At 67.1% G+C, this 54,903-nt stretch carries 58 protein-coding genes and 1 pseudogene (1 of these 59 only partly in view); 33 read left to right on the top strand and 26 right to left on the bottom strand.

Annotated elements, in window-relative coordinates; all coding sequences use genetic code 11:
- Together ACFVIV_RS23945 and ACFVIV_RS23940 are read right to left on the bottom strand one after the other, a co-directional pair.
- Positions 1-162, bottom strand: partial view of an RBBP9/YdeN family alpha/beta hydrolase gene (locus tag ACFVIV_RS23945; protein WP_379199814.1) — the beginning only. Its footprint begins 390 nt before the window's first position; 162 of the gene's 552 nt are visible here — the first part of the coding sequence; it begins with the start codon at positions 160-162; its stop codon lies beyond the left edge, outside the window.
- Between the two features lie 106 nt (positions 163-268).
- A complete protein-coding gene (locus tag ACFVIV_RS23940; RefSeq protein ID WP_379199812.1) occupies positions 269-1,279 on the bottom strand; it encodes an SMP-30/gluconolactonase/LRE family protein in 1,011 nt (336 codons plus the stop codon).
- Between the two features lie 128 nt (positions 1,280-1,407).
- Between ACFVIV_RS23940 and ACFVIV_RS23935 the strand changes: the two genes are divergently transcribed.
- Positions 1,408-1,866: a MarR family winged helix-turn-helix transcriptional regulator gene (locus ACFVIV_RS23935; RefSeq protein ID WP_379200016.1), complete on the top strand. Its 459-nt coding sequence runs from the start codon at positions 1,408-1,410 to the stop codon at positions 1,864-1,866.
- Positions 1,867-2,235: 369 nt separating this feature from the next.
- On the opposite strand, the gene ACFVIV_RS23930 is transcribed toward ACFVIV_RS23935, so the two are convergent.
- A complete protein-coding gene (locus tag ACFVIV_RS23930) occupies positions 2,236-3,567 on the bottom strand; it encodes a PQQ-binding-like beta-propeller repeat protein (RefSeq protein WP_379199810.1) in 1,332 nt (443 codons plus the stop codon).
- A gap of 142 nt (positions 3,568-3,709) precedes the next feature.
- Here ACFVIV_RS23930 and ACFVIV_RS23925 point away from each other — a divergent pair, with 142 nt between their 5' ends.
- The 3 genes from ACFVIV_RS23925 to ACFVIV_RS23915 all read left to right on the top strand — a co-directional run bounded on the left by ACFVIV_RS23925 (position 3,710) and on the right by ACFVIV_RS23915 (position 5,571).
- A complete protein-coding gene (locus ACFVIV_RS23925) occupies positions 3,710-4,456 on the top strand; it encodes an acyltransferase (protein ID WP_379199808.1) in 747 nt (248 codons plus the stop codon).
- A gap of 32 nt (positions 4,457-4,488) precedes the next feature.
- A complete protein-coding gene (locus ACFVIV_RS23920; protein WP_379199806.1) occupies positions 4,489-5,031 on the top strand; it encodes a DUF1697 domain-containing protein in 543 nt (180 codons plus the stop codon).
- Between the two features lie 129 nt (positions 5,032-5,160).
- Positions 5,161-5,571, top strand: coding sequence for a hypothetical protein (locus ACFVIV_RS23915; RefSeq protein ID WP_379199804.1), 411 nt, complete (start codon positions 5,161-5,163; stop codon positions 5,569-5,571).
- A gap of 66 nt (positions 5,572-5,637) precedes the next feature.
- On the opposite strand, the gene ACFVIV_RS23910 is transcribed toward ACFVIV_RS23915, so the two are convergent.
- The 4 genes from ACFVIV_RS23910 to ACFVIV_RS23895 form a co-directional block, all read right to left on the bottom strand.
- Positions 5,638-6,534 (bottom strand): hypothetical protein, encoded by an 897-nt coding sequence (locus tag ACFVIV_RS23910; protein WP_379199802.1) that lies wholly within the window; start codon positions 6,532-6,534, stop codon positions 5,638-5,640.
- A gap of 103 nt (positions 6,535-6,637) precedes the next feature.
- Positions 6,638-7,900, bottom strand: coding sequence for a glycosyltransferase family 4 protein (locus ACFVIV_RS23905; protein WP_379199800.1), 1,263 nt, complete (start codon positions 7,898-7,900; stop codon positions 6,638-6,640).
- Positions 7,900-9,453 (bottom strand): 1,4-alpha-glucan branching protein domain-containing protein, encoded by a 1,554-nt coding sequence (locus ACFVIV_RS23900; protein ID WP_379199798.1) that lies wholly within the window; start codon positions 9,451-9,453, stop codon positions 7,900-7,902. The genes ACFVIV_RS23905 and ACFVIV_RS23900 overlap by 1 nt, the downstream gene beginning before the upstream one ends.
- Positions 9,450-10,232, bottom strand: a complete 783-nt coding sequence (locus tag ACFVIV_RS23895) for a class I SAM-dependent methyltransferase (RefSeq protein ID WP_379199796.1) — start codon at positions 10,230-10,232, stop codon at positions 9,450-9,452. Before ACFVIV_RS23895 ends, ACFVIV_RS23900 begins: the two co-directional genes overlap by 4 nt.
- A gap of 191 nt (positions 10,233-10,423) precedes the next feature.
- Between ACFVIV_RS23895 and ACFVIV_RS23890 the strand changes: the two genes are divergently transcribed.
- Both ACFVIV_RS23890 and ACFVIV_RS23885 read left to right on the top strand, forming a co-directional pair.
- Positions 10,424-11,209 carry an electron transfer flavoprotein subunit beta/FixA family protein gene (locus tag ACFVIV_RS23890; protein ID WP_379199794.1) on the top strand — a complete coding sequence of 262 codons (786 nt, stop codon included), beginning with the start codon at positions 10,424-10,426 and terminating at the stop codon, positions 11,207-11,209.
- A gap of 36 nt (positions 11,210-11,245) precedes the next feature.
- Positions 11,246-12,205, top strand: coding sequence for an electron transfer flavoprotein subunit alpha/FixB family protein (locus ACFVIV_RS23885; protein WP_379199792.1), 960 nt, complete (start codon positions 11,246-11,248; stop codon positions 12,203-12,205).
- Between the two features lie 78 nt (positions 12,206-12,283).
- On the opposite strand, the gene ACFVIV_RS23880 is transcribed toward ACFVIV_RS23885, so the two are convergent.
- Together ACFVIV_RS23880 and ACFVIV_RS23875 are read right to left on the bottom strand one after the other, a co-directional pair.
- Positions 12,284-12,523, bottom strand: a complete 240-nt coding sequence (locus ACFVIV_RS23880) for a hypothetical protein (RefSeq protein WP_379199790.1) — start codon at positions 12,521-12,523, stop codon at positions 12,284-12,286.
- Positions 12,524-12,704: 181 nt separating this feature from the next.
- Positions 12,705-13,091 carry a nuclear transport factor 2 family protein gene (locus ACFVIV_RS23875; RefSeq protein WP_379199788.1) on the bottom strand — a complete coding sequence of 129 codons (387 nt, stop codon included), beginning with the start codon at positions 13,089-13,091 and terminating at the stop codon, positions 12,705-12,707.
- An 86-nt stretch (positions 13,092-13,177) separates the two neighbouring features.
- Here ACFVIV_RS23875 and ACFVIV_RS23870 point away from each other — a divergent pair, with 86 nt between their 5' ends.
- The 4 genes from ACFVIV_RS23870 to ACFVIV_RS23855 all read left to right on the top strand — a co-directional run bounded on the left by ACFVIV_RS23870 (position 13,178) and on the right by ACFVIV_RS23855 (position 16,055).
- Entirely contained in the window at positions 13,178-13,762 is a 585-nt protein-coding gene (locus tag ACFVIV_RS23870; RefSeq protein ID WP_379199786.1) for a TetR/AcrR family transcriptional regulator, read from the top strand.
- Positions 13,763-13,878: 116 nt separating this feature from the next.
- Positions 13,879-14,550: a molybdopterin-dependent oxidoreductase gene (locus ACFVIV_RS23865; protein ID WP_379199784.1), complete on the top strand. Its 672-nt coding sequence runs from the start codon at positions 13,879-13,881 to the stop codon at positions 14,548-14,550.
- A 148-nt stretch (positions 14,551-14,698) separates the two neighbouring features.
- Entirely contained in the window at positions 14,699-15,103 is a 405-nt protein-coding gene (locus tag ACFVIV_RS23860) for a hypothetical protein (RefSeq protein WP_379199782.1), read from the top strand.
- 13 nt (positions 15,104-15,116) lie between these two features.
- Entirely contained in the window at positions 15,117-16,055 is a 939-nt protein-coding gene (locus ACFVIV_RS23855; protein ID WP_379199780.1) for an aminoglycoside phosphotransferase family protein, read from the top strand.
- Positions 16,056-16,082: 27 nt separating this feature from the next.
- Here ACFVIV_RS23855 and ACFVIV_RS23850 read toward each other — a convergent pair whose 3' ends face one another.
- Complete coding sequence (locus ACFVIV_RS23850) at positions 16,083-16,517, bottom strand: DUF1707 domain-containing protein (RefSeq protein WP_379199778.1); 435 nt, start codon at positions 16,515-16,517, stop codon at positions 16,083-16,085.
- 82 nt (positions 16,518-16,599) lie between these two features.
- On the bottom strand, positions 16,600-17,460 hold the full coding sequence (locus tag ACFVIV_RS23845) for a LysR family transcriptional regulator (RefSeq protein WP_379200015.1): 861 nt from the start codon (positions 17,458-17,460) through the stop codon (positions 16,600-16,602).
- A 112-nt stretch (positions 17,461-17,572) separates the two neighbouring features.
- On the opposite strand from ACFVIV_RS23845, the gene ACFVIV_RS23840 reads away from it, so the two are divergent.
- The 8 genes from ACFVIV_RS23840 (at position 17,573) to ACFVIV_RS23805 (ending at position 25,351) form a co-directional block, all read left to right on the top strand.
- Positions 17,573-18,865 carry an NAD(P)/FAD-dependent oxidoreductase gene (locus tag ACFVIV_RS23840; RefSeq protein ID WP_379199776.1) on the top strand — a complete coding sequence of 431 codons (1,293 nt, stop codon included), beginning with the start codon at positions 17,573-17,575 and terminating at the stop codon, positions 18,863-18,865.
- 89 nt (positions 18,866-18,954) lie between these two features.
- Positions 18,955-19,560, top strand: a complete 606-nt coding sequence (locus ACFVIV_RS23835) for a PadR family transcriptional regulator (RefSeq protein WP_379199774.1) — start codon at positions 18,955-18,957, stop codon at positions 19,558-19,560.
- Positions 19,561-19,618: 58 nt separating this feature from the next.
- Positions 19,619-20,638 carry an ATP-binding cassette domain-containing protein gene (locus ACFVIV_RS23830; RefSeq protein ID WP_379199772.1) on the top strand — a complete coding sequence of 340 codons (1,020 nt, stop codon included), beginning with the start codon at positions 19,619-19,621 and terminating at the stop codon, positions 20,636-20,638.
- Positions 20,635-21,396, top strand: a complete 762-nt coding sequence (locus ACFVIV_RS23825; protein WP_379199769.1) for an ABC transporter permease — start codon at positions 20,635-20,637, stop codon at positions 21,394-21,396. The genes ACFVIV_RS23830 and ACFVIV_RS23825 overlap by 4 nt, the downstream gene beginning before the upstream one ends.
- A gap of 78 nt (positions 21,397-21,474) precedes the next feature.
- Positions 21,475-22,161 carry an SDR family NAD(P)-dependent oxidoreductase gene (locus ACFVIV_RS23820; RefSeq protein ID WP_379199767.1) on the top strand — a complete coding sequence of 229 codons (687 nt, stop codon included), beginning with the start codon at positions 21,475-21,477 and terminating at the stop codon, positions 22,159-22,161.
- A complete protein-coding gene (locus ACFVIV_RS23815; RefSeq protein WP_379199765.1) occupies positions 22,158-23,192 on the top strand; it encodes an S-adenosylmethionine:tRNA ribosyltransferase-isomerase in 1,035 nt (344 codons plus the stop codon). The genes ACFVIV_RS23820 and ACFVIV_RS23815 overlap by 4 nt, the downstream gene beginning before the upstream one ends.
- A 314-nt stretch (positions 23,193-23,506) precedes the next feature.
- A complete protein-coding gene (locus ACFVIV_RS23810) occupies positions 23,507-24,355 on the top strand; it encodes a GNAT family N-acetyltransferase (protein ID WP_379199764.1) in 849 nt (282 codons plus the stop codon).
- 9 nt (positions 24,356-24,364) lie between these two features.
- Positions 24,365-25,351 carry a lysophospholipid acyltransferase family protein gene (locus tag ACFVIV_RS23805; protein ID WP_379200014.1) on the top strand — a complete coding sequence of 329 codons (987 nt, stop codon included), beginning with the start codon at positions 24,365-24,367 and terminating at the stop codon, positions 25,349-25,351.
- A gap of 219 nt (positions 25,352-25,570) precedes the next feature.
- On the opposite strand, the gene ACFVIV_RS23800 is transcribed toward ACFVIV_RS23805, so the two are convergent.
- Together ACFVIV_RS23800 and ACFVIV_RS23795 are read right to left on the bottom strand one after the other, a co-directional pair.
- On the bottom strand, positions 25,571-26,383 hold the full coding sequence (locus ACFVIV_RS23800) for a class I SAM-dependent methyltransferase (protein WP_379199762.1): 813 nt from the start codon (positions 26,381-26,383) through the stop codon (positions 25,571-25,573).
- 14 nt (positions 26,384-26,397) lie between these two features.
- Positions 26,398-27,123 carry a helix-turn-helix domain-containing protein gene (locus ACFVIV_RS23795; RefSeq protein ID WP_379199761.1) on the bottom strand — a complete coding sequence of 242 codons (726 nt, stop codon included), beginning with the start codon at positions 27,121-27,123 and terminating at the stop codon, positions 26,398-26,400.
- A gap of 186 nt (positions 27,124-27,309) precedes the next feature.
- On the opposite strand from ACFVIV_RS23795, the gene ACFVIV_RS23790 reads away from it, so the two are divergent.
- The gene (locus ACFVIV_RS23790) at positions 27,310-28,503 is read left to right on the top strand and encodes a cytochrome P450 (RefSeq protein ID WP_379199759.1); all 1,194 of its coding nucleotides are present in this window, start codon (positions 27,310-27,312) and stop codon (positions 28,501-28,503) included.
- A gap of 3 nt (positions 28,504-28,506) precedes the next feature.
- Entirely contained in the window at positions 28,507-28,728 is a 222-nt protein-coding gene (locus ACFVIV_RS23785) for a ferredoxin (RefSeq protein WP_379199757.1), read from the top strand.
- Here the strand turns inward: ACFVIV_RS23785 and ACFVIV_RS23780 are convergent.
- From ACFVIV_RS23780 to ACFVIV_RS23770, 3 genes and pseudogenes are all read right to left on the bottom strand, one after another.
- Positions 28,723-29,187, bottom strand: a pseudogene (locus tag ACFVIV_RS23780) (DUF2064 domain-containing protein); the annotation flags it as partial. The gene ACFVIV_RS23785 and the pseudogene ACFVIV_RS23780 sit on opposite strands and share 6 nt — an antisense overlap.
- Positions 29,175-29,321 carry a hypothetical protein gene (locus ACFVIV_RS23775; RefSeq protein ID WP_379199755.1) on the bottom strand — a complete coding sequence of 49 codons (147 nt, stop codon included), beginning with the start codon at positions 29,319-29,321 and terminating at the stop codon, positions 29,175-29,177. The gene ACFVIV_RS23775 and the pseudogene ACFVIV_RS23780, both read right to left, overlap by 13 nt.
- Positions 29,322-29,825: 504 nt before the next feature.
- Positions 29,826-30,671 carry a class I SAM-dependent methyltransferase gene (locus ACFVIV_RS23770; protein ID WP_379199753.1) on the bottom strand — a complete coding sequence of 282 codons (846 nt, stop codon included), beginning with the start codon at positions 30,669-30,671 and terminating at the stop codon, positions 29,826-29,828.
- Between the two features lie 231 nt (positions 30,672-30,902).
- Here ACFVIV_RS23770 and ACFVIV_RS23765 point away from each other — a divergent pair, with 231 nt between their 5' ends.
- The gene (locus tag ACFVIV_RS23765) at positions 30,903-31,397 is read left to right on the top strand and encodes a hypothetical protein (protein WP_379199751.1); all 495 of its coding nucleotides are present in this window, start codon (positions 30,903-30,905) and stop codon (positions 31,395-31,397) included.
- A gap of 171 nt (positions 31,398-31,568) precedes the next feature.
- Here the strand turns inward: ACFVIV_RS23765 and ACFVIV_RS23760 are convergent, their stop codons facing one another.
- From ACFVIV_RS23760 to ACFVIV_RS23740, 5 genes are all read right to left on the bottom strand, one after another.
- A complete protein-coding gene (locus ACFVIV_RS23760) occupies positions 31,569-31,958 on the bottom strand; it encodes a nitroreductase family protein (RefSeq protein WP_379200013.1) in 390 nt (129 codons plus the stop codon).
- Positions 31,959-32,192: 234 nt separating this feature from the next.
- Complete coding sequence (locus tag ACFVIV_RS23755) at positions 32,193-33,041, bottom strand: hypothetical protein (protein ID WP_379199749.1); 849 nt, start codon at positions 33,039-33,041, stop codon at positions 32,193-32,195.
- A gap of 108 nt (positions 33,042-33,149) precedes the next feature.
- The gene (locus ACFVIV_RS23750) at positions 33,150-33,737 is read right to left on the bottom strand and encodes a hypothetical protein (RefSeq protein WP_379199747.1); all 588 of its coding nucleotides are present in this window, start codon (positions 33,735-33,737) and stop codon (positions 33,150-33,152) included.
- 338 nt (positions 33,738-34,075) lie between these two features.
- On the bottom strand, positions 34,076-34,468 hold the full coding sequence (locus ACFVIV_RS23745) for a hypothetical protein (protein ID WP_379199746.1): 393 nt from the start codon (positions 34,466-34,468) through the stop codon (positions 34,076-34,078).
- A 369-nt stretch (positions 34,469-34,837) separates the two neighbouring features.
- Positions 34,838-35,611 (bottom strand): ATP-grasp domain-containing protein, encoded by a 774-nt coding sequence (locus ACFVIV_RS23740; protein ID WP_379199742.1) that lies wholly within the window; start codon positions 35,609-35,611, stop codon positions 34,838-34,840.
- An 892-nt stretch (positions 35,612-36,503) separates the two neighbouring features.
- On the opposite strand from ACFVIV_RS23740, the gene ACFVIV_RS23735 reads away from it, so the two are divergent.
- From ACFVIV_RS23735 to ACFVIV_RS23725, 3 genes are all read left to right on the top strand, one after another.
- Positions 36,504-36,899 carry a hypothetical protein gene (locus ACFVIV_RS23735; RefSeq protein ID WP_379199740.1) on the top strand — a complete coding sequence of 132 codons (396 nt, stop codon included), beginning with the start codon at positions 36,504-36,506 and terminating at the stop codon, positions 36,897-36,899.
- A gap of 52 nt (positions 36,900-36,951) precedes the next feature.
- Positions 36,952-37,614: a hypothetical protein gene (locus ACFVIV_RS23730; protein ID WP_379199738.1), complete on the top strand. Its 663-nt coding sequence runs from the start codon at positions 36,952-36,954 to the stop codon at positions 37,612-37,614.
- A 201-nt stretch (positions 37,615-37,815) separates the two neighbouring features.
- A complete protein-coding gene (locus ACFVIV_RS23725; protein ID WP_379199737.1) occupies positions 37,816-38,196 on the top strand; it encodes a hypothetical protein in 381 nt (126 codons plus the stop codon).
- 789 nt (positions 38,197-38,985) lie between these two features.
- On the opposite strand, the gene ACFVIV_RS23720 is transcribed toward ACFVIV_RS23725, so the two are convergent.
- Together ACFVIV_RS23720 and ACFVIV_RS23715 are read right to left on the bottom strand one after the other, a co-directional pair.
- Positions 38,986-40,446 carry a hypothetical protein gene (locus ACFVIV_RS23720; RefSeq protein ID WP_379199735.1) on the bottom strand — a complete coding sequence of 487 codons (1,461 nt, stop codon included), beginning with the start codon at positions 40,444-40,446 and terminating at the stop codon, positions 38,986-38,988.
- Positions 40,439-41,431: a hypothetical protein gene (locus ACFVIV_RS23715; protein WP_379199734.1), complete on the bottom strand. Its 993-nt coding sequence runs from the start codon at positions 41,429-41,431 to the stop codon at positions 40,439-40,441. Before ACFVIV_RS23715 ends, ACFVIV_RS23720 begins: the two co-directional genes overlap by 8 nt.
- Before the next feature lie 289 nt (positions 41,432-41,720).
- Between ACFVIV_RS23715 and ACFVIV_RS23710 the strand changes: the two genes are divergently transcribed.
- The 5 genes from ACFVIV_RS23710 (at position 41,721) to ACFVIV_RS23690 (ending at position 47,151) form a co-directional block, all read left to right on the top strand.
- Positions 41,721-42,218 (top strand): hypothetical protein, encoded by a 498-nt coding sequence (locus ACFVIV_RS23710; protein WP_379199732.1) that lies wholly within the window; start codon positions 41,721-41,723, stop codon positions 42,216-42,218.
- Positions 42,219-42,661: 443 nt separating this feature from the next.
- Entirely contained in the window at positions 42,662-43,882 is a 1,221-nt protein-coding gene (locus ACFVIV_RS23705) for a cysteine desulfurase family protein (RefSeq protein ID WP_379199731.1), read from the top strand.
- Positions 43,883-45,004, top strand: a complete 1,122-nt coding sequence (gene mnmA / locus ACFVIV_RS23700; protein WP_379199729.1) for a tRNA 2-thiouridine(34) synthase MnmA — start codon at positions 43,883-43,885, stop codon at positions 45,002-45,004. It begins immediately after the preceding gene.
- A 159-nt stretch (positions 45,005-45,163) separates the two neighbouring features.
- The gene (locus ACFVIV_RS23695; protein ID WP_379199727.1) at positions 45,164-46,210 is read left to right on the top strand and encodes a methionine synthase; all 1,047 of its coding nucleotides are present in this window, start codon (positions 45,164-45,166) and stop codon (positions 46,208-46,210) included.
- A 101-nt stretch (positions 46,211-46,311) separates the two neighbouring features.
- On the top strand, positions 46,312-47,151 hold the full coding sequence (locus ACFVIV_RS23690; RefSeq protein WP_379199725.1) for an SAM-dependent methyltransferase: 840 nt from the start codon (positions 46,312-46,314) through the stop codon (positions 47,149-47,151).
- Between the two features lie 562 nt (positions 47,152-47,713).
- Here ACFVIV_RS23690 and ACFVIV_RS23685 read toward each other — a convergent pair.
- On the bottom strand, positions 47,714-49,120 hold the full coding sequence (locus ACFVIV_RS23685; protein WP_379199723.1) for a PLP-dependent aminotransferase family protein: 1,407 nt from the start codon (positions 49,118-49,120) through the stop codon (positions 47,714-47,716).
- A gap of 63 nt (positions 49,121-49,183) precedes the next feature.
- On the opposite strand from ACFVIV_RS23685, the gene ACFVIV_RS23680 reads away from it, so the two are divergent.
- On the top strand, positions 49,184-49,504 hold the full coding sequence (locus tag ACFVIV_RS23680; RefSeq protein WP_379199722.1) for a cupin domain-containing protein: 321 nt from the start codon (positions 49,184-49,186) through the stop codon (positions 49,502-49,504).
- Between the two features lie 112 nt (positions 49,505-49,616).
- Here ACFVIV_RS23680 and ACFVIV_RS23675 read toward each other — a convergent pair whose 3' ends face one another.
- Positions 49,617-50,411 carry an ArsR/SmtB family transcription factor gene (locus tag ACFVIV_RS23675; protein WP_379200012.1) on the bottom strand — a complete coding sequence of 265 codons (795 nt, stop codon included), beginning with the start codon at positions 50,409-50,411 and terminating at the stop codon, positions 49,617-49,619.
- A gap of 162 nt (positions 50,412-50,573) precedes the next feature.
- Here ACFVIV_RS23675 and ACFVIV_RS23670 point away from each other — a divergent pair, with 162 nt between their 5' ends.
- Positions 50,574-51,800, top strand: a complete 1,227-nt coding sequence (locus tag ACFVIV_RS23670) for an ATP/GTP-binding protein (protein WP_379199720.1) — start codon at positions 50,574-50,576, stop codon at positions 51,798-51,800.
- A gap of 16 nt (positions 51,801-51,816) precedes the next feature.
- The gene (locus tag ACFVIV_RS23665) at positions 51,817-52,188 is read left to right on the top strand and encodes a hypothetical protein (RefSeq protein ID WP_379199718.1); all 372 of its coding nucleotides are present in this window, start codon (positions 51,817-51,819) and stop codon (positions 52,186-52,188) included.
- A 5-nt stretch (positions 52,189-52,193) separates the two neighbouring features.
- On the opposite strand, the gene ACFVIV_RS23660 is transcribed toward ACFVIV_RS23665, so the two are convergent.
- Positions 52,194-52,613 carry a PPOX class F420-dependent oxidoreductase gene (locus ACFVIV_RS23660; protein WP_379199716.1) on the bottom strand — a complete coding sequence of 140 codons (420 nt, stop codon included), beginning with the start codon at positions 52,611-52,613 and terminating at the stop codon, positions 52,194-52,196.
- 141 nt (positions 52,614-52,754) lie between these two features.
- On the opposite strand from ACFVIV_RS23660, the gene ligA reads away from it, so the two are divergent.
- Positions 52,755-54,848, top strand: a complete 2,094-nt coding sequence (gene ligA, locus ACFVIV_RS23655) for an NAD-dependent DNA ligase LigA (RefSeq protein ID WP_379200011.1) — start codon at positions 52,755-52,757, stop codon at positions 54,846-54,848.
- Positions 54,849-54,903 lie beyond the last annotated feature (55 nt).

The raw sequence follows: 54,903 nt of genomic DNA, 5'->3' as shown, positions 1-54,903 counted from the left end.
CTCCGCGGTGACCGCCCGCAGCCACGGTTCGGGTTGCGGCGCTTCGGGATCCGGCATCTGCGGCACCCGCACGTCGTGGTCGCCCAGGGCGGCGGCCAGATGCCCGTACCACGCCTGGTCCGGGCTACTGGCGAATTCGTGCGAGACGACGATGGTGCTCAAACTGCTACTCCAAACGATTCGAGGTATTGCCCCTGATCGAACCCGCCGTCCGCGCAGTCGATTCCCGCTGTCCGCTCACAGCGAATCCTTGCCGGATTCGCGCCGGTCAGATCCCCTCGACCGTGACCACTCGGAACGGGTTGCTCGGCGTGCCGTCGCCCATGGGGCCGCCGCGGTCGAATTGCGAGACGACCACGAGGGTGCGATCGCCGCTGTGCGCCATGGTGGTCGGGATGCGCAGCGCCTCATCGGTGACGCGCTGCCGGAGTTCGGCGGTGGCGCCGTCGCCGCTGAGCTGCCAGCGGCTGATGGCGTTGTCCTTGTTGTGCACGGCCCAGAGGGTGTCGCCGCGCAGTTCGAGGCCGTCGCCGTTGATTACGTTGCCGCCCTTCAGATCCACCTTGGTGATCGCCGGTTGCGGCTGCACGGTGATCCGGTAGAGGTTGCCGGAGGCCATGTCGACGGTGAGCAGGTAGCGACCGGACTCGTCGGCGACGATGCCGTTGAGGATGTAGCTGCCCGGTGCGCTGGGGCCGATCGCCGCGCTCAGATCCGCGTAGACGGGCAGGTTCCCGCGCCCGCCGTTCGCCATGGCATCCGCGAGCTGTTCCGGGCCGACGCGATAGATCACCGGGCGCACGCTGTCGGTGATGTAGGCGCTGCCGTCCGGGGTCATGGCCAGATCGTTGATGAACGGTTTGTCGGCGGCCGCCGCGTCGAACCGGGCCAGCAGCGCACGAGTCCCGGTGTCGTACACCGCGACTCCGGCGGTGTGATCGGTGACCCAGAGCCGCCCGGCACTGTCGACGCGCAGGCCGTTGGCCGTCAGCCGCCCGTCCGCACCGGAGGGGAGGAAGATCTCGGCCCTGCTGGCGCCCGCCGTGGCGCGGTAGATCGCGCCGGTGGTCCAGGAGCCGACGTAGACGTCCCCGGTGCGTGAATCCACCGCGATCCCTTCGGGATACGCGCGTTCCTCGGGCAGTTCGAAGGCGGTGCCGACGCGCGCGGCCGGGGCCGGATCATTCGGGGCCGCGGGCTCCGCGCTAGTGGAGCAGGCCGCCAGCGCCAGCATCAGGGCCGCGGGCGCGGCAATGCGGAGTCGGGTCGAACGGGACATGAGTGCGCCTTCCGGTGCGGATCAGTAGAGGTATCACCTAAGTGCGGCATCGAACATAGATTAGAGTTCTAATGATAGTCAATGTTCGAACAATCGGAAGAGTCGAATACCATGCACAAGTGACGTCGATGCCAACCGCCGAACGCCTCGGGGCGTACCTCAAGCGCGCCGAACAGGCCCTGCAAGCGGCCAAACTCGCCGCCGTCAAACCTGCGGGCGTGACGGTTCCGCAGTACGCGGCCCTCCTGGTGCTGAGCGAGAACCCGGGCATCTCCGCCGCCGAACTGGCCCGTCAGTGCTGCGTCACCCCGCCCACCATGAACACGGTCCTGGCCAACCTGCGCGACCGCGGCCTCATCGAACGCACCCCCCACGCCTGGCACCGCAACGTCCTCGAGACGCGCCTCACCGAGGAAGGCGCGGCAGTCCTCCGCGACGCCGACAAGCGCGCCATTCCCGTAGAACGCGCCCTGGCCGCCGAATTCACCGACAAGGAACGAAAAGCCCTGAAGGACATGCTCGAACGAGCGATCGCCCTGCTGGACTCCGTCCGCCCCGAACAACCGCCCCAGCCTCCGAAGGTCTAGAGCGCGCGAGCACCTGCGCTGGGCCCCGGCGGTTCCAAGGCGACAGCCTCGCGAGTCCGGCGGCCCGAAAGCTGCGCCCCGGGATGGGGTTTCAGGGGCGTAAGCCCTGTGGAGTCCTGACCGCCCGGAAGGCCGCTGCCGGGTTGGGGTTTCGGGGGCGTAAGCCCTGTGGAGTCCTGACCGCCCGGAAGGCCGCTGCCGGGTTGGGGTTTCGGGGGCGTAAGCCCTGTGGAGTCCTGACCGCCCGGAAGGCCGCTGCCGGGTTGGGGTTTCGGGGGCGTAAGCCCTGTGGAGTCCTGACCGCTCGAAAGGCCGCTGCCGGGTTGGGGTTTCAGGGGCGTAAGCCCCTGAGAGTCCCGAGAGTTGGGCTTACTTCTCCGGCTTGTAGACGAAGATCTCGCCGATGCGGGTGGTCACCACGACCTCGCCCTCCGCGCCGATGGAGGTGCCCACGGTCGTGCCTTCCGCCCCGGGCATGTCATCGGAGTCGACGGTCGCACCCGTCTTGGTGTCGAAGGTGACCAGGGTGAGGTGCTCGCCGATCGGGGCGACCGTGTACCCGGTACCCCCGGCGGTCTGCACCGGCTTGCCGCGCAGCGCCAGATCCTTGCGCTCCCAGGCGATCTGGGCGCTGTCACCATTGTCCCGGATGGCCAGCAGATGCCCCTCGTCCCCGGCGGGCACGAGCAGCCCGTCCTGAGCGGAGATCGCGCCCCGCGCCGGGAATCCCAGATCGTGCACCCACTTGGTGCGCCCATCGGAGGTGTCGACGGCCATGAGCCGATTGGCATTGTCGCCCACGTACACCGTGGACCCGTCCGGTGCGAGCGTCGGGCTGGTGGCGCTGCCGCCGGTCAGCATTTCCGCGCTCCACTCGGTGCGGATCTGTTTGCCGTCGTAGCTGAGCGCCATCAGATCGGCCGTGCCGACTCCCGGCCGCCACACCGTGGCGTAGAACCGCCCGGTCTTCTGGTCCACCGCGGACACATTCGCGACCGGGCACTGCGGCCCCCCGGTCGCGCAATCCTCGATGCCCTGCCCGTCCGGCGGTCGATTCAGCCCGGGGTTGTCCAGGAAGTCCGGTTCGCCGAGCAGCTGGAAGGTGGGCACCTCCCGGTCCCCGGTCTGCCGGCTGAGCACGTCGACCTGCCCGGACTGGGTCACCGACAGCACATTCCCGTCCCCGGTGAACTGCACCGAGATCGGCACGCCCGCCACGGGTGTGCGCCAGCGCGGCTGCCCGAGCAGATTGAACGAGTACACCCCGCCGTCGTCGCCGACATACACATTGGTGCCGCCGTCCACGGCCGCGCCCGCGTCGACGGCGCTGGGCCCCATGGCATTGCAGAACCGCTTGCGCCCGGTCTGCATGAGGAAGGAGAAGATCTGGCACGAGGGCGTGCGCGTGGTGACGAACATCTGCCCCTCGGGCCCGACCGTCACCGGCGCGCCGACGGGCCCGCCCACGGGGCGCTGCCAGCTCAGCGACAGATTCCGCGATCCGGTCACCGGCGTGGAGCCGCTGTTGCGCGCATCGTGGAAGGCGAGCGGCCAGCCCGCGCCATTGCCGACCTTGATGTCGTCGACCGTGGTGCTGCCGCACGCGGTGAGCGTCAGCAATCCGGCGGCCGCAGCTGCCAGTGTGCGACCGATCCGCGGTCCGTGCTGGTCACGTCCGGTGTGCCGCCTGCCGCTTCGCACCTGCTGGTGTCCCTTCTGCCAGTACGATTCTCTGGTTAGCTCTCGGGGGGCTGATGCAGCCGGAGCACAGCCTACTTTCGAGTCCCGGGAAGGGGACCGATACCCTCGTCTAAACGGTCCTGGGAACAGTAGGAGCAAGTTCGTGACGAGCATGTGGGGCGCGCCGTTGCGCTCGCGTTGGGCCGGATCGCGGCGCCGGGATCCGGAGCAGGCGCGCTTTCTGACCGTGGCATCGCTCAAATGGGTGCTCGCCAACCGCGCCTACACGCCCTGGTACCTGGTGCGCTACTACCGGCTGTGGAAGTTCAAGATGGCCAACCCGCACATCGTGCTGCGCGGCATGGTCTTCCTGGGCCGCAATGTCGAAATCCACGCCACCCCCGAACTGGCGCGCATGGAGATCGGCAAATGGGTGCACATCGGCGACGGCAATGCCCTGCGCTGCCACGAGGGTTCGCTGCGCATCGGCGACAAGGTGGTGTTCGGCAAGGACAATGTCGTCAACACCTACATCGATATCGAGATCGGCGAGTCGACCCTGGTGGCCGACTGGTGCTATATCTGCGATTTCGACCATGTCACCGATGACATCACCCTGCCGATCAAGGATCAGGGCATTGTGAAGAGCCCCGTTCGCATCGGCCCCGACACCTGGATCGCCGCCAAGGTCACCGTGCTGCGCAGCACGCGGGTCGGCCGCGGCTGCGTTCTCGGCGCCCACGCCGTCGTCAAGGGCGACTACCCCGACTTCAGCATTGCCGTCGGCGCCCCCGCCCGAGTGGTCAAGAACCGCAAGGACGCCTGGGACGCCGCCGCCGACAAGCGCGCCGAATACCTTGCCGCCCTGGCCGATATCGAACGCAAGAAGAACGGCGTAGCCGCCTCCTGAGCCTTGTCGCCCGCGCTCGCTAAGGTCGCCCCATGACCGGATATGCCGCCTTCCTGCGCGGGATCATGCCCACCAACCCGAACATGCGCAACGAAAAGCTGCGCGGCGTCTTCGAGGGCCTCGGTTTCGACAAGGTCAGCACCCTGCTCACCAGCGGCAACGTCATCTTCCACACCGGCGAATCCGATATGCCCGCCCTGGAATCCCGCATCCGGCAGGCGTTGAATTCCGAACTGGGCATCCCCGGCGGCACATTGGTCCGCAGCCGAGCCCAACTCCGATCCCTCATCGACGCCGACTGGTTTTCCGGCCTCACCCACTGCCGCGAAACCTATCTCACCGTCACCTTCCTCAAAGACGCCACCGCCGGCCTCCCCGACCCGGCCACCGCGAGCACCGACCTGGCCCGCGTCCTCGGCTACGACGAAACAGCCGCCGCCGTCCTCTCGGTCATCGACAACAGCGACCCGAAAACCCCGTCCTTCATGGCCTGGCTGGAAAAGACGCACGGTAAGGACATCACCACCCGCACCTACCTCACCGTCCAGAAGGCGCTGAAGAAGATCGACTCCTGAGCTGGTCGCCCCGAACCCGGGCTGCCCTGTCGAGTACCGATGGAGGACGATGGACATGCGGCGCGTTGAGCGCCGCGATCTCTGATTGTGTCCGGTGATCCGTTTCCTTACCCAGGAGGACGAAGATCCATGCTGACCATTCGGAACCATCACCGCTCCACCTCCCAGGCAGCCGCCCTCGTTGCGCTGGCCGCAGCCGCCATCGCCACCGCCGCCCCCGCCCTTGCCGCCAACAGCATCGACGTCACGGGTGTCGGCCCCGCGAACGTAGGCGTCGACTACAGCTGCGACGCCTCGGCCGGAGTAGCCGCCATCAAGGTCATGATCGGCGCCCCCGACGCCGAGAGCCCCTCCGCCACCGGCGCGGACAATGCCGTCGTCTGCGACGGCACCCTCCAGTCGGCCGTGATTACGGTCGCCGGCGTCACCGGCGATCCGGCACCGCTGTCGAAAGGCCAAACAGTGCAGGTCCGAGTCGCCCTGGTCGACCACGCCGACACCGTCGTCTCCGGCCAGAACAAGGTGGTCTCACTCGGATAGAGGTCAGCACGTGAGTGGCCCCGGCGGTCCCAGGGCCAATCGTGTGGGCTCCGCGGGAAAGGGGTTTCAGCTCTCGACCACGAAGAGATCGTCAGTGGTGGCGGCCGAATCGGCCTTGTCCAGCCAGCTCAGCAAGAGCTCCGCATCAGTGCAGGACGTGATCCGGTCACGCACGTCGGTCGCTACAGCAATCCCGCGACGATCGAGCATACGCAGTACAGCCTCTGCGAGTCCCTCGACTCGACCTTCGGCACGGCCCTCGGAGCGGGCTTCGGCGCGAATACGTTGTTGGGTTTCGGAGCGGAAGAAGGAGAGGTCCACGGTCATCAACTGCCTCCAGATTTGTCCGGCCCGGCTTTTGCCCAAACCCAGCTCGGTGAGTTCAGCGAAGATCAGGGCGTCGTCTTCGTCGATGGTCTGTAATGCGGTGGCCAGCGTTTTCAGTATGTCATTGATGCCGGGATCATTGGCATGGGTGATTGCTGACAGTGTGGCCAATGGGACGTCATCTACTGCGGTGCGCAAGTCGGTGATCGGCTGCACGTTGTGTGGCCCGAGGACCAGTGGGCGAACGATGAGGCTGGTCCACTGACGCGGGCCGATGTGGAACGGTCCGGCTGCCCAGGCGGCAGTGGCCGTGTCCTGACAGATGACCAGCAGGACCGGGTGCAAGTCGTATTTCGCGTGGACGTGTGCGAGGTAGTACGCCCAGGCGCTGAACTTTCTCTTGTCGTCTCGTCCTTGGGCCTCGACCAGAAGGAGGAAGGGTCCTTCGGCGGTGTCGATGCGTAGCAGGGTGTCGACGCGCCGCTCCAAGGGCTCGATCTCGGTAAGATCGTTCGGCAGCAAAGCGACTGAACGGGGTTCTGGGAAAGGAAGTTTCAACGCCGTGAAAGCGCGGCCGAAGACTTCTGGGTGGCGTTGAAACAGCCGGTGCATCGCCTCGTGTTGAGAGCTGACCATGGGGCGAAGGTATCGCTGTGGATCGAGCATGTGTTCGATCCACAGCGAAATGGTCTGGGCTGTCCCGATTCGTGCGGCAGGTCGGCGGTTCGATGCCGGGCGGTCAGTACGGCTGGTTCGGGTCTCGTTCGGGGAGAGGGCGTTCCACGATGGCGGGGCGGCCCAGGGGGTTGCGGACCTTGCGTTTGGCGGACTGGTAGACGAGGGCGGTTTCTTGGGCTACCACGTCCCAGGCGAAGTCGGCGGTGAGGCGCTCGCGGGCGGCCCAGGCGCGGTCTTGGGCGGCGGCCGCGTCGTCGAGGACCGAGTTCACCGCGTCGACAAGGCCGTTGACGTCGGCGGGCTCGAAGGAGGCGCCGGTGACGCCGTCGGTGACCAGGTCGCCGAGGCCGCCTGCGGTGGAGGTGACCAGGGGGGTGCCCGCGGCGGCGGCTTCCAGGGCGACGATGCCGAAGGGCTCGTAGCGGCTGGGAAGGACGATGGCGTCGGCGCCGTGCAGCCAGCCGAGCAGGTCCGTGTGGTCCAGGCGGCCGACGAAATTCACGGCGCGGGCCACGCGGTGGGCGCGGGCGCGCTCACGCAGCCAATCGAATTGGGTGCCGATGCCCGCCACGGTCAGCGTGGTGCCGGGGTGGGCCTTGCGGATGCGCGGCAGGGCGGCGATCGCGTCCTGGATGCCCTTTTCGTATTCGAGGCGGCCGACGTACAGCAGTCGCGGCGGGCAGGAGCGGGGGGCGCGTTCGCGGAAGGTCCAGGCGCCCACGTCGATTCCATTGCGAATGACCGTGACCGGCACGCGCTCGGGGCTGTAGAGGCGCTCGACTTCGTCCTTCATCGACTCCGAACACGTGATGAGAGCGTCGGATTCGTGGGCCAGCCACCATTCCACCGAGTGCACCTGGCGGTTGACGCGGCCGGAGACCCAGCCGCTGTGCCGACCAGCCTCGGTGGCGTGAATGGTGGAAACCAAAGGGACGTCGTAGAACTCGGCCAGGGCGATGGCCGGATGGGCGACCAGCCAGTCGTGGGCGTGCACCACATCCGGAATCCAGCCTTCGCCGATGCCGCCCTTCTGCAGCGCCATGCCCGCGCGCACCATGGCGTGACCCATGGCCAGCGTCCACGCCAGCATGTCCTCGCCGAAGTCGAAGCACGGCGGATCCTCGGCGACCGCCACCACGAGCACGCCGTCCTCGACGAACGAGTGCGTCGGGTGCGTGCTCGCGTCGGTGCCCATGGGCCGGCGGGCCAGCACGACCACCTCGTGCCCGGCGGCCGCCAGCTCGGTGGCCAGGTGATGGACGTGGCGGCCCAGCCCGCCGACTACGACGGGTGGGTACTCCCACGACACCATCAAGATCTTCATTAGGGTCCTTCTGCCACAGAGCCGAGACGGCGCGCATCGAGCGCTGGGAACAGTCCGTCGGCCGCGTACCATCCTGCGGCAAGCTGCCCCGCTTTGGCCAGTTGACCGGCGGCGACGGCGGCGGCGATTTCACGCACCGCATGCGCGTGCTGATGGGCCCGGTCCCGGGCGTAACCGGCCGCGGAATCCTTGGACACCATGAACGCCCAGTCGCTGGACACGGTCAGGATGGCCTCGCGCAGCAGCTGATCGGCCACCGGATTGCGCAGCCCGCCCAGTCCGGAACCCGGCATCTCGGAACCGGTCTCGACCCGCATCTTGTCGAGGGTGTCCAGCGCCAGCCGCACGATGTCGGCATTGAGCTCGACCAGATCGGCGACCTGATCCCCGGCCCACACCCGCCAGTCCTTGCCCGAACCCCACGAGGAGTCGCTGAGCTGCACCGATTCCCCGACATAACCATTGGCCCGCGCATCGGCGAGGGTGCCGACGGTAATGCCCGCCTCGGGCAGCGCGCGCAGCACCTGCTCCAGCCACTGCGGCCCCTCGTGCCACCAGTGCCCGAACAATTCGGTATCGAAGGCCGCCACCACGAGCGCGGGCCGTCCGATGCGCTCGGACTCGGCGATCAGCCGTTCCCGCACGGTCTGCACGAAGTCGGCGACATCGCGCCGCACCGCCTCGGCGGCGAGCGCGGGATCGTAGGGAGCCTTGTCCGGGCCCGCGACCGTCTTGCCGGTCACCCGGGACGGCTTGAGGCCGGTGGCGTGATCGTAGTGATGGAAATCACGATAGGCGGCCTGACCCGGGTAACCGGATTTCGGCGACCAGACGCGGTAGCTGACATGCAGATCGCGACCGAAGGCCACCACATCCGAATCCCACACGGGCCGACCGAGAGTGGTGTCACCGCGCAACGCCGGGCCGTCGACCATGAAATGGGATACCCCGGCGGCGGCGTACCCCTTCTCCATCCCCGGCGTGAATCCGCATTCGGGAGCCCAGATTCCGGTGGGCGTATGCCCCCACCGCTGCCGCGCGTCGGCCAGGCCCTCGCTCAATTCGAATGCCCGCAACCGCGCGTCCAGCAGCGGCTGGAACGGATGCGCGAGCGGCCCGCCCAGCAATTCGATGGCCTCGGCATCGATGAGCTGCCGCCACACCGGCGACGCGCCGTGCCGCCAGCGTGTCTCGAAATCCTCGAGGGCCTCGTCGGCGAGCCGATGCTCATGACTGCCCAGCGCGGTATTGCCCGCCATGGACGCCTCGTCCGCGCGCAGCCGCCAGTTGCCCAGCCAGTGATGCATCCCGGACAAACTGTGCGGATCATCCAGCTGCGCCGCCAGCACCGGCGTGATGCCCAGGCTCAGCAGATGTGAACGCCCCTCGGCCGCAAGGTTTCTCAATACCTTCGCGACGGGCAGATAGGACGCCGCCCACGACTGGTACAGCCATTCCTCACCCACCGGCCAGCGCCCGTGATGCGCCAGCCACGGCAGGTGCGAATGCAGCACCAGCGTGAACTGCCCCGGAACGGAACCCTTTTCGGTCACGGCTTCACCGCAATGGCGACCAGGTCGAGGCTGGCGTCGATATCGGCCTCGGAATCGGCGAGCAGCTCGAAGTCATCGGTCGCGACCGCGGCCACATCCGCGGCGAGTTCGGCCGGCCACGGCTCACCCGCGACGGCCCGCTCGATCTGCGCGTCGATGATCGATCCGCCCCACTTCTCGTCCAGCGCGCGCAGCGCGGAGCCGTGGAACACGCCCGCCATCAACTCGACCCGGAAACCGGCCTCGACGCACAGCTCGGTCAGCTCCGCGGCATTGAGCTCGCGGGTGTGGAAGGGATTGAGCGGCGTATCGCGCCCCGGCGAGAAGGTGATCCGGTTGGGCGTGCTGATCAGCAGCGTCCCGCCCGGCCGCAGCACCCGCAGCACCTCGCGCATGAACTGCGCCTGATCCCAAAGATGTTCGATGACTTGGAAATTCACCACCACATCGACGGACTCGTCGTCGAGCGGCAGCTCGGCCAGATTGCCCTGCACCATCTCCACCCGCGGGTACTTCGCCCGCACGTGCGCCACCGCGCTGTCGTCGTAATCGAGCCCGATCACGCGCTCGGCGACATCGGCGATCATATTGGCGCCGTAGCCTTCTCCGCTGCCGGCTTCCAGCACGATCTTGCCCTCGCACCGCTGTAGCAGTCGCACGTAGGCGATCTCGTGGCGGCGGAACCAGTAGTTCTCCTCGGCGATACCGGGCACCGTCCGCTCACCGGTCAAAGGCAGCGGATCGGTGGGGGTTTCGGTGGGTATCACGGCCTCGCTCATCCGTCCGACGTTAGCGGTTGCCCATATCACAGCCGCAGCCGGATCTGGTGATGCAGAACATCACAGCCTAAGTTACCCATGAGTAACTTAACGTAGGGTAATCTCCCCGACGAGCTACTTGTGGACGTACGGCCAGCCGATCGTGCGACCGCCACACCCGTGCCATCAGAACAGGAGGTCGACGAAGACCAATGCCGAACATCGTCGTACTGATCAAGCAGGTTCCTGACACCTGGTCCGAGCGCAAGCTGACCAGCGGTGACTACACCCTCGACCGCGAGGCCGCCGACGCGATCCTCGATGAGATCAACGAGCGCGCCGTCGAGGAAGCGCTGCTGATCAAGGAGGCGCAGGGCGGCGAGGTCACCGTGCTGGCCATGGGTCCCGAGCGGGCCACCGAGGCCATCCGCAAGGCGCTGTCCATGGGCGCCGACAAGGCCATCCACGTCAAGGATGAGGCCATCCACGGCTCCGACGCCGTGCAGACCGCCTACGTGCTGGCCGCCGCTCTGGGCCAGATCGAGGGCGTCGAGCTGGTCATCGCCGGCAACGAGGCCACCGACGGTCGCGCGGGCGCCGTGCCGGCCATCATCGCCGAGTACCTCGGCCTGCCGCAGCTGACCCACCTGCGCAAGCTGACCGTCGACGGCGAGCGCATCGCCGGCGAGCGCGAGACCGACGAAGGCGTGTTCAAGCTGGAGGCCTCCCTCCCGGCCATCGTCTCGGTCACCGAGAAGATCAACGAACCGCGCTTCCCCTCCTTCAAGGGCATCATGGCCGCGAAGAAGAAGGAAGTTCAGACCTTCACCCTGGCCGATCTGGGCGTGGATCCCGAGACCGTTGGCGTGGCCAACGCGGGCACCCAGGTCACCGGTGTGACCCCGAAGCCGGCGCGCACGGCGGGCGAGAAGATCGTCGACGAGGGCGAGGGCGGTCAGCAGATCGCCACCTACCTGGTCGGTCAGAAGATCATCTAAAGCCCCTCGAGCCCAACGAACTTCAGGAGAAAGACAATGGCAGAAGTACTCGTGCTCGTGGAGCACGCCGAAGGTGCGCCCAAGAAGGTCACCACCGAACTCCTCACCGCCGCCCGCACCCTGGGCACCCCGGCCGCCGTCGTGGTCGCCGCCCCGGGCACCGCGGACAAGCTGGGCGACGCCCTGGCCGCCGCCGGCGCCGAGAAGATCTACGTCGCCGAGTCGGATGACGCCGAGGGCTTCCTGGTGACCCCGAAGGTCGACGTCCTGGCCGGCCTGTCCGAGACCGCCGCCCCGGCCGCGATCCTGGTCGCCGCCACCGCCGAGGGCAAGGAGGTGTCGGGCCGCCTCGCCGCCCGCATCGGCTCCGGCCTGCTGGTCGACGCCATCGCCCTCAATGGCGACGGCTCGGTGCAGCACTCCATCTTCGGTGGCGCGTTCACCGTCGATGCCAAGGCCACCGGCGATGTCCCGGTCATCTCGGTCCGTCCGGGCGCCATCGAGGCCGCCCCGGCCGCCGGCGCCGGCGAGAAGGTCGCCGTCGAGATCCCCGCCCAGGAAGAGGGCGTCGTCAAGGTCGTCTCCCGCGAGCCGATCGTCGGCGGCGACCGTCCGGAGCTCACCGAGGCCGCGATCGTGGTCTCCGGTGGCCGCGGCGTGGGTTCGGCCGAGAACTTCGGCAAGGTCGTCGAGCCGCTGGCCGACGCCCTCGGCGCCGCCGTCGGCGCGTCCCGCGCCGCCGTCGACTCCGGCTACTACCCGGGCCAGTTCCAGGTCGGTCAGACCGGTAAGACGGTCTCCCCGCAGCTGTACATCGCCCTGGGCATCTCCGGCGCCATCCAGCACCGCGCCGGCATGCAGACCTCGAAGACCATCGTGGCCGTCAACAAGGACGAAGAGGCCCCGATCTTCGAGATCAGCGACTACGGCATCGTCGGCGACCTGTTCAATGTCGCCCCGCAGCTGACCGAGGCGGTCAAGGCCCACAAGGGCTGAAACCCTTCGCGCTGAGCGCAATTCGAACAGCCCCCGGCCGGAAACGGCCGGGGGCTGTTTCGCGTCGCGGGTCCGTTCCTACGCTTGGATGACCTCGACGTGCACCAGCGCGCCCAGCGAGTCGCAGCTGGCCCAGGACTGGTTCTGCCCGTAGTGAATCGGGCCGTACTTCCAGTAGGTGAACGGGACTGGCCACGCAACGCAGGTGAGCTTCACCTGATGCCAGGCCGGCAGCTCACAGGTGGACATGCCGCCGGTATTGAAGATGTTGTAGACGTGACAGTTGGCCTGCCAGACCGGTACATCGGCCTGGGCCACACCCCCACCAGCAAACATAGCGCCCGCAGCTGCGGTGACAACCGCCGCGCCGGCCGCAAGCCGCTTTGCAGATAGCATTCCGACCTCCTGAGTAGGTGTTGTCTGGAACACATCGCATACGGACCGCGCCCGTTACTTTCCAGCATCCGCCTCGGCGTCGAACGGGCGGCGGGCGCGGGGGTCAGTCCTTTGCCGTGCGGGTGAGGCTGTGGGCGCTGCGCATCCGGCCGTCGGGGGTGAACTGGCCGAAGAAGCAGACTTCGATGGACAGGTCCTGCCCGCGCTGGTTGACGTGCATGGTGAAGTGGGCTGACAGGCGGTCGCCGTCGGACATGGCGTTGTGGACCCGGACGTGGGCCGAGGGGCGGTTCTTGCGGATCGGGCGGGTGTGGGCGATGAGGCCGGCTCGGTCGATGCGGTGGCCGTCGGCGAATTGGACGATGTCGGGGGTGTGGAAGCGGTCGACGATGGCTGCGGGGTCGTCGTCGGTGTTGAGGAGTTGGTCGTTGAAGTCGGCGTAGAAGTCGGCGATGAAGCGGGCTGGGTCGGCGTCGGTGAAGGTGGGCATCAAACCTCCTCGGAGGGATGGCAGCTCGTTTATGTCTGACAAGTTGTAAGATATAGATTTGTGGGAACTCTGACAAGGTGTAAGAAATGAGTGGGGCGCCGGTGCGGAAACGGCGGGCGGATGCCGATCGCAGTCGGGTGGCGATTCTGGATGCGGCGGCGCGGATTCTGGATGCGCAGCCCGAGGCCAGCGTGGAGACCATTGCCGAGGCCGCCGGGGTGACCCGGCAGACCGTGTACGCGCATTTCCCGTCGCGGGAACGGCTGCTGCTGGCGGTCCTCGACCGGCTCACCGAGCGGACGGCCGCCGCCATGGACGCCGCGGAGCCCGATTCCGGTCCGGCGATCGAGGCGCTGCTGCGCGTGCTCGATGCGGCCGCGGCGGAGGCGGGCCGGTATCCGGCACTGCTGCAACGGATCAACGCTTTGCCGGTGAGCGCACAGGATGACAGGGACCGGCACACCTCGATTGCCGACCGCATCGCGCAGGTGATCGAGCGGGGACGGGCTACGGGGGAGTTCGACGACGGTCTTCCGGTCGACTGGTTGGTCGCCGTCACCATCCGGCTCGCCCACACGGCGAGCGAGGAGCGGGACAGTGGCCGGATGTCCGCGGCCGCGGCCGGTCGGGCTTTGCGCACCAGCCTGGTGCGGATGCTCGGGGTTCGGTGACGGCGTTCGCGATCGGCGCGGGGAACATTCGTTCAAGACGCCCGGCCACCATCGGCGGATCCTGAACGGGCCGGCGTGATCTCGCCGCCGCCGTGCCGTACGGATGGAGGATCGGCATGACATTGCCCCCGGGTCAGCGCGCGGTCGAGGGATTCCCGCGCTTCGGTACGCATCTGCATCATCCACCGCCACCCGTTCCCGACGACCCGGTCATCGAGATCGCCGGCGCGGTGACCGAGCCCCTCGCCCTGCCCCTGACCGACCTCGCCGCGCTGCCCCGGTGCGAGATCAAGGCCGACTTTCATTGCGTCGCAGGATGGTCGGCGACCGATCTGCGGTGGGAGGGGGTCGCATTCGAGACCTTCTACCGCGTCCGGATCGAACCGCTGCTCGCACCGGGCGCACCGATCAGCCACCTCATCTTCGAAGGTCTCGACGGCTTCCGGTCGATCGTCGCGCTCGAAGACGCCTCGGCCGCCGACGTTCTCCTCGCCGACCACCTCGACGGCCGCCCGCTGGACGGTGACCACGGGGCTCCGGTGCGGCTGGTCAGCCCGAGCCAATACGGGTTCATGAACACGAAGCACTTGTGCCGTATAGAACTCCATACCAGCGAACCCCCGGCCGACGACCGCTGGTCGCCCATCGCGGGACACGCCAGGGCGAGAGTCTGGCAGGAGGAGCGCAACCGCTATCTCCCCGGCCCTGTGGTGCGGCCCGTCTACCGGATGCTGATCGGCCCGATCCGCGCGCTGAGTGCGCGGGGCAGCCAGGCACGCCGGCGCTGAATGTCAACGGCCGGGCGGAGTTCCTCCACCCGGCCCGCCGTTCGGCGGCGCTGACTCGATTCTCCTCGCCCGGCGGCGGGCCGGGCGCATAGAGTGACCTGCGGCCGGAAATGGCCGGGGGCCGGCCGAAAGCGGAGATCGAGACGCCATGTCAATGAATCCCGAACTGGCGGAGGTGGTTGCCGCCCTGCACTGGGACCTCGCCGAATGGCTGGGCTCCGATGCGCTGCCCAAGGTGTTCGACCGGATTTCCGGCGCCTTGGACGAGGAGTTCACCTCGGTGGTCACGACCGGGCAGGCGGTGGATCGGGAGACGCTGCTGCGGGGCTTGTGGTCGGCCCGGAACCTGCAGCCGGGCCTGGAAATCGAGGTGCGCGATATCCGGGAGCTGGCGCGCAGCGGCAATCTCATCGTGGTGCGCTTCGTCGCCGAGAACATGCTCGCCGAGACCCGCACCGGCCGCACGGTGACCGCGGTGCTGGTCACCGACGGCCGGACCTATCAGTGGCGGACGGTGCACGAGACCGCCGCACCCGCCGAGGGCGCCGGATGACATGCTAGGGGGCATGACACTGCTGCCCGTGGACGTCGCCGAGAACATCAGGGACATCTTCGAGGAGCGGGGTGAGAAGTGGCTCGCGGATCTGCCGCGGGTGATCGAAGAGCGTTGCGCGGCATGGGGTCTGGAAGTGACCGGCGCGGCCTTCGGCGGCGGGACGCACTCGTATGTGGCCCCGGTGCGGCGCGCGGACGGTTCGCTCGCGGTGCTGAAGATTCCGGTGGTGGATCCGGAGAACATCGGGGAGGCGGCGGGCCTGTTCGCCTACCGGGGTGACGGCGCGGTCCAGCTGTACGAATTCGATTCCGCCACCGGCGCGATGTTGCTGGAATGGGCGCGCCCGGGTACACCGCTGCTCGAGCAGCCGGGTTTTCCCAGCTTGGAGGGTCGTCCGGAGAACATCGACAAGATCGAGCAGGCTTGCCGCCTGTATCGGCGTCTCCGGCGCGAGCCGCTCGACATCCCCGAGGACTATCCGGCCCTGCCCCCGGCCGCCGACATGGTGGCGGAGTGGACCGGCTTGTTCATCGATCCGGAACCCGAGCTCGCGCAGGTGATTCCGGCCCCGCTGTTCCGGCAGGCCGCGCAGTGGTGCGACAAGCTCACCGTGCCCGACGGTCCCCTGCTGGTGGTCAACCGCGACACCCATCTCGGCAATATCGTTGCGGCGGAGCGGGAACCGTGGCTGCTCATCGATCCCAAGGCATATCTGGGCGAGGCCGCCTTCGACGCCGGATTCCTCATCATGATTCAGGTGCAGAGCGATCCGACGCCGGAACACGCTCGCGCGGTGGTGGAGCGCACCGCCGCCGCCCTGGAGGTGAATGCCGAGCGCGCCCGCGGCTGGGCCTTCATGCGCGCCATGGAGGAGATCGTCTGGGCGCTGGAAGACGAAGAGCCGGAGGATCTCCGCCTGCACCTGGCCGTGGCGACGGCGCTGGCCTGACCGGTCGGTGCCCCTGGTCCCCTCCGGTCAGTGCCCGTGCTGCTCGCGCGCCTTCTCGACCCGCTTGTCGTCCCCGTCCACGACCATGCCGATGGTGGTGGGGATGAGCAGTGCGAGACCCCACGGCACCGCCACCCAGAACGGCCAGAAGTAGCCGAGCCCGGTGGCCAGCCAGATCAGCACCATGAGGGCATTGACGAAAACCCACGGGATCCACATGATTTTGATCCACTGCGGCACCCGCCCCTTGGGTTTCCCGACGGGCTGTGCCCGCTGGGTCCGTTGCGCCGGTAGGTCGGACAGTATCGGGGACAGCTCGCCGTATGTCTTGGCCGCATAGACCCGCTGCAGTCGTTCATCGAATTCGTGCAGGCTGAGCCTGCCCTCGTTCATGGCCAGCTGCAGCCGGTTGACGATCTGCTGGCGGTCGGCGTCGGAGGCCCGCATGTGCTCCTGGCTCACGAATGCCAGAGTAGGTGTGTCGCGGCCCGCGCGCCGCACCAATTTGCGGCCGGCGGGACCGAATTCGGGCAATGCTCCGGTTTCACGCGGAGTGCAGGGCGGCCAGCAGGGTCGTGAGGATGGGGGAGCGGCGCACATCGCTGCGCAGCACCGCCGAGACCGGCACCCGCAGCGGATGCCGTCCGGTCAGCCGTAGTGTCGCGATGCCTTCGGTCTGACTGTCGGCATACAGAATCGTCCACGCGTCGGGCCGATTGATGAGCTCCATGGTGGCGGTGTGGTCCGGCGGAATGGGCGGACCGAAGGCCGGCCCGGTCGGCAGATCGGCGAAGGCGGAGCGGACGACATTGTGCAGCAGCACCTGATCGGTCTCGGGCGGCAGCAGCAGCGGGTACGCGCCGAGCGCCGTGAGGGTGACATCGTCGCGGCCCGCCAAGGGGTGCGAGGTCGAGGTCGCGATGACGAGATCCTCGACCCAGAGCTTCTCGACGCTCAGCCCGGGCTGGTCCACGCTCCCGCGAATGAGAGCAAGATCACAGTCTCCGTCCGCCACCGCTTGAATGCGCTGCCGGAACGGCTTGATGACGAATTCGATCTCCGCGCCCGGGTGCGCCTCGCGCGCACCGGCGATGGCGGACAGTGATCTTGTTGCGAAGCTCATATTGGCCGCCAGGCGAATTCGCGGCCCGGAGGCCCGCACAGCTGCGCGAATGGCGGATTCCAGGCTCAGCATTTGCTTCGCAAGAGGAAGTAGCCGAGTGGTCGCGTCGGTGGGCACGACCGACCGGGTCGACCGCTCGAACAGCGGCACGCCGAGGTCTCGCTCGAGCCGCGCGATCTGATGACTGATCGCCGACTGTGAGATGAAGCAGCGGGTGGCGGCGCGGCTGAAGCTGAGCTCCTCGCAGACCGCCACGAAGTAGGCCAGTTGTCGCAGCTCCAACGGACTTCTCCAATTCATGATCAACCTAGATAAGAGTCATCTAGATTATGCGCCTGACCCCTGGAACATTCCCGCTTCGAATCACGGTTGGTAATGACAGAAGGAGGCTGTCATGCAATACGTGGACGCGGGAATCGAAACCGCTGATGTCGTCATCGTCGGATCGGGCTTCGGTGGTCTCGCCGCCGCGAAGCAGTTGAACAAGTCGGGGGTGCGGTACGTGCTCATCTCGAGCACGCCGGAACATCTCTTCCAGCCGCTGCTGTATCAGGTAGCGACGGGTGTGCTGGCTTCGGACGAGATCGCTCCGCCCATCGCCAATATCATTCGCCACCACAAGAATGGTGAAGCCCGCCTCGGCAAGGTCATCCACATCGACGCCGAGGCCGCCGTGCTCACCTACGAAACCCCGCAGGGTCTGAGCAAGATTCGCTACGGCAAGCTCATCGCCGCCACGGGCGCCAGCCAGTCCTACTTCGGCCGTGACGATTTCGCGCAGAAGACCTTCTCGCTCAAGACCATCGACGACGCCAAGCGCCTGCGCGCCCAGATCGAGCGCGTCTTCGAGGCCGCCAGGCATGCCGATCCGGCGACTCGGCAGCGGTTGCTGAGCTTCGTGGTGGTCGGCGCCGGCGCGACCGGCGTCGAGGTGGCGGGCCAACTCAAGGAGCTGTCGAAACGGCACTACCACCAGGATGTTTCGGTCACCCTGGTCGAGGGCGCGGGCGCGGTGCTGCCGCCCTTCGGCGGCGGGCTGTCGGAGTATGCGAAGAAGTCGCTGAGCCGCAGCGGCGTCGAGGTGCTGCTGGACACCTTCGTCACCGATATCGAACTCGGCAAGGTGACCGTCAAGAGCAAGGACGGCGTGGAGCGCGGCATCGCCGCCGAAACCGTGGTGTGGTCGGCGGGCGTGCAGGCCGGCGGGTTCGCGCAGCTGCTCGCCGAGGTCACCGGCTGCGAAACCGACCGTGCCGGACGACTGCTCATCAATCCGGACTGCACCGTCGGCGGACACGCGGACATCTTCGCCATCGGCGATATGACCTCGCTCAACGGCTACCCGGGCCAGTCGCCGGTCGCCATGCAGGAGGGCCGCCACGTCGCCGACATCATTCGCGGCAAGAAGCCGGCCGCCACCCCGTTCAAGTACTGGGACAAGGGCAGCATGGCGGTGATCAGCCGCTTCAGCGCGGTCACCAAACTGAACGACAAGATCAAGTTCACCGGCGTCATCGCCTGGTTCGCCTGGCTCGCGGTACACCTGTTCTACCTGGTCGGCTTCCGCAATCGCTTCATGGCGGTCTTCTCCTGGCTGGTCGCCTTCATCGGCCACGGCCGCCCCGGCTTCAACGAGGTCGAGAAGGCGCCCGCGCCACCGGTTCTGGAGCAGCGGCGCGCCGCCTGAGCGCCGCCCGCCAGCAGGGCCGCCCGGATTTTCCGGGCGGCCCTTTCGCTGTTCACGGGCGCTTTCCGCCGCACGGTAGCCTGCGAAATATGGCTGTTCCCACAACCCGATTGCTGGTGCTCGCCGTGGTCCGGATGCTGCAGCCGGTGCACGGCTACGACGTGCGCCGCGAGCTGCTGTCCTGGCGGGCCGACGACTGGGCCAATGCGAAGCCCGGTTCGGTGTACGGCGCGCTGAAGACGCTGGAGCGGGACGGGCTCATCTCGGTGGAGGGCGTGGGGCAGGCGGGGGCGCGGCCGGAGCGCACCACCTATCGGCTGACCTCGGAGGGGGAGAAGGAACTGGCCGAGCTCCTGCGCGAGGCGGTGTTCTCCGCGGAACAGCCCAAACATCCGTATCACACTGCGGTGGCGCTGTTTCCCTACATGCCGCGCGCGGACGTGGTGGCGGCGCTACGCAGCCGGATTCTGAAGTTCGAGTCGGATCTGGTGTTCCTGGAGCGCGATGAGCAGCGCATTCTCGAAGGCAGCGGCGATCCCGCGGAGATGGAGCCGTATCAGGTCGCCGACGCCATCCGGCTGGCCGCCGATCATGTGCGGGCGGATCTGAACTGGTCGCGAAAAACATTGGACCGCATCGAATCCGGCCAGTTGGATGTGTGGTCGAAGGGGGTGAGCGGGTCGCTGTCTCCTTAATGGTCACGCAAGAATATTCAAGCTTGATTATTAGGGTTGAAATTTCTACCGTTGAGGCGTGGAAACGACACCCTCGTCGGGCCACGCCTCCGACCCGGTCATCCGGGTTCGCGGATTGGCTCGGACCTTCAAGACCAAAGCCGGTGCCGTGCAAGCGGTCACCGGTATCGATTTCGAGGTGCACGACGGCGAGATCATCGGGCTGCTCGGGCCCAATGGGGCGGGCAAGACCACTACGCTGCGGATGATCTCCACCCTGCTGGCGCCCACCGCGGGCGAGGCCATGGTGGCCGGGGCGAATCTGCGCTCGGAGCCCCGCACCATGCGCGCCCGAATCGGCTATGTGCCGCAGGGCGGGGCGACCTCCGACTATGAGCTCGTCGACGATGAATTGATCCTGCAGGCACGGCTTTTCGGGCTGTCCAAGGCCGAGGCGGTGGCCAGTGCGCGGGAGCTGGCCGAGGCGCTGGAGTTCGAGGGCCTGGGGCGGCGCAAGTGTGGTCAGCTCTCCGGTGGGCAGCGCCGGCGCGTGGATATCGCGCTCGGGCTCGTGCATCGGCCGTCGCTGCTCTATCTGGACGAGCCGACCACCGGACTGGATCCGCAGAGCCGCGCCAATCTGTGGGAGCACATCCGGCGGCTGCGCGCCGAGGGCACCACCGTCGTGCTCACCACGCACTACCTCGAAGAAGCCGATGCGCTGTGCGATCGGATCCTGGTCATGGATCACGGCGGGATCGTCGCCGCGGGCACTCCGGAGGAGCTCAAGCGGCGCATCTCCGGTGATGTGATCAGCCTCGAAATCGACGACGGCACCGCCGATCTCGCCATGGAGATCGCGGCCGCGGTGCTGGACGTGCGTCATCGCATGCGCACCGCGGGGCGCGAGAACGGCCATGCCGGAAAGTCTCTCGTACACCTGACGGTCGAGCAGGGCGAGCATGCGGTGGTGCCGCTGCTGCACGCGCTCGGGGATCGCGGCATCAGGCCGGGCGCGCTCACCGTCAAGCGGCCCAGCCTCGACGATGTGTTCCTCACGCTCACCGGGCGTTCACTCCGGGAAGGGGACCGGTCATGACATTCCTGCGCGATACCGGGCTGATCTTCTGGGCGCAGCTGCGCACCGAACTGCGCAATCCGGTGTGGGTGGTCATCGGGGTGGCGCAGCCGATTCTGTATCTGGTGCTGTTCGGGCCACTGGTGAAGGGCATCGCGCCCGCGCTGGGCGCGAATGCGGACCCGTGGCAGATCCTCACGCCCGCGCTGATCATTCAGATCGCGCTGTTCGGTTCGCTGTTCGCCGGTTTCGGCATTGTGGCCGAACTGCGGTTCGGGGTGGTCGAGCGGCAGCGGGTGACGCCCGCCGCGCGCGGTGCGCTGCTGCTGGGGCGGGTGCTGAAGGACATGGTGACGCTCGTCGCGCAGGCGCTGCTGCTGGTCGCGCTGGCGGTGGTGACGTTCGGGCTGCGGGTGAACGCGCTGGGAATGGTGTTGTCGGTCTTGCTGATCGCGGTCATGGGGGCCGGGTTGGCGGCGGCCTCGTATGCGCTGGGGTTGTGGGCGAAGGCGGAATCGACCCTGGCGTCGGTGCTGAATTCGGTGGCCGTGCCGGTCATGCTGTTGTCCGGCATCTTGCTGCCGATGAGCGTGGGCCCGACTTGGCTGCAGAACATCGCGAAGGCGAATCCGTTCTCGCACACCGTGGATGCGGCGCGCGCCCTGTTCCGCGGGGACTTCGGGGCGTCGGAGGTGTATGTCGGGACGACGGTCACCCTGGTGGTGTCGCTGGTGCTGATGGTCATCGGGGCGCGCGGCTTCGCCCGGGAGAATGCCTGAGATCTGTGTATCGCCCGGCGTGTTCGCGCCGGGCGAATTCCTTGACTTCAACAGAGGTTGAGGTTTCACGATGGCGGTATGTCGGAAAACAGAAGAGCTCTGATCACCGGGGCCTCCGCCGGGTTCGGGCGGGCGGTCGCGCTCGCCCTTGCCGAGCGGGGCTGGCAGCTGATCATTACCGCGCGTGGGGCCGAGCGGCTGGAGAAGGTCCGGGCCGAGACGGGCGCGCAGGCCCTGGTGGGAGATATCGCCGATCCGGCGCATCGGGACGAGATCGCGCGGGCGATCGATTCCGGGCGGCTGGATCTGGTGATCAACAATGCCAGTGCGCTCGGACCGAGTCCGCTGCCGAAGCTGGAGCGCTATCCGGTCGACGAGCTGGCCACCGTGTTCGGGGTCAATGTGGTTGCGCCCCTGGAGATTCTGCAACGGGCGTTGCCGGCGCTGCGGGCCTCGGACGGGGTGGTGGTGAACATCAGTTCCGATGCGGCCGTGGGGGCGTACGAGGGCTGGGGCGGGTACGGGTCGTCCAAGGCGGCCCTGGACCAGCTCACCGCGGTGCTGGGCGCGGAGAATCCGGGCCTGCGGATCTACAGTTTCGATCCGGGGGATATGCGCACCGAGATGCATCAGGCGGCCTTCCCGGGTGAGGACATCTCCGATCGCCCGGAACCGGAAACCGTTGTGCCCGCGCTGCTGCGCCTGCTCGAGACGCGGCCCGTGAGCGGCAGATACATCGCGTCGGAACTGCCGGTGGCGCCATGACGGTCGAGCTGGACCGCCTCGACTTCACGCTGCCCGACGCCCTGAACGCGACCAGTCCGCCGGAGGCGCGCGGCTTGGCCCGCGACGAGGTGCGGCTGCTGGTGAGCGATCGGGGCGTGATGACGCACGCGCGATTCCGGGAGCTGCCGTCGTTCCTGCGGCCGGGAGACCTTGTGGTGGTGAACAACTCGGCCATGCTCGATGCGGCGGTGGACGCGGGCTTCGGCGGCGCGGACGCGGTGGTGCACTTCTCGACTCGGCTCGACGACGGGGGATGGGTGATCGAGCTGCGTGATCGGCGCGGGACGCCGTGGGCGGGTGCGAGGCCGGAACCCGGTGCGAGAGTGCGGCTTCCGGGCGGTCGCCGGGCTGTGCTGCGCGGTCCGTGGCTGCCGGACGGCGATCGGTTGTGGGCCGCCGATATCGATACCGATGTTCCGGAGCTGCTGGCCCGGTACGGACGCCCGATCACGTACTCCTATGTCTCCGAGCGATGGTCGTCGTCCTACTATCGGACGGTCTTCGGACGCGAACCCGGCAGCGCCGAAATGCCCAGCGCCGGGCGGCCTTTCACCGAGGCTCTGGTGACCGAGCTGGTCGCCGACGGCATCGGCCTGGCGCCCGTCACGCTGCACACCGGGGTGTCCTCACCCGAATCGGGGGAGCCGCCGAGTCCGGAGCGGTTCACCGTGCCCGAGGTGACGGCCCGGCTGGTGAACGCCACGCATGCGGTGGGTGGGCGAGTCGTGGCTGTCGGCACCACCGTGACGCGGGCACTGGAATCGGCCGTCGACGCGAATGGCCTGGTCGCCCCGGCTTCCGGATGGACCGATCTGGTGCTGCACGCCGGTCGCCCGGCCCGCGCCGTGGACGGGTTGATCACCGGCTGGCACGCGCCCGGGGCCTCGCATCTGCGGTTGCTCGAAGCGGTGGCGGGGGCGGAGGCGGTTCGCGAGGCCTACCGCGCCGCGCTCGACACCGGCTATTTGTGGCACGAATTCGGTGATGCCGCACTGCTGTTCGGGCAATGATCGAGCGCCGGGTGAGGGCCCGGCATGCAAGCCCGCACAGCGGTGCCGTAATCTCGTCTGATCGCCGTTTGCCGACGGCCGCGCGGGTTCGGACAGCGGCCGCGTGACCGGGCGCGGAGGGTGTTGCCACGGCTCGCCCGCGGCCCGCGCGCCGGGTCGTACCCCGCCGGGAAACGAGCGTTTGTCCTGGTAGAGAACGTTCAGCGGCGCTTCGATGAACGCTCGGTGCGGTCTGCGTCGCGTTCACCGGACTGGCATCGGAAGGCCATCTGACGGTCGCTCCGGCGCAGTCTGGGGCTGGCTTGATCAACCGTATGACCACCATGGCAGTGTCGAATTCCAAGCTGCTCGCACCCGCGTCATATGTCGCCCCGGAACCGCCCCGCAGCCCGGGCCGGTCCCAGTACTCGCTGGTCGTCTCCTCCGATGCCGAACATCGCGAGGCGGCGCAGCGGTTGCGCTACCAGGTATTCGCCGCCGAACCCGGTTTCACCATCCCCGACAACGGTACCGGCCTGGACGCCGATCGTTTCGACGAGCACTGCGACCACCTGCTGGTCCGCGACGAGCTCACCGAGCAGTTCGTCGGCTGCTACCGCATGCTCCCCCCGGACAAGGTGACCGCCGCCGGCGGCTACTACACCGCCACCGAATTCGATCTGACCGCACTCGATCCCACCGGGCACCGCATCGTGGAGATGGGCCGTGCCTGCGTGGTGCCCGACCACCGCAACGGCTCCGTGCTCACCTTGATGTGGGCGGGGATCCTGCATTACATCCAGCTCACCGGCTACGAGTGGGTCATGGGCTGCGTCTCGGTGCCCATGCGGATGACCCCCGAGGACCAGCCGGGCGTGAACGTGCGCGGCGTGCGCGATCTGGTGCTGAAGAAGCATGCGCTGGAAGCCGATCGGCACGTCCGCCCGTACAACCCGGTCGTCGTCGACGGCCGCACCCTGGACGAGCTGGAGGCCCCGGCCCGGCCCAAGCTGCCGCCGCTGCTCAGCGGTTACCTGCGGCTCAATGCCCAGATCTGCGGTGAGCCCGCGCACGATCCGGAGTTCGCCGTCGCCGACTTCGTGGCGCTGCTGGGCCTGTCCACCGTCAACACCCGTTACCTGGAGCGCTTACAGAGCGCGGCCAACAGCCTCGACGCCCGGTGATGAATCATGATGCCCGCCTTCCTTTCCCCGGGCTCGGGGGCGATGGACTGCCCGCCCGCCCAGCTCACCGCGCACGCCTGGATGCCCAGCAGCCCCTGTGGGCCGGAATGCGTCGAGATCGCCCCTGAGGCAGGGGCTTTGCGGGTCGCGGCCCGCATTGCCGGCATCGGCGCGGTACTCGTCTCCTTTCCCTTCGCCTACGTGGCGACACCGCGCCGCCTGCGGCCGAGGATGCACAGCCGCTACGCCCGGAGCTTGTTGTTCTGCTGCGGAATTCGGCTCCGCGTCGTCGACAACCGCGACTCGGTGGAACCCGCTCCGGACGAACGTCGCGGTGTCCTGGTGGTGGCCGGTCATGTCAGCTGGACCGACATCATCGCGCTGACCGCCGTGGAACCGCTCGGCTTCGTCGCCCGCGCCGATATGGTCGACTGGCCGGTCCTCGGCAATGTCGCCCGCCGCGTCCGCGTCATCCCCATCGAACGCGAACGCCTGCGCGCCCTCCCCGGCGTCGTCAGCCGCGTCGCGGCCCGCCTCGCCGCGGGCGACCGCATCGGCATCTTCCCGGAAGGCACCACCTGGTGCGGCCGCGCCCACGGCAGCCTGCGCCCGGCCCTGTTCCAGGCCGCGATCGACACCGCAACCCCGGTGCAGCCCATCCGGCTTCGCTATCTGGACGCCGCCGGTGAACTGTCCACGATCCCCGGCTTCGTCGGCATCGACACCATGGCCGATTCCTTGCGCCGCGTCCTGCGATCGAAGGGCGTCGTCGCCGAAATCGTGCTGCAACCCTTGGAGTCTCCCGGCTCCGACCGCCGCGAACTGGCCCGCCGCTGTGAGCGCGCCATCCACGGCGACAGCGTGGACCGCGCCTTCAGCGGCGTCATCCACAGCCTGGAGCAGGAAGCGCTCTCCGAGCAGGCCATCGAGGCGGCCCGGACGATGGTGCCCTCGCCGCAGCGGCCCGCCACCGCGGCGGCTCCCGCTCGCGTGTAATCCCGCCCACCGGCCGGATCGGTTCAGCCAGAACCGATCCGGCCGGTATCGCGTTCACGTTCGCGTGTCGGGATCCCGCAGCGCCAGGGCCTGGTCGATGGGCATGCCGGTGCGCTCGGCGAGAATCATGCGCTCCCGGACCTCCCTGGGCGTGCGAGGCCGGTAGCCCGGGCCGGTGCCGCGGCGACCTGGCCGGCGTGAGCCTATTTCGGCTCTGGCTCAGGCTGTTTCGGTGGTGAACAGGTTGACCTTGTAGGTCGTCACCGGGGCCGTGCGGCTGAAAAGCTTTCCGGCGAGCCGATAGCGGAGCGGCCAGGTGCGGGCGATGCTCGGCTGTGGTTGTGCGAAGGTGCGTGATTCGCGTAGCCGCAGGCCCAGTGGTTCGAGCGTGGCCGGGGCGTCGCAGATCCACTGCATGCGGGCGGATACGGCCTGGAAGACCGGATTGCGGTCTTGGCTGTTCATCATCATGCTGCCGCCGGTGTCGATCGCCAGCGCAGTGTCCGGGAACTCTTCCGCGAACCGCCGCAAGGTGGCATGCACCTGTTCTTCCGGGAAGTAGAGCAGCACCGCCTCACTCAACAGGAAGACCGGGCCGGGGCGCTCCCGCACCAGCGCGAACCAATCCGTATCGAAGATCGACCCGGCCACCATGGTGTACCGATCCCGATCCTGGAAGAACCGCCGCCGCAGCGCCATCGTGTCCTCGAGATCGAGATCGATCCAGTGCACCCGCCCGTTGTCCAAGCGATCGAAGCGGGTGGACAACCCGCACCCGAGGTCGACGACCGTCCCGTCCGGGTGCTCGCGCAGAAACCCGCGCACATACTCGTCGAACAGGGAAGCCCGCAGCACCGACCCGGCCAGCGAGGGCCCGCGGAACTTCGAGAAGTCGTAGTCGATCGCCTCGACGAGCTCGATGGCCTTCTTGTCCCCGAGCACACTCGACCGATGCCGGGCGTCACGCGCCCGTCCATAAAGCGGAATCAGCAACGTTTCTTGGACCGTACCCAGCGAAATCGTTTCACCCACCCCAGCACCCTAACTTAGGGTGCGCTAACGTCGCATCCGCATTTCGGGCACACGTGCGGGCCTGCGGCGGCGCGCATGCGTTCCACGCCTTGCAGATTGAAGTGATAGGCCGCTTCGAAACTCCAGGCCAGATCTGCCAGCCGGGCACCGGCGGGGGTGGCGCCGCCCAGGGTGTCGCCCGCGCGGCGCAGGGCGATGACGAACTGCTCCTCCACGCTGACACTGGCTTGCCCGACTCGGAACCAGACGTCGCGACCGATGGAGTACCGGTCGCGGCGACCTTGGCGCTCGCGCAGCAGTAGTCCGATTCCGGTGAGGTAGCCGACCGCCTTGGAGATCGACGCCGGGCTCACCGAGAGGGCGTGCGCCAGATCGGCCGTGGTGAAGGAGTCCGCGTCGCTCACGCACATCCAGGCGTATATGCGTGAGGCCATGCGCTGCAGGCCCATTCGCACCAGTAGGGCGGACAATTGTGCGGCCGGCTCGGGTGTGGGGTCGGCCGGTTCGATGGGACGTGCCGGGCTCGCGGTGGGATCGGGCCGCCGTTGTGCGCGCTGTTCGGCGGTGCGCTGGGCGGGTTCGGCGCGATAGCGTTCCGGGCCGCCGTTGCGGGCGATCTCCCGGCTGATCGTGGAGGTGGGGCGGTTCAGCTCGCGGGCGATATCGGCGTAGCGCAGGCCCGCGGCCAAGCCGGCGGTGATACGGCGGCGATCCTGATAGGTCAAGCGGGGGCCGGGCATATGTCCAGCGTGGCATTCACCGTCAGGTTGTTGCAACGAAAAGCAGGCGGAATTGCATTACCGCGCACTGTCGTTGCAACAGAATCCATCAAATACGGCTACTACCAGCCTATTTCGCAGAGTCTTCATTGCCAGTGGGATGAACGGTTCGTAGGTTGATGCACACCACCGACAAGGAGGCATGCGATGACCCGAACACCCACGGAGCCAGTGGAATTGCCGATCGAGCGGCCTGCCGGACGTCCCTTCGAATTGCCCGCGGGGCTGGCCGCACTGCGCGCCGAGCGACCCCTCACCCGCATGCGTTTCCCGGACGGCCACCTGGGCTGGCTGGCCACCGGATACGACGTGGTGCGCGCCGTCATGAGCGATCCGCGCTTCAGCGTCCGCTACGAATTGCTGCACGATCCGCTGAACGACGTCGACCTGTCGCAATACCCCGCGCCGCCAGGTGATTTCGGCGGGCTCGACGCGCCTGAGCACACCAGGCTGCGGAGACTGCTCACCGGCAGGTTCACCGTGCGCCGCATGGCACAGCTGACCGCCCGCATCGAGCAGATCAGCGACGAACACTTGAACGCCATGCGACAGGCCGGGCCTCCGGCGGATCTTGTTGCCGCATATGCCGGTCCGCTGCCCACCCTCACGATCTGCGAACTGCTCGGCGTCCCGTATTCCGATCGCCCCGTCTTCGGCCGGCTGGTCGCGGGTATCGCCGAGCCCACATCGTTCCAACAGCTCCAGGAGTCGTCGGAGCAGCTGGCCGTCTACCTGCGGGAGCTGGTCGCCGCCAAGCGCGCCGCACCCACCGACGACATACTCAGCGAGCTGACCACCGCCGACCTGTCCGACGACGAACTGGCCGGTATCGGGTCATTCCTGCTCAGCGCCGGCATGGAGACCACCCGCTCGGTAATCGCCCTGAGCGTCATGGCATTGCTGGCGCATCCCGGCCAATTCGCCGCCCTGCGCACCGATCCCGGCCTGGCCGCCACCGCGGTCGAGGAACTGCTGCGCTACCTGTCCATCCTGCACACCGGCGTCCGCGCCGCGCTGACCGATGTCGAGCTGGCCGGGCAGGTGATCACCGCGGGCGAGTCGGTCGCGCTCGCGTTCGGCGCGGCCAATCACGACCCACACCGCTTCCCGGACCCCGGCGTCCTCGATGTGCGGCGTCGCGCCGTCGGGCACGTCGCCTTCGGCCACGGCGCGCATCAATGTCTCGGCCAGCAGCTGGCCCGCACCGAATTGCGCATCGCGATACCCGCATTGACGGCCGGGTTCCCCACCCTGCGCCTGGCGATCGATCCGGAGGACGTGCCGCTGCGCTACGGCAACCTCATCTCGGTCAGTCGGCTCCCTGTCACCTGGGAGGCCTGAGCCATGCGCATCACCGCCGATCGCGACCGCTGCTGCGGCTCGGGCATGTGCGCCCTGACCGCGCCGGAGATCTTCGACCAGAGCCCGGACGACGGACTGGTTGTGCTCGTGGATCCGGCGCCCGCCGCGGACCGGCACGCCGTCGTCCACGAGGCGATTCGCAACTGTCCCGTCGGAGCACTCTCGGCGACCGATCCGACGACTCCGCGCACCGGCGGCTCATGATGGGACGACCAGATGGGCTGCGACCTCGGCAGCGAAGCGGCCCGTGCATTCGGCGGCAACCGCCAGCGCATCCGCGGCTGTGTCCACGTCGCGCAGCAAGGGGAGCCGGTCGACTCGAATACCGCAGGCCGCCACCGCTTCCCGGGTGAGCCTGCCGGTCTCGGAGGTGGACATCGGCACCTCGGTCAAGGTTGCGGCGGGTTGCGGGGTCGACAGTCCCAATGCCCACCAGCCGCCGTCGGCCGCCGGACCGAGGACCGCATTGCCGTTGGCGGCGAGCAGGTCCCGCGCCGCCGAGGTCAGCAACGCGGGTGTCACCTCCGACTTGCCTGCGGTGCGGGGCCGATAGGCGATGTCGTGCTCGACCACCCGCCAGCCGGCTCGTCCCGCCCGGACCAAGAGCTCGAGCGGGTAGCCCGACCTGCGATGCAGCGGCCCCAATCGCATCAAGGTGTCGCGGTCTTCCGGAACGTCAGCCAGGTCGCCAGCGCCCCCGGCATCGGGCCGAACTGGACCAGTGACAACACCGCCGGATCGATGCCCGAATAGGTTTGCGCCACAAGCAAATCAGCCGAAGCGACAAGTGTGGACACTACGTAAACGCCGAGCGCGGCCCAAACCCCCGCAGTGGTCGGTGACCGCACCGCACCGATGGGGCCGGGCTGGGCGCTGCTGATATCAGTGGGACTCACGCGACTTACCCTGTCGGCCGATATCCGCCCGCGGATCACCCCGGAGTCTTGATCACCTGTTGTACTGGGGTATCAAGTACGACCGCCTCCGCAACAAGCAAGCTCCAGCCCAAGTCGTCGTGGCTAGCTTTGCCAGTTCGGTCGGTGATCTTGAGACCTATTGGGATAGAGGGCATTTAAGCCGCGCAAGGCATGCCTTGGCTTGGTGAAACAGGGCGGCGCGCGTCGCGTGGACGCCAAAATCGCACTTCTGATCTGTCGTGGCTGGATCCATGAACTGCCGATCAGCGCATCAGCAGGGACGTTCCGCACGTCCGGACACCCGATTGGCTTGGCAGCCGATGATGGTGGCCTGTGTGTCGGAGGTTGGTTCGTGGTGCCGCGGGTGTTCGGGGACGTCACAACTCAGGCGATGCGCGCGGCCATCAGGGTCTCGAAGGTGTAGGGCCGCAGGCCATCGGTGCGGCCGGCGAAGTACCGCTGCTGGAGGTCTGCGCGTGTGGGGTGGTCCACGACTTTCAGCCCGCACCTGCCGACCAGCCTCTCGATCTCCGATACCGGCCAGCCAGGTTGAAGAGGCTCGCCGACAGCAGCCGCGATCGGTGTGTAGATACGGGCGTATTCCGTCCCCGCGTCGTCGAGCGCAGCGTCCTCGGCCAGGTAGGACAACACCACCTCGGACCCGGGCGCGGCCGCTGCGATCGTGTGCAACATCGACTCGATCGCCTGTGCCGTCAGATAGGGGGCGACGCCCGTCCAGCAGAACATCGCCGGCCGCGCCCAGTCGAATCCGGCCGCGCCCAGCGCATCCTGAACCGGTCCGGCCTCGAAATCGACCGGCACGAATACCTGCGAGGCGTTGAGCGGCAGGCCGAGCTCCCTGACCCGCTCGAGCTTCCAGGCCTGGGAGGCAGGGTGATCAACCTCGAACACCGTCAGCGAGCCGAGCAGATCCGGCCGCCGCCACGCGAACGAGTCGAGCCCCGCGCCGAGAATCACGTACTGCGTGAAGGCACCGGCAGCCAGCCGGTCCTCGGCGTACCGGCTGCGGGTGCAGACCGCCGCGCGGGCCTCGCGACGGACCGGGTCGGGGAACAGCGGATCGAACTGATCTCGCAGCTCCTGCCATACCGGGCCGACAAGCACCAGGGCCAGCACATCGTCCAGCACCCAGGGCGACGCCGTCTCCAGGCGAAACAATCCACGCGACACCGCCGCAAACATCGCCGTCCTGCTCGGCGCGCTTTCCATGCCTTCCTCCTTGCCGGCCAGAACCCAGCATGCCGGCCACACCCACCCACTCCGCGCACTTCACAGGATGCGCCTGAATCACCCTGACGGCCATAGCCAGACCGCCTGAACCCGCACCGATGAGCGTGAATGTCCGAGCCTGACCGTGGACACCCGTGCAGATTCGGGGCGGCCTCCTCGGTAGGCTCCGGGTTTGTCCGGATCACAGCCGAAACAAACCAGGATGGTGTGATGAAGCTGCCGGCTGGCGTGTCGGTAGCCATTGCCGAATGCTTGGCCATCGGTCCCGCCGATATTCTCGCAACGGCGCAGAAAGTCCGCGGGGAGACGACGATGAACGATCTTCTCGTCGAGCTCGAAGCTGCCGAACTCGTTACCACCTTCGAGTGGGATGAGGAACCCGATACGATCCGCGAGCAGCTCGAAGCCCTGCGGCCGTTCCCGTCAGCGATGTCGTGGCACTGGTATGACGACTTCCTGAACCGCGCAGAGGATTTTGACGCTGCAGAAGCCGTGGAGCATTTCCTCGGCCTGGTCGGCACGCACAGCCTGAAGTCGGGAACCGCGACCGTCTGGATCGATACCGGCAACGACTCCTACGCGATTGGCTTTGCCCGAAAGAACTCTCAGCAACTGAAGAATGCGCGTCCATGGGTCACCGTGGTTCGTCGCAGCACCATTGCCCACAGATTCGATCTGCGGCGGTTCGCTTCGCTGTTCCGCTGACCCGGTGCATCGCAATCCCACACCAAACAACGCACCATAATGCCGCATGTCGCGCTGGCCGAACCGGCCAGCGGGGGGCAGGACAAAGGTCAACGGGCCGAGCCGATCTGGCGCCGGACGAACGCAGCATGATGCCGATACCGAGTAGTTCCTGCTGATGATTCGGTTCGACTACGCACCGGGCCAAGGTTGACCCCAGCAACCGTCGTGAACTACATCCGCGATGTCACGCTGGCGCTGTTCGAAGCGGGCAGTGGGTTGTCCGGACGTACGGTGTCCCACGGTGATCGCGCCGATCGGGTCGTAACCACTCGGCACGTTGAACTCGGCGCGGAACCCCTCGAGATGCTCGGGCATGATCGCGAAGAAGCACGCCCCGAGACCTTCGTCCACCGCGGACAGCAACATCGCGAGTGTGGCCATGCCAGTATTGATATGCCAGTAGGGCACCGCCCAACGCGCCTCGGCCCGGTCGGTCCATCCTTTGTCCGCTTCGGTGTATCGGTCGAGGTAAGCGTCCTTGTTCGACATGGGGACCACGATCAGCGGTGCGTTCTGGATCGCGGGAATTGCACTGCAGCGCAGACATTTACGACTGATTCCAGTTAGATCTGGGCGGGGAGCGTCTGGCTGTCATCTCTGTCGCCGGCTACGCGTTGACCGCATCGCGGACAGGGACGTCGCCCTCCCGAATATCCGGCACCTGCAGGCCGGGAAGCAGTGACGCCACCGCAACAGGTTGCCCTGGCTCGCAACTCGTACCCGCCTATGAGCACACGGCCCGGCCGGCCCAGGTCACCTATTCCGGCGAGCCGTGCGTGTGATCTGGATGGCCTTAGCGAACGAGGCCACCGCCACGGTCAGGCATGCGACGGACGGGACAGAAGTCAGCCCGCTGGGTGGCACTTCGAAGGTGGAGAACAAGCTCAGCATTCCGGCCAGCGTCAACAGCGCCATGAATCCACCGACGACCAGTTGCGTACGTTCGTGGCGCTGACCGTCACTCGAGGAAGAAGAGTGAACCGCAGGTCCAGCGAACCTTCCGCTGGATCCCGGAGTCTGGGTCATACCGGCCCACCGCTCCTGTTCACCCGCGTGTGTGCCTGCGTCCGGGGCTGGTGTGCGAGCGAATGCGATTGCACCACTGGCGAATACGATGATAACTCCGCAACTCACGGCTATCCAGCTCGACAGCGGCAGGGAAACGGGCCGCTCGGCGACGCCGAGGATGGTGACCGAGAGGTCATCGGGGACTGTTACCGGCGCGAGTCCCTTCTCGATGGTCGTCTTCGCAGTGGCGGAATCGATTCCCGAATCCATGATCATCGGCAGGACTGCGGCGGTGCGGTCTTCTCGCAGCCATTCTCCCGTAGGCATCCCGACCGACCGCACTCCGGGCAGCTTGCCCAGTGCCAGATAGAGCGGGCCGATCTCCGACGGCTCGAGCATCCGAGCCGACGATGACTTCAGCAGGACAGCGACGTTCACATCCTGCGGAAACCCCTCGGCGGCCAGTTCGGAGGAAAGAGAGTCTCCTGATGCCGAACCCGCATCGCTCTGCGATAGTCCAATTCCTCCGCCTACGACCAACCCGATGCCGATCAACAGACCCAATACCGACAAGACCAAGCGCGCGTTCTTCACGAACCCCCCACAGTTGAATCATCACAAGAGCGTGCGGAGTCTAACTCTTGTCCCGATCACGAATTGACGTGCGAGCGCGAGGGTTCGAGCTGTTGCCGGAGTGGAGAACTAGCCTGCCCAGAACACCATGATGTCTTTGTCGGCGGTCTTCGCTGCGCGCATCCACTCGATGCGTGATTCGAGATTTTCGCGCACGTCCGCACGCAAGCCGGCACGCACCGCCGGATCCGAATTCTCCCACTGCTCGAGCTGGTCGGTGCACAGCTGCCTGCCCCAGCTGCCACCGTTGGCCCCGTCTGGTTCGGGCAGGCCATGGTTTGACGCGAAGCTGTAGAGCAGATCGATCCTGCTCTCGTCATCCATTCCCAACTTCCCGAACGCCTTGTCGAGCCTCTCCTGGAAGGAGTGGTGGAAGTCCTCTTCATCGATGTCCTCGCCGAAGTACGCGCAGATTCGCTCGCACGCCTGCAAGTAGGCGTATCCGCAGTCCTCGGTGTAAGGCCCGCCATTGATGACAGCACGCAACGCGCTCTTGGCATCGAGCGCCACGTCTCCGCACCCAAATATGCGCTCGCTGGCTTCCTCGGAATCATGCCAGTTCTTTGTGATCGCCTCGTACAGCGCCTCATCTTTCGAACCGATGGCGGCGTTGACGGTAGTGCGGTCGACCAAGTACACGGTCATGATGGAACTCATGGCGGCATCCTAAAACGACTGGCCGACATGGCAACACGGCCCAAGTGACGCCGGTGTAGCGCCAGATGAGTGCGTTTGTCGACTGCGCGGCGCGCGTTGTGGGCGTATGGTTCGGCGAATGACAGCAGTCCAGCCACCACGCCTGGCGGAGGCTCTCCCGGATCTTGCCAGTGAGGTCGCCGAGATCGTTTCCTGCACAACATATCCCGAGCAGTGACGGCATTCCGCCACCCGTGCAATCGTCCCAACCTCCTAGCCTGCTCCGGCTCGGCCGCCGAGAACCTGGATGCTCCTCGAAAGACCGCGCACGGCAAGTAAATCCGCAAGGCGGGAGAGGGCTACAGATCGTGCTCCTTGTAGGCGAGGAACTCGCCGAGGAGATCGAATAGAACCTCGAGCACGTGCGCTTCTTGCTCAGATGTCGGGGCCGTGACGAAGTCCCATTCCGGAATCGCGATCTGATTGATCAGTGCCCACCACGCGAGATTCCCGCCTTGGCACGGCCGATTCGCCAACAGCCACTCTTCGAAGCCTTCAAGGCTCAGCCCCCCAGGCCTTCGGGTGGCGAAGTCGTAGCCGTTGAGGAAGCCCACCACTCCGCGTAAGGAGGTGCGGCCGATGTACATCCCGGGTCGCTTGGCGAACAGCGCCAGATACTGGCGGTCAGTCAACTCGGTCACCACTACCTCGTCGGGACCATAGTGTGCCAGTGGGGCATCGGGTTCGCTCACTTATCTACCCCACCACAGTTGTGGCGGTTCCGATAATTCGGCCGAGCCGGGCAGGATCAGCGAGGATGCGGAGCGCCGAGTTGTCGCAGGAGAACCACTCGATCCACCGAGTCAAGTAATCGCCAACTTCGTAGCAGCCCTACTCGGGCGCTGACCCGCTGGGCCTGCAACACAGCTGACCTCCGGCGCCGACCTGCGGTCGCCCCAGGTTGGATCCCCTGTATTCGGCTACATGAGGGCGCGTTCGGAGCGCCCGGGTTAGCCGATCCGAACGCCCTCGTAACCGGCATGTGCGTGCGTTCCGAACTGGCTTCGCCACGAGGATGGCGTTGCGCCGCTCGGCATGGGAAACCTGCTGCGGATCCGGCACTACATGTCCGCGCGGGCGAGGGCCTCGGCTTCCATCGCGGCGATGAAGGCGGTGACGTCGGATCCGTAGATGCCCCAGCTGTTCACACCGCCGAGCTCGACTAGGCGAAGCACGCCGTCGGGGCCGACGCCGACATCGACGGTGACCATGGTGCAGCCGTGAGCGACTAGTCGCGCCGCCGCGGTTTCCGCGAAACTGCGAACGTGATCGGGGACGGGCAGATACGGCTCGATCGGATACGAACTTCCGCAGACGAAGCGGCCGTCGCGGCAGAAGCAGCGGTACTCGTACTCGAAGGGCACGACCTCGGACACGACAACCAGCTCGTCTCGGTACTGGTCGTAGGTCTCGAGCCAGTGCCCCAGGTCCGTGATGGCATGCACGCCTGCGGGAAACAGCTTGTAGTTCGTGTCGCTGCGGAGGAAGACCTGGTCGCTGTCGAACATCCGCCGCAGCGGTAGACCGGGAACCGCCGAGAACGGCACGAAGACCGCGGTGCGTCCCAGGAGCTCGTAGATGTGTCGGTAGTAGAACGAGCAGCGCAGCATCGTGTAGTCGTCGAAGACCGCTTCTCCGAGCCGCGGCACGCGACCGAGACTTCTCATCGTGGGCATGGTCCCGTACCCGACGACCGGGCGGCCGTCTTGGACAACGGGCCAGCGTCCGGTCAGCGCATCCCGCGAGTGAACAATCAGGGCATCGTCGAGCGCCGCCGCGACGAGAGCGGAGCCGGGGAATTCCTCATCGAGATCGATGAGCCATTGCGGTCGCATGGCACGATGCTATTCGCGCAGAGCGCGGCAATCAGGTTGAGCAGTCAGTGATTCGGTACGACGACCACGCCGGTCAGCGGACGGCTGGACACAATTGCGGTCAGCCACACCGACACCCTCCACTCGGCAGTTCAGTACGCTCGGTCAGCCGCGGTCTGACCGCGCCCAACGGCCTTGTAGCGGCACGAAAGTGCGTTCGGCACAGGCATGAACTCATCCAGCAGGTAAGGATGGTCGTATGCGTGATCCACTCAGACTGCTCGTTGGTGACCACTACGATTCCGGTATTCAGCGTTGGCCCGGATCGGAGCTTGTCCTCACCACCGCTGGCGGGCTGTTCCTCATGAGTGTCAACGCTCCGACAGCTGCGCAGATCGCGGAGTTCAGCGCCTCAGCAATGCAATTCGCTTGGTACGACGCACGTCATCATGGCATCTTGTGCTACCGGTTCGGGTAAAGCCCTTGGCAGCATTATGCTTTCAACCCGCACGAGGACACCCCGCCTGGAACTGTGGCCGGTCTGCCTGCAATCGAACCCGGGCAGACCCAGGCATTCTCTCTTGGCCTGGCCGAGGCCGACCGCACAACAGTGCTGGCCGTGCGGAAGGTTCAGTGGCCAGAACATTTCGTCAGCGCTGTCCGAACGACCGTGGCCCGACTGGTTGCACAATCATCCGACAAGATCGGTCGGATCGATGAAAACAACGAATTCCATCTCTTCGTAGGCAGCGAGAGGATTGCCCGTCGTGCCGGTGTGCGGTGTCGCAGCAGTTGAAGTCGACAACCCTTTGCGTTCCGCCGACCGTGTTCGGGGACCAGGCAGCGTCGGGGGTCTCGATCACCGACGTTCGTGGCCGTCGTACGGCCTGAATGAGGCCGATGGAGCGCCGGAATGGCGACTGGAAAGAATCATTCGGTGGTAATCATGGGTCAGAATGTCGCCATGCGTTTTCCTGGGGAGTATCCGTTCCGTGGTCAGATGGTCTGGCTCACAGCCGATCAAGGCGGTCGCTCATCGGGGCCTCCTGAGACACCAGCCGGCCATGACTACGCGACAACGGCGTTCGTCCCTCCTCACAGCGCAGAGGGACTGGCATCTTGGGGAATGCGGGTTGAGGATCGCTCGGCATGGCGATCACCTGCCAGCGCCGGATGGCTGATTGTTGAGAACACCGGTGCTTACACGGTCGAGGCTGGTTCCGTCGTCGTTGTCACCGAAGGCCCGTGCCGGGTTGTTGGCTATTTCCACGTCGACGAAGTGACCGATAGCTCGGCAACTCAGCTTTGATCGACGACATAGGATGCCTGATGCATTGGAACGCTCGCCCAGCAACATTAGGGTGCGGACGGTTCAAGGCAGTCTATGGGCGATCCAAGCGCTGAATGCCATCCAAGCCGAAATGGGTTGCAGCCTCCATGCGGCCATCGATGAGTTCGAGCTCCGCTATGACCTCGTCCAGTTCAGTAGGCTGCCGACCATGAGTCCTCTCTGGCGCGGGGCAACCCGGATATTTCTGCGCAGCGGCGTGATTTTCGGCATCGTCATGGCGCTCTACCTGGGATTGATCTCCGGCTCTGTGTGGGGTGGGGTGATCTCCGGATTGATCGGTGGGCTGTTGTTCGGTGCCATCATCACGGGGCTGTCCATTATGCGGGCACGGCGCGATGGCACCGGCCACGAGCTCGGAGCCGATGTGCGCCAGCAGGTTTCGATCGAGGTGGAGCGGCCCGCCGGGGAGGTGTTCGCGGTGGCCGAACGGGTGCTGGCCGAGGTGCCGGCGACTATCACCCAGCGCGATCCCGCCGCTGGTGTACTCACCGCGCGTACGAAGATGTCATGGCTGAGCTGGGGTGAGAACCTGCGGGTGGTGGTGTCCGAGCGGCTCGACGGCAGCACCGTGGAGGTCTCCAGTCGTCCGCGCCTTCCGATCACGACCGTCGACTACGGTCGCAATCTCCAGAATGTGCGGTCGATCGTGCGGGCGCTGACCGCACCGGCGTAGTGGCCAACCGTGGTCAGGAGCCCCCTCGCACTGGCGATACGCCGCTCATGGGTACATAGGCGGTCGTGACGGCGACGGCGACCCAACTCGATGCCTTCCTCGCTGAGGGCGAGACAGCGACGTAGAACGTTCGGTTCTGCCATACAACGCCGATCGAATCCGCCAGGCGAGGGAGAAATCTAGATAGGCCATCCTGGATGGATGGATTCGGATGGGCTTGTAGCGATCGAGTTGTCGAACGACGAGCGTGAGGTGCTGCGCCACGGGCTGGGAGAGTGGGGCGGCCCGGCTCATTGCAGCGACGCGCTCGCGGTCGCGATGGACTTCCAGAGCGTGACGGACCTGCACGAGCAAAGGCGCCGACTGCGCTCGGCGTTGATCGCGAACCAGCCACTGAGCGCTCGAGATTGGCGTCGAATCCTGGTGGCAACCGAATTCGTCTTCACCAGCGATGTATTCGGTTCCGGAGTGGATTGGCCGATCACCACGGGCTACTCGGACGAGCGGACCATCGCGATTCTTCGGGCCCTGCAGAGGACGCTGGGCGCCGCACTACGTCAAGCCTTGTACGGCCAACGCTGACAGTACTCGGGCAGGAATTTCGAAGTTGGGTTGGTGGGCACGAATCAGGGGATTCTGTCAGAGGTCGCGCAGACTGAGCCAGCGAAGTGCACGACGACAGAAGAGCAATGGGCAGAGCCCTTTCGGGTGGCGGACCGAACGCCGGGAAGATACGGATAGTCGGCCGACCGCCTCCGCGTCTTGCGAGCCAACGGTGAGCTCGGGCCCTCGGCCGAATGCGCTGCAGCAAGTCATGTACGCATCGCGAATTGGAGGCCGGGGCAACCTGTGCCGGTTGGCCTGCTCGTCCCCGATCTACAGGGTATCGGATTCGGCGCATCCGCTTCGACATGTGCATGAGTCCGCGAGAAGCCATCGAAGCCGGGCCGGAGTTCGACCGAGCCCGAGTCGGTGCGCGTTGGATGCCTCCTTGGAGCGTCTTCACTTCCGCGAATGAGGCTGCCTCGCCCATCGCTTCCCCTAAGGGGGTCAACGGAATGCACTACATTGCCGCGCCTCGCCCGATTCTGGAGGCTCGCGGCCGCCGAACTGGTTGTCGTTGCTGGTGGTGACGTCGGAGGACTTTCTTGACGGTGGTGTCGCCGATGGTGCTGTCGACGCCGACCACGCGGGGCCAGGCTTCGCCGTCCCGCCAGCCGCAGGCGGGGCCGCCGGATTGACCGGGGGTGAAGTCCTTGGTGTGGCCCAGGACGTAGCCGGTATGACCGGAGGCCGTTGTTCTCGAGAGCGGGGCGTTCGATGACTTACCCCGCCGGCCGCAGGTCGCCACGTCGGCTGTGGCCTCTCTCGCTAATCGAGGAAGTAGGCGTCGACCTTCTCATCGGAATCCAGGATCTCGTTCGAAGCCACGCCGAGCTCCATTGCTAGCTCAACTGATCCGACGAGCGCGACCTGCACGTCGGGCGAGAAGGCTCGTTCGAGCAGTCCGAGATAGTCCGACATGCTCTGGTCCAGCTTGTCCAGTATCGCCTGGTACTCGGTGGCGAGTTGCTCGTCGAGTGTGCGCTGCTCGTCGAGGTAACGCTCGATCAGCGCCGCCTCTCGTTTCGTCAACGATGATGCGACGGCCTTGTACATCACAGTGCCGACCGCGGTGCCGATGACGGCGCCGAGAATGGGAATGGGGATGGTCGCTTGGCCAACGAAAGCGGACAGCGCGTGTACTGCGGCCTCCAAGGTGATGAGCTCGGAGGTTTCGATGAACTCGAGTTCGTCGATTTCATTGCGGCGGAGCTTGTTCGCTTGCTCGGCGATGCTGAAGGATGTGGTGACGATCGAGCTGGCGACGGCTGCGGAGGTCGCGGTGAGATTCGTGAGCGCGTAGATGCTCAGTCCTCGGATGCCGCCCTTGCCGAAACCTGAGCCGGTCTCGCCTGCGATGTCGATCCAATCACGCTCGCTGAACTCATTGAGCCGCTTGCCTTCCCGGCGCTTGGCGACCACGGCCAGTACGAATGTGGTCCCGCCCGCGGTCGCGGCGGCCGTGAGTGCGGCCGTGCCTCCTTCTCGCAGCGTCGGTAGGCTGCGCTGGTGGGCGTCGTCGCGCAGGGACCGGTCCGTGGCGCGGAGCGAGTCCTTTTCCGCCGCCATGGTCGAGGTGTAGACACCGCGCTGCACCTCGTTGTACTCGAGCGTCGAGGGCTCGAGCGATTCGAACCCGACCGATCCGTCTTGGAAGAACACCTGGACCCGCTGCCAATCATTGAGGGAAGGTCCGTCGCTGCTGCGTGACAGCAGCTTGCTCGCTTCCTCGGGTGACATGGCATGTAGCCGCTGGATCACCTCGAAGTGATCACGGGGGATCTGGTATTTCCCACCGTTGCGCACGTATTCGGGATACTTCTGGAGGTGCTCGGCGATCGCGCCCAGCGAGAAGCGGCCACCCGCTGCAACGAACTTCTGCTGGATCTCGACACTTCCGCGCATCAGGTCGACGGGTCCGTTGTCGTTGACCCACTGGTAGACGGCCTCGTGGCCGAGGATCTGCTGTCGTGCGTTGCCGATCCCGACCTCGGCGATCTCGGCGATGAAGCCGTGCATGCCATGCTGTCCGCCGCGGTTGGCGGTGACCACCTCGCGGTCGATCTTCTTGACGGCTTCATCGACACTGGCGAGCGCATCCCGAAGGTGCTCGTCCCGCTGGCTGAGTGCGCTCAGAAGGTTGTCTACGCGGAGTTGGTTGAGGTAGCTCACCCAGGAAGCAACGGCCTGCTCCTGGATGTTCGTGACGAACTCGGCAGCGTCACTCACTATCGGCATCCTGTTCGATGCGCATGCTCAGCATCGTCGCGCACGACTTCGTGTTGTTCACCAACGCAGCGAGTGTCGACCGCTCGGCAGGGGCGAGCGTGTGGAAATCGGCGCGGAAGTGCACCAGCGCTTCGCCGTAACTCTTTACCAACCCTTCGCGGAGCAAGGTCGTCCGCTGAAGGAGATCGTCGATCTGAGCATCCATGCCTTGGACGAGGGTGGTGTTGCGCTTTATCGCAGTGAGCGCTTCGTGCTTCGCCTCTCGATTCTCGAACTTCTTCTTCGCGAACAGAGCGATCGACGCGAGAAGGGTTGCGCCCGCGATGGTCCAGCCGATCGGGCCGGCCAGCGCGAGCAGTGTGGTGCCTGTCGCAGTGCCGCCGCCACCGGCGGCCAGCGCGCCGCCACCGAGCCACGCCAGTGCTGCCTGGCTGGCTGCTGCCCCGGATAGGGTCGAGATCGCGGTGCCGGTCGAAGCCGTCCCGAAGGTCGTGGCGACCCACATCGCCGCCGACGGTGCCAGGCTCGCTACCGCTGTGCCCGCCGCGAACCCGGCGCCGGCACCGGCAGCCGACAACCGTGCCGCTTCCAGCTCTTTCTGAGCGAAATCCTCCGCGTGCAGGAACCGTTTCCGATGTACCTCGATCTCGTCGAAGTCGGTGTCGAATGATTTCGGGGTGTTGGCGATGCTGTTCACCAACTGCTCGACCAGCTCGATCAGGTCCGTCGAACGTTCGCGCTGACGCAACAGAGACAGGCCCCTGTCGGCCATCGCTGTGAAGGCGCCGTTGTATTCCGCTACGGCCACTTCGTAGGGGTCCGGCCCTTTCGCAGTCAGCTTCTCGACCCTGCCTCTGGCAGCATCCTTGATGTTGCCGACCTGCCCGGCGAACTGAGATGAAGCGGTTCGCGCCGCCTTGCCGATACTGTCGACGGTCCTGCCGATGCCCTCCTTGGCGTTGCCTACGTCGAGCTGTTCTACCATCGCACCCCTCCAAGACCGTTGCGGCTCAACAACGTAACGGAGAATAGCGACCACATGCGACAGATTGGACGGGATGCACAATCTGATCCACCGAGGGGCGGCCCTCGGGTGTCCAGAGCGGCCGAGTTTCGAGGTCAACTCTGAGGATTTGGACTGAAAATGCCCCAGCACCCGCCTCCGGGCACCTCTCGACCGAACTCGCCGGTACCGTCAACGACCGTGCAACGCCGTCGGGCGGGTGCCTATGACGTTGCGCAATAGATGCATTGGGACCCCAAAGGATCAGCAGTTGAAGCTTTCTCGGAGTGGACGTATTGCCGTGGCGGCGCTGGCTGCAGTGACCGCGTTCGGGCTGTCGGCGTGTGGCGGCGGCGACAAGGAGACCGCCAAGCCGGCTAAGCCTTCGAGTTCGAAAACTACGGCCAGCCAAAGCTATCCGTCGGCGCCGACTGCCGCCGATCTGAACAGCGCAATGCAGAAGGTGCTGGATCCGAACGTTCCGGACTCCGAGAAGCTGGATCTGATGCAAGGCATGCAGGCTGATCCGAGTCTGCCCTCGCGAATCATCGAGGCCTACAAGCAGAACAATGCCTCCATCACCGTCACCAACGTGACGGACCTGGGAAACGGCACCCTCACTGCGGACGCGCAAGCAGCGATCAACGGCGGTGCGGCGCAGCAGGCGGTCGTGCCGTTCGTGGCCGAGGACGGCAAATGGAAAGTGCAGAAGGAATGGATCTGCAACATCTTGGCGTTGGGCAGCCAGACCTCGCCCGCCTGCAGCTGATTCGAAGGCCCCATCGTCGGGTGGCGAAGTGTTACCAGGTGAACCAGTCGGGATGCTTCTCTGCTTCGGTCCGGAGCTTGTCGAGCCGGTGAGCGAATAGGTGTGTACCGACGCCGTTGTGGCCCATCGGGCTGGGGCTGCCGATTTGTGGGCTGCCGCACAACTCGCGCGCTCCACCTCGGTACCGCTGTCGGTGGTCCGTCGACGGGCGATGGGGCGGTTCCACGACAGCAGCAAGAGGTGGTCAGGGGTGGGGATGGCTGGGGCCGTGCCTCGACGCATTCCGCTCGGCCGCTCGGCAGATGCCCGGAGCTGAGCCCGGGGAATACCGGGCGGCGGTCGGTGGGTTGCGGAAGTCGTGTGCGGAATCGTAGAGAGTTCGTAGACGGCGGGGGGATACCCCAAGGAAGCCCAGGTCAACGATGGGATAGGCTTTATCGGTCATGAAGTCGGCTTTCCCGGGTCCGGTCGGTGCCCAGACGGTCTACCTCGATCACGCGGCCACGACACCTATGTTCCCGGTCGCTGTCGAGGCGATGTGTGCTGCGCTGGGGACGGTGGGGAATGCGTCGTCGCTGCACGGGTCGGGGCGGGCGGCTCGGCGGGCGCTGGAGGAGGCGCGGGAGTCGATTGCGGCGGGGCTGGGGGCGCGGCCTTCGGAGGTTATTTTCACTTCGGGGGGGACCGAGAGTGACAATCTCGCTGTCAAGGGGATCTACTGGGCGCGGCGGGACGCCGATGCGAAGCGGAACCGGATTCTGGCGAGTGCGGTGGAGCATCATGCGGTGATCGACACCGTGGAGTGGCTGGAGCAGCACGAGGGGGCGCGGGTCACCTGGTTGGAGACGGACACCGAGGGTGTCGTCTCGCCGCGGACTCTGCGGGCGGCGCTGGCCGAGTGTGCCGACGAGGTTGCGCTGGTGAGCATCATGTGGGCCAACAATGAGGTCGGCACGGTGCAGCCGATCAGCGAGCTCGCGGCGGTGGCACAGGAATTCGACGTTCCCATGCACAGTGACGCGGTGCAGGCCGCGGCGCAGCTGCCCATCGACTTCGGGGCCAGCGGGCTGGCGGCGGCCAGTTTCGCGGGGCACAAGGTCGGCGGGCCGCACGGGGTCGGGGTGCTGCTGCTGGGGCGGCAGGTGGCGGCGGTGCCGCTGCTGCACGGGGGCGGGCACGAGCGGGATCTGCGGTCGGGGACCTCGGATGTGCCGGGGGCCATCGGGCTGGCCGCGGCCGTGCGCGAGACCGTAGCCGGATTGCCCGCGCGCACAGCGGAATTGACGCGCCTGCGGGATCGGCTCATCGACGGCGTGCGGGAACTGGTGCCCGATGCCGTGCTCAATGGCGCGACCGGGGAGCGACGGCTGCCGGGCAACGCCCACTTCACGTTCCCCGGCTGCGAAGGCGATTCGCTGCTCATGCTGCTGGACGCGGCCGGGATCGAATGCTCGACCGGATCGGCCTGCAATGCCGGTGTCGCCGGACCCTCCCATGTGCTGCTGGCCATGGGCGTGGAGCCGCGGCTGGCGCGCGGGTCGCTGCGATTCTCATTGGGACACAACTCGACCGACGCCGATATCGATGCCCTGCTGGCCGCGCTGCCGCAGGTGGTGGAGCGGGCGAAAGCGGCCGGACTGGCCGGAGCGAAGGGAGGCTTCTAGATGCGTGTACTTGCCGCGATGAGTGGTGGCGTGGATTCCGCGGTGGCGGCCGCCCGCGCCGTGGAGGCCGGACACGAGGTGGTCGGCGTGCACCTGGCGCTGTCGCCCACCCCGGGCACGCTGCGCACCGGATCCCGGGGCTGCTGCTCCAAGGAAGACGCCGGCGATGCCCGCCGTGCCGCCGACGTGCTCGGAATCCCTTTCTACGTCTGGGATTTCGCCGATCGGTTCAAGGAAGACGTGATCGACGACTTCGTCGCCGCGTACGCCGCCGGTGAGACCCCGAACCCCTGCCTGCGCTGCAACGAGAAGATCAAGTTCTCGGCCCTGGCCGACCGCGCCGTGGCCCTGGGCTTCGACGCCGTGGTCACCGGCCACTACGCCCGGCTCGAGGACGGCGTCCTGCGCCGCGCCGTCGATGCCGACAAGGACCAGTCCTACGTGCTCGCCGTGCTCAATGCCGAGCAGTTGAAGCGCGCCATGTTCCCGGTCGGCGACACCCCCAAGCCGCAGATCCGCGAGGAGGCCGCCGCCCGCGGCCTGGCCGTGGCGAACAAGCCCGACTCGCACGACATCTGCTTCATCCCGTCCGGTGACACCCAGGCCTTCCTGGGCGCGAAGATCGGCATCCGACCGGGTGCGGTCATCGATGCCGACGGCACCAAGCTCGCCGATCACAAGGGCGTGCACGAGTTCACCATCGGCCAGCGCAAGGGGCTGGGCCTGCCCGGTCCGGCCGCCGACGGCCAGCCGCGCTATGTCACCGGCATCGACGCCGACTCCGGGACCGTGCACGTCGGCTCGGCCAAGGACCTCGAGGTCTGGACGGTCCTCGCCGACCGCGCCATCTGGACCTCCGGCGTCACGCCCACCGAGCCGGTGGAATGCGTGGCCCAGGTTCGCGCCCACGGCGGCACCGCTCCCGCGGTCGCCGAGGCCGTCGGCGACGGACTGGTCGTCCGCCTCCGCGAGCCCCTCACCGGCGTCGCGCGCGGCCAGGCCGTGGTCCTCTACCGTCCCGACGAGGCCGGCGACGAGGTCCTCGGCAGCGGCACCATCTCCGGCACCGAGCGCGAACTCCACGCGTACGCAACCGAAGCGGTAGCGGACGCCACCCGGTGACCGACCACCCCAACTTCCTGGACGTGCGATCACCGGGAACTGGTGGCGGCATTCGTCGAGTAGGTCCCGCCACCAGTTCCCGGTCGGCGTTGTTTCACAGTGGAGATGCCCGAGCCGGCGCGGGAATTCGGCGGGCGAGAGGGATGCGGGGTGGCGTGGATGACTGACGGTGACACTGGGATCGGTGTGCTGCGGGGCGGGATCGCCACCGGAGTCGGGTCCTGGCCCGGGACCGATGTGCGGGAGGCCGCGGCCACCGTGGTCGGCGAGCTGGGGGATCTGCCCCACCTTGTCGAATTGCCCGGGCGCGGAGTGGGTTCCGACATGGTCGGACGGGCCTCTGCGCTGCTGGTGGACATGCAGTTCGACAGCACCACACGGGGTTATCGGCTCGCGGTGCGGCCGGGGGCGGTCGCGCGGCGTGCACACGATCTGCTGCGGACCGATCTCGATGCCCTCGAAGAGGCCTGGGAGATCGCCGGTTTCGCGGGCTCGGGTCGGCCGGTCAAATTGCAGGCCGTCGGACCGCTGACGCTCGCGGCGGAGGTGGAGCTGCCGCTCGGCCACCGCGTGCTCACCGATTCCGGCGCCCTGCGCGATCTTTCGGAATCCCTCGCCGAGGGCCTCGCCAACCACGCGGCCGAGCTCGGCAAGCGCCTGGGGGCGGAGGTGCTCGTCCAGCTGGACGAGCCGCTGCTGACCGCGATCCTGGACGGTTCCCTGCGCGGTGTCAGCGTTCTGAACACGGTGCGCGCCATGCCCGAACCCGAAGCGCTGCACGTTCTCGACACGGTCATCACCGCCCAGCCCGGCCCGGTCCTGGTGCACTCGTGCGCCGAACCGCCTGCCCTCGGCTTCCTGCGCAAGAGCGCCGCCGCCGCGGTTGGATTCGATATGGCCACCATCGGCACCGGCGATCTCGACCGCATCGGCGAATTGCTCGATGACGGCAAGTATCTGGCCGTCGGCCTGGTGCCGACCGCTGCGCCGAGCAAGCCGGTCACCTGGCGGGAGATCGCCGAACCCGGTGTGCGCCTGATGGATCGCCTCGGTTTCCGCCGCCGCTTGCTGGCCGAGCAGATCATCGTCGCCCCGGCCTGTGGTCTCTCGGGCGCTCCGCTGTCCTGGGCTCGCAAAGCCCTGACCCTGGCCTCCGAAACCGCCCGAGCCTACGGTGACGAACCCGAATCGCTCACCTTCGACTGAGAATTCGGTAAACCCTTACGGTTGCTCACGAATTTGGGTCTAGCGTCGGTTCCGGCTCGGGGAGTCGCCGAGCCGGAACGGACTCGAACGGGGAGCAATCGATGACCGGAAACCGACCGCAAGCACCCATCGCCGGCGTGGCCATGACCGCCATCGGGGTGGCCGTCATCCGGGCGCGCGAATCCGAACGCGCCGACCGGCTGTACGACGATCCGCTGGCGCGAGTATTCGCCGATGCGGCCGCGCGGAGCTTCGACCCGGCGCGCTGGCAGCGGCTGGAAGCGCTCGCAGATCAGTTCTACGAGGGCCGCAGTGTCGGAGTTCGGCTGGTCGATGACGGGGTGCGGGCCGCGCTCGACGCGGGTTGCCGCCAGATCGTGCTCATCGGCGCCGGATTGGATACCCGTGCGTTCCGGATGGAATGGCCGGAGGGCGTGCGGCTGTTCGAGATCGACTTGCCGGAGTTGTTCGCGTTCAAGGAACCGGTGCTCGAGCAGGCCGGTGCGACGCCACGCTGCGAGCGCCGGGTCATCGCGGCCGACCTGCGGGGTGACTGGCCGAAACAGTTGGTGGCGAACGGTTTCCGTGCCGACGAACCCACCCACTGGATCGACGAGGGTGTGCTGGGCTACCTGAACGAGGACGCCCGCGGCGTGGTCGAAAAGATCACCGAAATCGCCGCCCCGAGAAGCCGTTTCGGTTTCGGCCGGTTCGCGGTAGACGCGAACAGCGGCCCCTACACCGAACTGCGCCGCATGGTGGCCGGCGATACCGCGCAGCCACAGTCACCGGTCGGTCTGGGCCCCGACGCCGAGCAATGGCTCACCGAAATCGGCTGGGACACCGAATTCCACAGCTGGGATGACCTTGTCGCGCCATACGGCAGACCGGTCGCCGTGAACGACCCGGCAGTCGGCATGATCCGCGCGATCCGCCGCTGAGCCCCGAGCACGAGACTCCGCCGCGTCGCCGAGCCCGACTCCGGCCGCGTCGCCGCGTTGGGCGATGCGGCGCATCTGTGTAGGCGGCTTGGGCGGGACCCGGTGCCGAGCAGTGGCTCGCCGGAATCCGGTCGCACCACTCAGCGAGCGTCGCCGTCGGCGACCCTCGCGTGGGCATGATCCGCGCGGTCCGATGTTGGGGGGAGTTGATCGACGGCAGGCGGTGTGTCGCGGAGAGTCCGTGTGATGCGGGCTGCTGCGCGATGGGGCGCGCGCCACCATCACCAGCTGGTTACCCGATGAAGCCATTCGCCGTGAGGGCCTGGCCGTCGCACGCGAGGGGCCCTGGCGCGGGCGGAGGTGGTGCGCGCGCGGGCACGCCGAACGGATGTCGCGCTGGGCCGGGATGTCGGACGGCCAACGGCGGTGCGGCCGAAAGGCTGTGCGGTGGCGGGTCGTGCCCGCACCACGCCTCGGCGAGCTGGGCTGCAGTCTTGCGCGGTTTTCCGGGTGGAGCTGTCCGGACTGTCGCCGGGGAAGCGCCGCTGCTGTCGCGAGGTGTTCAGACGGCGAGGGGTTGCGAGCCTGGGATGGGTTGTGCCGGTGGGTCGTAGGCGCGCCAGGCTTCGGCGAGCCGGACCGCGGTTTTGCGCAGGTCTTGTTCCGAGGCGACGAAGCTGAGGCGGATGTGGTCGTGGCTGTTGCCGGAGGGGTCCAGGCCGGCGCCGGGGAGGATGGCTACGCCGTGGCGGAGGGCGCGCTGGGCGAAGGAGGTGCCGTCGCCGTGGGGGAGGCGGATCCAGAGGGTTTGGCCGCCGGGGGCTTCGGGGATGTGCCAGTCGGGGAGGTGGCGGTGGAGTTCGGTGCGGAGGAGGTCGTGGGCTGCCTTGCGCTGGTGGGCGATTCGGTCGCGGAGGAGGTCCAGTTGGGGGAGGAGGTGGACGGCGGCGAGCTGGGCGGGGATATTGCCGCCGAGGTCGTGGACGGCGCGGAGGCGGGCGATGCGGTCGATGACGGGGAGGGGGGCGCGGAGCCAGCCGACTCGCATTCCGCCCCAGATGATTTTGCTGAGGGAGCCTACGGAGATGACCTCGTCGCTGTAGGCGGCCAGGGGTGGCGGGGTTTCGATGCCGGGGAAGGACAGTTCGGCGAGGACCTCGTCATCGATGAGGGGGGTTCCGGAGGCGGCCGCGGAGTGGACGAGGGCGCGGCGATGGGAGGCGGAAAGGATTGCGCCGGTGGGGTTGTGGTGGGTCGCTATCACGTAGGCGAGGGGTGCGGGCGGGATTTTTCCGAGGCCGATGGGGGCGGGGACGGGGATGGCGGCGGCGTCGCGGAAGGCCTCCAAGGATCCGGGGTAGGTGGGGGTTTCGACGAGGATGCGGTCGCCGGGGCGCAGATAGGCGTGGGCGATGAGGGACAGGGCCTGCTGGCCGCCGCCGGTGACCAGGATCCGGGCCGGGTCGGTGGGGACGCCGCGGCGGGCGTAGCGGTCGGCGATGGCCTTGCGCAGCAAGGGATGTCCGGCGGGGTGGTAGCCGATATCGCCGGTGAGGGCGGCCAGGTCGGGGACGATGCGCTGATAGGCCTCGGCCACTTCCGGCGGCGGTGTGCCGGGGGCCGCGCAGGCCAGGGCGATGATGTCGGCGTCGGGTTCCAGGAGTTGCAGGAAGGCGGGGGAGTGGGTGGTGTCGCGCAGCGGTTCGGAACCCGTGCCGGCGACTCGCGTCCCGCTGCCCTGACGGCGCACCAGCCGGCCTTCGACGCTGAGCAGGTCGTAGGCGGCGACCACGGTATTGCGGCCCACGGCAAGGGCTTTCGCGAGGGCGCGGTCGGGCGGCAGCGGGGTGCCGGGCGGTAGTTCGCCGTCGTCGATCAGGGTGCGCAGGCGGGCGGACAGCAGGGCGTACAGCGGCCCCCGGCCCGCGGACCAGCGGCCCAGGCGATCGGCCAGTTCGATTGGCTCCATATCAGAACCAATTCTGCCGAATTGGCTCTGGGATGGCCAGGGGGAGCCCGCGACGATGAAGGCATGAGCAAGGTTTCCATCACCGATACCGTCGCCGCGCTGCCCGGCCCGTGGCAGCAGCGCGAACTCGCCCTCGTCAATGACACCGTGGTGCGGGTCGCCCAGTTGCACGGGGAATTCCCGTGGCATCACCACGACGAGGACGAGCTGTTCCTGTGCTGGGACGGGACATTCCGGATCGAGCTGGACGATCGGGATCCGGTGACGCTGCGGCCCGGCGAAATCTTCGTGGTGCCCAAGGGTGTCCGGCACCGGCCCGTCGCCGAGGAACCCGCGCACGCGCTGCTGGTCGAGCGGCCGGAGACCAAGCAGTTCGGCAACTGAACGCCCGGCGGCTCTGCCACTGAACGCCCGGCGGCTCCGCAACCGGATGCCCGGCGGCTCCGCAACCGGATGCCCGGCGGCGACGGCCCGGTGTCGTCGCCGCCGGATGTTCTTACTGCTCGGGCGGTTCGGGCAGCGTATCCCCGGTCTCCAGCAGGGTTTTCAGATTCGCCAGGATGGCGGGCCAGCCCTCGCGGATGCCGGCCAGCATGCGGCTGTCCGGGCCGAAGCCGTCGTGCACGACGGTGAGCTTCACCATCTCGCCGAGCTGCTCGATATCGAAGGTGACCTTGGAGCGCGGCTCGGTGGACAGCTTCTCGAAATCATCCTCGCTGAAGCCGAACTGCTCGGTGAAGGCGCGGTCCACCGAATGCCAGGTGTAGGACAGCCGGCGGAAGGGATCCGACTCCAGGATGACCTGTTCGGGATCCTTGCCGACCCAGCCGGATTGCTCCCATGTCATGGCCGAACCGGTCTTCCAGTCGGTGTCGAAGGTCGCGCCCCAGTACCGCTTGGTGAAGGCGGGCTCGGTCAGGGCCTGCCACAACTTCTCGGGCGTGGTTTTGATGTATGTGGTGTAGACGAATTCGTCGCTCATGGTCGCGCTCTCCAATGCGGATTTGAGGTCGGCGAGTGCGCGCACCCGCCCGCGGTCGTATCGATTGATCCAGCGGTCGGCGATGGCATTGACGGGTTCGGCATTGAGGTAGTGCAGTTTCTCGCGGCCCTGCCGTCGCGTGGTCACCAGGTTGGCCGCTGCCAGCACGGCCAGGTGTTTGCTGACGGCCTGACGGGTCATATCGAGCCCGGCGCACAGGTCGCGCAGCGTCTGGCCGTTCCGCTCGTTCAGGCTGTCGAGCAGTCGACGGCGGCTGGGATCGGCCAGCGCCTTGAAGACCTCGTCCATCGAACCCCTCACCCGTACACCTTCGCCATAGGCAACCCTGTGGTTGCGCATCCGAGAATAGGCAACCGCGAGGTTGCCTGTCAACCGTGGGTGTCCGATAGGTGCGAATCGCTTTCCGGCCCGCCGACCGGCAATATGTGCAGGGTGTTGCGTAGTTTTCAGGTGACGAATCACCGCTCACTCGCCGAGTCGCAGGAGTTGCGCCTCACCCGTGGCAACGGGCCCATTGCCACCCCCGTCACCGCCGTCTACGGCGCCGCCGCCACCGGTAAGTCCGGCCTGGTCGACGCCCTGGACCGAATGCGCGACGCCGTGCTCAACTCGGTCACCGGCTGGGACCCCTACAGCGGTCCGGTGCGCACCCCGCACCTCGGATTCGCGGACCGCCCTTCGGAATTCGTCGCCCACTTCGTGGCCGAGGGCTGCCCGTACACCTACGGCTTCCGCCTCGACAATGCCGATGTGCAAGCGGAATGGCTGCATTCGCACCCGCACAACCGCAAGCGCATCGTCTTCGAACGGGCCGGTGACGATATCCGCATCGGGCCCATGTTCGAGGCCGCTCGCTACGGCCTGGGTGCGGTCGTACCCCTGGTGCGCCCGAATGCCCTGCTGCTCAGCCTGTCCGGCCAGCTCTACGCCGAACCCCTGGTGCCCGCCTACCGCTGGTTCCAGTCCCTGCTGGAAGTCCAAGTGGGCCAGCCCGATCCGCAGGAGATCGCGCACCGCGTCGGCTCGCACATCTCCCGCTCCACCGATCACGCCATGCGCCTGCTGACCCTGCTGCGCGCCGCGGACCTCGGCATCACCGATCTGCTGCTGCCCGGCGACGACCCCATGTACGCCGACTACCTACGCGACCTCGACACCGATATCGCCGCCACCACAAAGGAAATCGACGCCTGCATCACCTCGGGCAGCTATGCCGAGGAGCTGTTCCTGGAACACGGCATCACCGTCACGCTGCTGCAGCGCGAGCTGTCCAATCTCTACTCCGCGCGCGACGCCCTCTACTCCCGCATGGTCGCCCGCCGCGGCGTCGGCCTGGGCCTGACCCACGAGGGCATCGACACCGCCTTCGATATCGCCGACGAATCCACCGCCACCCTGGCCATGCTGCGGCTGCTGCCGCCCATGCTCGACGCCCTGGACGCCGGCGGCGTCTTCGCCGTGGACGATATCGACGCGCATCTGACGCCCGAGGCGGCCGACAGCCTGATCCAGCTGTTCCAGAACCCCGAAACCAATATGCACGGGGCGCAATTGATGTTCACCACGGCCAACCGCACCCTCATCGACCGCGGCAACGGCCGCTCGCAGTCCAAGCGGACCACGGTCTGGCAGCTGCGCCGCACCCCGACCGGCACGTCTGAGCTCACGCCGCAGTGACGCTTAGCATGGGCTCATGATGGAGTTCGCGTTCATCCTGTTGATCGGCGGCGCGCTGGTGGCGACGATCCTGCTGTACCGGCGGGGCCGCAGCGGTGCGCCGATCGCCGCACCGGAGTCCGGCACGCTGTACGTGACCGGGGTGAGCCCGCGGCCGAACGCGGTCGGCGAGCAGTACGTCACCATCAGCGGAAGCATTTCGGGGCCGTCGCTGGTCGCGCACGAGGTGTACGGCCGGTTCGCCTGGGATGTGAATCAGTGGCCGTCGGTGGGCGATCAGATCCCGGTGGTGTATCCGGCGGGCAAGCCGGACAACTGGGCCATCGATCACCCCGGCTCACGCCCGTATTTCGGTACGCGGGAACGCGATCAACGCAAGGAACTCTGAACCGGTCAGGGGAGTGCGCCGTAGGCGCGTGTCGGCGTGACGCGGAGTACGACGCGGCGATCGGCGACCATGGCGCGGCGATAGTCGTCCCAGTCCGGGTGTTCACCGGACAGCGCGCGGTAGTAGGCGATCAACTCCTCCACGGTGGCGTCGGACGGATCGGCCGCCACGGGGGAGAGGTCGGCCTCGCCCTCGATCACGGCGTAGGACCAGAAGTCGGGTGCGCTGACGTGCAATGCCGTCCAGGGGTTGCGCGACAGGTTGGCGTATTTCGCGCGATCGGCCGTGATGGAGATGCGGATCAGCCCGTCGTCCGCCACCCAATGATTCACATTGGACTGCTGCGGCAGCCCGTTGCGGCGCAGGGTGGTGAGGACGGAGTTCTGGTTGGAGCGGGCGAAATCCACCGCTTTGGCGAGATCCATATGGGGTGGAACCCGAAGGGCCGGAGCGCTGTTCCCTGGATCACAAAAATCTGGTCCCACTGCCTGCGACGTGCGGGAATGTCACGCAATCGTGTCGGTGGGACCCGCTAGTCTCCTTGTGTGAGCGAATCGGGCATCGAGATCAATGCGGCATCCGGGGCGGAGCAGGCTGCGGCGAGCGGCGACGAACGCGTGCAGTGGCAGCGACTGGCGGAGGAGGTGCGCGACCACCAGTTCCGGTACTACGTGCGCGATGCGCCGATCATCTCGGACGGCGAATTCGACGAATTGTTCGGGCGGCTGGTGGCGCTCGAAGAGGCGCATCCGGATCTGCGCACCCCCGATTCGCCGACCCAGGTCGTGGGCGGCGGTTTCACCACCGAGTTTGCGCCGGTGGACCATCTGGAGCGGATGTACTCGCTGGACAATGTGTTCAACGAGGAGGAGATGCGGGCGTGGATCGCGCGCGTCGAGGCCGAGACCGGGACGGGCACGCACTACGTGTGCGAGGTGAAGATCGACGGCGTCGCGCTCAATCTCGTCTACGAAGAGGGCAAGCTGGTGCGCGGCGCGACGCGCGGCGACGGGCGCACGGGTGAGGACGTCACGCTGAATGCCCGCACCATCGAGGACATTCCGCACGAGCTGACCGGAACCGACGAGTTCCCGGTGCCGCGGCTGCTGGAGGTGCGCGGCGAGGCGTTCATGACCCTCGCCGACTTCGAGCACCTCAATGCCTCGATCGTCGCGGAAGGCAAAGCGCCGTACGCGAATCCACGCAATACCGCGGCCGGCTCACTGCGGCAGAAGGATCCGGCGGTGACGGCGCGGCGGCGGCTGAAGATGATCTGCCACGGCTTCGGGCGGCTGGAAGGATTCGCGCCGAAATCGCAGTACGAGGCGTACCGGGCGCTGGCGGCGTGGGGGCTGCCCGTTTCGGCGCACACGGTGCAGGTGCAGGGCGCGGATGCCGTCGTGGATCGCATCAAGTACTGGGGCGAGCACCGCCACGATATCGAGCACGAGATCGACGGCCAGGTCATCAAGGTCGACGATTTCGCCTTGCAGCGGCGGCTGGGCGCGACCTCGCGCGCGCCGCGCTGGGCCATCGCGTACAAGTACCCGCCGGAGGAGGCCACCACCAAGCTGCTCGACATTCAGGTGAATGTCGGTCGCACCGGCCGGGTTACGCCGTTCGCGGTCATGGCCCCGGTCACCGTGGCGGGCTCCACCGTGGCCATGGCTACCCTGCACAATGCCGCCGAGGTCGAGCGCAAGGGCGTTCTCATCGGCGACACCGTCACCATCCGCAAGGCCGGTGACGTGATCCCGGAGGTGCTCGGCCCGGTGGTGGACGCGCGCACCGGCGACGAACGCGAGTTCGTCATGCCCACGCACTGCCCGGAGTGCGGTACCGAACTCGCCCCGGAGAAGGAGGGCGACGCCGATATCCGCTGTCCCAATCAGCGGTTCTGCCCGGCGCAGTTGCGGGAGCGCGTCTTTCACGTGGCCGGTCGCGGTGCGTTCGATATCGAGGCGCTGGGCTATCAGGCCGCCATCGATCTGCTGAAGTCCGGGGCCATCGGCGATGAGGGCGATCTGTTCGCCCTCGACGAGAAGAAGCTGCTCGGCACAACGCTGTTCACCAACAAGTCCGGCACCCTGTCGGCGAACGGCAACCGGCTGCTCACGAATCTCGAAGCGGCCAAGGATCGTCCGCTGTGGCGCGTGCTGGTCGGGTTGTCCATCCGGCACGTCGGTCCGACCGCCGCCCGCGCGCTGGCCTCGGAATTCCGCAGTATGGACCGCATTCAGGAAGCCTCGGTGGAGGAACTGGCCGCCACCGACGGCGTCGGCCCGACCATTGCCGCGGCGCTGAGCGAATGGCTCACCGTGCCATGGCATCTCGACATCATCGACAAATGGCGCGCGGCCGGGGTCCGGATGGAGGACGAGGCCGACGAGTCCATCGAGCGCAATCTCGAGGGCCTGTCCATCGTGGTGACCGGGTCGCTGCAGGACTTCACCCGCGACGGCGCCAAGGAGGCCATCCTGGTGCGCGGTGGCAAGGCTTCCGGATCGGTGTCCAAGAAGACCGCTTTCGTGGTCATCGGCGACGCGCCCGGTTCCAAGGCCGCCAAGGCCGAGGAGCTCGGCGTGCCGATCCTGGACGAGGACGGTTTCAAGCGCCTGCTCGAAGGCGGACCCGAGGCCGTCACGCCCCCGGCCGAGTGAGCCGGATGCGGATCCGGAAATACTGAGACGGCGACGCCGGTGCGGAATATCGCAC

Source organism: Nocardia sp. NPDC127526 (assembly GCF_042672265.1).
Taxonomy (GTDB): domain Bacteria; phylum Actinomycetota; class Actinomycetes; order Mycobacteriales; family Mycobacteriaceae; genus Nocardia.
Note: the sequence above shows the minus strand (reverse complement) of the source record. Positions and strands in the feature narration are given on the sequence as shown.

Coding starts and splice junctions, on each gene's coding strand:
- ACFVIV_RS23675 (WP_379200012.1), bottom strand. CDS start 50,411: ATGGACGAGGTCTTCAAGGCGCTGGCCGATCCCAGCCGCCGTCGACTG.
- ACFVIV_RS23740 (WP_379199742.1), bottom strand. CDS start 35,611: ATGCGACCGCAATGGCTCATCGATCTCGATGAGGAATTCCCCGGCTCC.
- ACFVIV_RS23860 (WP_379199782.1), top strand. CDS start 14,699: ATGTCAATGAATCCCGAACTGGCGGAGGTGGTTGCCGCCCTGCACTGG.
- ACFVIV_RS23940 (WP_379199812.1), bottom strand. CDS start 1,279: ATGTCCCGTTCGACCCGACTCCGCATTGCCGCGCCCGCGGCCCTGATG.
- ACFVIV_RS23825 (WP_379199769.1), top strand. CDS start 20,635: ATGACATTCCTGCGCGATACCGGGCTGATCTTCTGGGCGCAGCTGCGC.
- ACFVIV_RS23910 (WP_379199802.1), bottom strand. CDS start 6,534: ATGGTCAGCTCTCAACACGAGGCGATGCACCGGCTGTTTCAACGCCAC.
- ACFVIV_RS23660 (WP_379199716.1), bottom strand. CDS start 52,613: ATGGATCTCGCCAAAGCGGTGGATTTCGCCCGCTCCAACCAGAACTCC.
- ACFVIV_RS23815 (WP_379199765.1), top strand. CDS start 22,158: ATGACGGTCGAGCTGGACCGCCTCGACTTCACGCTGCCCGACGCCCTG.
- ACFVIV_RS23790 (WP_379199759.1), top strand. CDS start 27,310: ATGACCCGAACACCCACGGAGCCAGTGGAATTGCCGATCGAGCGGCCT.
- ACFVIV_RS23805 (WP_379200014.1), top strand. CDS start 24,365: ATGCCCGCCTTCCTTTCCCCGGGCTCGGGGGCGATGGACTGCCCGCCC.
- ACFVIV_RS23725 (WP_379199737.1), top strand. CDS start 37,816: ATGGATTCGGATGGGCTTGTAGCGATCGAGTTGTCGAACGACGAGCGT.
- ACFVIV_RS23750 (WP_379199747.1), bottom strand. CDS start 33,737: ATGAGTTCCATCATGACCGTGTACTTGGTCGACCGCACTACCGTCAAC.
- ACFVIV_RS23685 (WP_379199723.1), bottom strand. CDS start 49,120: ATGGAGCCAATCGAACTGGCCGATCGCCTGGGCCGCTGGTCCGCGGGC.
- ACFVIV_RS23735 (WP_379199740.1), top strand. CDS start 36,504: ATGGCGACTGGAAAGAATCATTCGGTGGTAATCATGGGTCAGAATGTC.
- ACFVIV_RS23770 (WP_379199753.1), bottom strand. CDS start 30,671: ATGGAAAGCGCGCCGAGCAGGACGGCGATGTTTGCGGCGGTGTCGCGT.
- ACFVIV_RS23895 (WP_379199796.1), bottom strand. CDS start 10,232: ATGAGCGAGGCCGTGATACCCACCGAAACCCCCACCGATCCGCTGCCT.
- ACFVIV_RS23690 (WP_379199725.1), top strand. CDS start 46,312: ATGACCGGAAACCGACCGCAAGCACCCATCGCCGGCGTGGCCATGACC.
- ACFVIV_RS23765 (WP_379199751.1), top strand. CDS start 30,903: ATGAAGCTGCCGGCTGGCGTGTCGGTAGCCATTGCCGAATGCTTGGCC.
- ACFVIV_RS23890 (WP_379199794.1), top strand. CDS start 10,424: ATGCCGAACATCGTCGTACTGATCAAGCAGGTTCCTGACACCTGGTCC.
- ACFVIV_RS23705 (WP_379199731.1), top strand. CDS start 42,662: ATGAAGTCGGCTTTCCCGGGTCCGGTCGGTGCCCAGACGGTCTACCTC.
- ACFVIV_RS23935 (WP_379200016.1), top strand. CDS start 1,408: ATGCCAACCGCCGAACGCCTCGGGGCGTACCTCAAGCGCGCCGAACAG.
- ACFVIV_RS23840 (WP_379199776.1), top strand. CDS start 17,573: ATGCAATACGTGGACGCGGGAATCGAAACCGCTGATGTCGTCATCGTC.
- ACFVIV_RS23870 (WP_379199786.1), top strand. CDS start 13,178: ATGAGTGGGGCGCCGGTGCGGAAACGGCGGGCGGATGCCGATCGCAGT.
- ACFVIV_RS23820 (WP_379199767.1), top strand. CDS start 21,475: ATGTCGGAAAACAGAAGAGCTCTGATCACCGGGGCCTCCGCCGGGTTC.
- ACFVIV_RS23855 (WP_379199780.1), top strand. CDS start 15,117: ATGACACTGCTGCCCGTGGACGTCGCCGAGAACATCAGGGACATCTTC.
- ACFVIV_RS23885 (WP_379199792.1), top strand. CDS start 11,246: ATGGCAGAAGTACTCGTGCTCGTGGAGCACGCCGAAGGTGCGCCCAAG.
- ACFVIV_RS23715 (WP_379199734.1), bottom strand. CDS start 41,431: ATGGTAGAACAGCTCGACGTAGGCAACGCCAAGGAGGGCATCGGCAGG.
- ACFVIV_RS23865 (WP_379199784.1), top strand. CDS start 13,879: ATGACATTGCCCCCGGGTCAGCGCGCGGTCGAGGGATTCCCGCGCTTC.
- ACFVIV_RS23915 (WP_379199804.1), top strand. CDS start 5,161: ATGCTGACCATTCGGAACCATCACCGCTCCACCTCCCAGGCAGCCGCC.
- ACFVIV_RS23665 (WP_379199718.1), top strand. CDS start 51,817: ATGATGGAGTTCGCGTTCATCCTGTTGATCGGCGGCGCGCTGGTGGCG.
- ACFVIV_RS23695 (WP_379199727.1), top strand. CDS start 45,164: ATGACTGACGGTGACACTGGGATCGGTGTGCTGCGGGGCGGGATCGCC.
- ACFVIV_RS23905 (WP_379199800.1), bottom strand. CDS start 7,900: ATGAAGATCTTGATGGTGTCGTGGGAGTACCCACCCGTCGTAGTCGGC.
- ACFVIV_RS23795 (WP_379199761.1), bottom strand. CDS start 27,123: ATGCCCGGCCCCCGCTTGACCTATCAGGATCGCCGCCGTATCACCGCC.
- mnmA (WP_379199729.1), top strand. CDS start 43,883: ATGCGTGTACTTGCCGCGATGAGTGGTGGCGTGGATTCCGCGGTGGCG.
- ACFVIV_RS23785 (WP_379199757.1), top strand. CDS start 28,507: ATGCGCATCACCGCCGATCGCGACCGCTGCTGCGGCTCGGGCATGTGC.
- ACFVIV_RS23875 (WP_379199788.1), bottom strand. CDS start 13,091: ATGCCCACCTTCACCGACGCCGACCCAGCCCGCTTCATCGCCGACTTC.
- ACFVIV_RS23680 (WP_379199722.1), top strand. CDS start 49,184: ATGAGCAAGGTTTCCATCACCGATACCGTCGCCGCGCTGCCCGGCCCG.
- ACFVIV_RS23835 (WP_379199774.1), top strand. CDS start 18,955: ATGGCTGTTCCCACAACCCGATTGCTGGTGCTCGCCGTGGTCCGGATG.
- ACFVIV_RS23810 (WP_379199764.1), top strand. CDS start 23,507: ATGACCACCATGGCAGTGTCGAATTCCAAGCTGCTCGCACCCGCGTCA.
- ACFVIV_RS23920 (WP_379199806.1), top strand. CDS start 4,489: ATGACCGGATATGCCGCCTTCCTGCGCGGGATCATGCCCACCAACCCG.